Raw genomic sequence first — 57,671 nt, forward strand, 5'->3', positions numbered from 1 at the left:
ACGGCGCTGTGTCTGGCATGCCTGCAATCTGGGAAACCGGGGTAGAAAAAAACTTGCAGGCCATAACAGTATCTACGTGGCTTATGCAATATATTGAATTTGCATGGTCTTGTAGGCCAATAAGACGTTCATGTCGCATCTGGCATGAACAAAGCGCACTTTGTCAACAATCTGACCTACTTTTTGAGTCAGGGAATTACCGCAAAGCCCACGCCATCATACCCAACGTAACAAAACTCAGGCACGTTCCCCACTCACTCCACTTCCGTATCTGGCTTCTATTTTTGCTACGCCACTGGCAATAATATCCCAACGCAAAACCAAGCTGTGCGCTTATTGGACCGACAAAGTCAATCCACGGTTGAGACCAAAATGGCGAAAAATTTAGTGGGAGCCAGACAACTGTCAGAAAGAAACTGCGCATATTCTCCAGCAACGCAATATTCGCTGGCGCGACATAGAAAATGATATTCCACAGGAGCAACCAGAAATAAACTGGTGCAAATACCAGCCAACAATGCAGTCTGCTTTTCAATTCAGATTGAGTTATACGAGCAAATTGCCAACCAACGCCCACCATTGCACAGCAGAAAAGCGCATATTCAGCCGATAACCATAGTTGTAATTGCAGAAGTGAAATACGCCTGATCATGAGCGGGATAGAGAACAGTATCTCTCCCAGAAAACTCAGCGTGATAACAGAAGCAGCCAGCGCAACCACCGTCGGCCACACCAACAACGGCACAATAACAAAACCAAGAATTAACGGAGGAATATAAAGTCTGATTTTATTCATCATTATTGCACTGATGATTCGTATGATGCGTCATGAATCGGCACATACCCCACATCCTCTACCAATTGCTGTCCCTGCGGGCTTAAAAACCAGTCGACGAATTTCTGCGTTTCCAGCGTAGGGGTTTCGTGCGTCACCATATAAGCATCAATTATGTACGGATAAGTGCCGTTACGGATATTTCCCTCTGTAGGCGCAATGCCATTTATAGCTAGCAGTTTGATCTGTTTGCGCATTTTGAGCATATTGTCATTCATACGTGTGACGTAATAGTGGAAGGTGTATCCAATGGAAGATGTTGTGTTTTGGTAGTCGGCGACTTCGGTAATTAAACCGCCCATAAGATCGATAACAGTGGATTTTTTGGCTGGCAGCATTGGAGTATCTTGCATAACCAGTCCCTTCATAACCGTTTGGCTTCCAGAATCTTCTGGCCGCTGCCAGACTTTTATACTTTCGTCACCGCCGCCCACTTTATTCCAGCGACTCACTTTACCGCTAAAAATGTCTTTGACCTGCTGTTCGCTAAGTGAATTAACCGGGTTTTTGATATCAACGATAAAGACAAAGGCTTCGCGGGCAAACGCGGTATATTTCAGTTTAACGCCTGCTTCTTCTGCACGTTTTTTCTGTCCTTCCGACGGTTGTGCAACAAAAATAACCGTCGCGGTACCCTTGATCAGACTATCGTAGGCTTCAGCTGTTCGGGTTTGTTGCAAACCATACGCCTGCCAGGCCAGCGAGGTTCGATCCTTATCTTTTGGCTCGGGTACTAATTCATAATACGCGGAGGCATACAGCGGGTATAAGGCTGTAGCGCCGTACACTCTCGGCCATCTTGACCAATCATCGTTGTAACGTAATTCAGGTTGCCCCCGCAGAGACGTCAGTCCATGACTCTCTTCTTCCCTGACGCTGTTATAGTACCCTTCCCGGTCGACACATCCCGCCAGTAAAACCGCACCTAGCAGTAAAACGCCTATGAATTTATTCATCGCGCTGATTCCGTTCTCTCAAAAGTTATTTCATTGTTGTATGCAACGGTACATAACCCACATCTTCCACCAGACTCTGCCCCTGCGGCGTTAAAAACCATTCGACCAGTTTTTGTGTTTCTGACGTAGTATTTTCCCGCGTTACCATAAAGGCATCGACGATATACGGATATTTGCCGTTACGAATATTTTCCGCAGTCGGTGCAATACCGTTAATCGCTACTAATTTGATATTCTTGTCAGCGTTCATTTGTGTTGCGTAATAGCGGAAGGTGTAGCCTATTGAGTTGTTTGTATTACGGTATTCGGCAACAACTTTAATCATTCCCTCCATCATGCTTGCCACTTCGGTTTCCTGCGGCGAGATCATGCGGACATTTTTCATGACCTGCGATTGCATCACTGTCTGGCTGCCAGAGTCTTCCGGGCGTTGCCAGGTCTGGATCTCCTGATCGTTACCGCCAACAGTACGCCAGTTGGTAATTGCGCCACTGAAGATGTCACGCACCTGTTGGTCAGTCAGGGAATTAACCGGGTTATCCGCATTGACGATGAAAACGAATGCTTCACGGGCGAAAGGAGTGTAGTTCAAAGTGACGCCCGATTCCTCTGCGCGTTTTTTCTGCCCACCGGAAGGTTGCGCCACAAAAATAATATCGGCATCACCTTTAACAATCCTGTTATATGCATCGGGGGTACGAGAGTTCTCCAGATATTCCCAGGTGTGGAAATCTTCCGGTATAACGCTCAACGCATAAAAGGCAGAAGCATAAATTGGGTACGCCGCCGTAGCACCATCGAGTCGCGGCCAGTTTTGTGTAAACTGAATTTGCGGTTTACCACGCAGTGGCGTCAGTTGATTATTGAGTTTATCGGGTCGCCAGGCCCAGGTATCAATATTTTCACGCACACCGACGCCGGGATTAATCTGTTTATATAAATAAGCCTGATAACCAGCGATAAAACCAAGCATGAGAAGGATAAACAGGAGGGAATTACGGCAACGTAACCCGTACGTGCCGGTTAAAGGATATCTGGTCGGCCAGCCATACCCCAGCGAAAAACTAATATGCGCACCAACGGGTATAATGACTATCCACCAGAACTCACCTCCGACTAATGAGACTAACAAAACTCCCAGCCAGGGGAGCATAAGCTCTGCCAACCAACCTGCTCCCATTTGGCGAAATTGATAATCTGCCAGATGTAGCGTGATTATCCAGCCAACCAGAGTTAACAGTGCAGGTAAAAGAAAAAAGCATTGCCGCCAGACGGCTATTTCTCTGTTTTCTGGTGCGCTATCACCGGCCCACACGCGACCAGAGAAAAATAGGATTATCGCCCCCAGCGTCAGCATAAAGACGTTGAGTAGAAGATAAATTGTTGGCGTAAAGAGTAAATTGCAAGCCTCAAGAATAGCGGCAAGCCCGGCCCCCAGCATGGCAATAACCGCTGCCAAAAATTGCGCCAGTATGGGGATGCCGAAAAAAGTCATTATCAGCGAGGTCAAAATCCATTTTCTGTTTTGCATTATTCTTTCCATTCTTTCTGAATGGCGAAATTATACTCCCCCGAGTCCCCTTGCCCCTCTGGACACTTCTCCGAAATAAAGGCGAAAAAAAACGGGACCGATTTGGCCCCGTTCTATTTTTTAGTGAACTTACAATCTCACTGGATCAATATGCCAGATATGATCAGCGTACTCTTTGATTGTACGGTCTGAAGAGAAGTAGCCCATATTGGCAATGTTCAGCATCGCTTTTGCGGTCCACTCTTCCTGAAGCTCGTAAAGTTCGTCGACTTTATCCTGACAATCGACATAGCTGCGATAATCCGCCAGTACCTGGTAGTGATCGCCGAAGTTGATCAACGAATCAACCAGATCGCGATAGCGCCCCGGTTCTTCCGGACTGAATACACCGCTGCCGATTTGCGTCAGCACCTGATGCAGCTCCTCATCTTTCTCGTAGTATTCACGCGGTTTGTAGCCCTGACGACGCAGTTCTTCAACTTCTTCCGCCGTGTTACCAAAGATAAAGATATTGTCAGCACCAACATGATCCAGCATCTCGACGTTCGCACCGTCCAGCGTACCGATAGTCAGCGCGCCGTTAAGTGCAAACTTCATATTACTGGTGCCGGAAGCTTCCGTCCCTGCCAGAGAAATCTGTTCAGATAGATCGGCCGCCGGAATGATCAACTGTGCCAGGCTAACGCTGTAGTTCGGGATGAACACGACTTTCAGCTTGTCGCCAATCTGCGGATCGTTGTTGATCACTTTCGCTACGTCATTGATCAAATGGATAATGTGCTTCGCCATGTAGTAAGCCGAAGCGGCCTTGCCGCCAAAAATATTCACGCGCGGTACCCACTTCGCATCCGGGTCGGCCTTGATGCGGTTATAGCGGGTGATCACGTGCAACACATTCATCAATTGACGTTTGTATTCGTGAATACGTTTGATTTGCACATCGAACAGCGCTTTCGGATTTACCACCACATTCAGCTGCTGGGCGATATACTCCGCCAGACGCTTTTTGTTCTCCAGCTTCGCCTGATGCACCGCGTGATTAACCATTGGGAAATCACAGTGTTGTTGCAGCTCATTAAGCAGGCTAAGGTCGGTGCGCCAGTTACGGCCCAGGTGTTCGTCCAGCACAGCTGAAAGCGATGGGTTCGCTACCGCTAACCAGCGACGTGGGGTCACACCATTGGTGACATTGGTAAAACGTCCAGGGAAGATTTTCGCAAAATCAGCAAATAGCGACTGCACCATCAGGTTAGAGTGTAATTCTGATACACCGTTAACCTTGTGGCTCACCACAACCGCCAGCCAGGCCATACGCACGCGACGACCGTTGGATTCATCAATGATCGACGCCCGTCCCAGCAGGTCGGTATCGTTCGGATACTGTTCCTGTAAGGTTTTCAGGAAATAGTCGTTAATTTCAAAGATGATCTGCAGGTGACGCGGCAGAATTTTACCCAGCATATCAACCGGCCAGGTTTCCAGCGCCTCGCTCATTAGCGTGTGGTTGGTGTAGGAGAAGACCTGACAACACACTTCAAATGCGTCGTCCCAGCTAAATTGATGCTCATCAATCAGCAGACGCATCATCTCAGGAATCGACAACACCGGGTGGGTGTCGTTGAGGTGAATCGCGATTTTATCCGCCAGGTTATCGTAGGTTTTATGCAACTGATAATGGCGACTTAAAATGTCCTGGATGGTCGAAGAAACCAGGAAATATTCCTGACGCAGACGCAGTTCACGCCCGGAGTAGGTGGAGTCGTCCGGATACAGTACGCGGGATACGTTTTCGGAGTGGTTTTTATCTTCCACTGCCGCGAAGTAGTCACCCTGGTTGAATTTACCGAGGTTAATTTCGCTACTGGCTTGCGCACTCCACAAACGCAGCGTGTTGGTCGCGTCGGTGTCGTAACCTGGGATAATCTGATCGTAAGCCACTCCCAGAATCTCTTCGGTTTCGATCCAGCGCGTTTTTTTACCTTCCTGCTGAATGCGACCACCAAAACGGACTTTATAGCGCGTGTTGTGGCGTTTGAATTCCCACGGGTTACCGTATTCCAGCCAGTAGTCAGGCGACTCTTTCTGGCTACCGTTAACGATGTTCTGCTTGAACATACCGTAGTCATAACGGATACCGTAACCACGCCCCGGCAACCCTAACGTCGCCAGAGAATCGAGGAAGCAAGCCGCCAGACGTCCCAGACCACCGTTACCGAGGCCCGGGTCATTTTCTTCATCAATCAGCTCTTCGAGATTTAATCCCATCGCTTCCAGTGCGCCCTGTACATCTTCGTAAATTCCTAGCGACAACATGGCGTTGGAAAGCGTACGGCCAATCAAAAATTCCATCGACAGGTAGTAAACCTGACGCGTTTCTTGCGACAACTGGGCACGGTTTGAACGTAACCAGCGCTCCACGAGACGATCGCGCACAGCAAATAATGTTGCGTTCAGCCATTCATGTTTATTGGCGACGACCGGGTCCTTGCCAATCGTAAACATCAGCTTGTAAGCGATAGAATGCTTAAGAGCTTCTACGCTAAGCGTGGGCGATGAATATGTAAACGGAGCATTCATATAGGCGTTTCCTGAAAACTATTTCAAGCGATAGTAAAGCTCACGGTACGACTTCGCCGCGACCTGCCAGCTAAAATCCATTGCCATAGCCTGACGTTGCACAAACCGCCACAGTGAAGGACGGGACCACAGTACAAAAGCACGTCGAATAGCCCGTAACAGCGACCAGGCATTACTATCTTCAAAGACAAACCCACTGGCGACGCCATCTGCAAGGTTCTCAAGAGAACAGTCAGAAACCGTATCAGCAAGCCCACCGGTGCGCCGCACTAACGGCAGCGTACCGTACTTCAATCCATAAAGTTGCGTTAAGCCGCACGGTTCAAAACGGCTGGGCACCAGAATGACGTCCGCGCCGCCCATAATGCGATGCGAAAATGCTTCGTGATAGCCAATCTGAACGCCCACTTGTCCGGGATATTCCGCGGCCGCGGCAAGGAAACCTTCCTGCAACACCGGATCACCCGCGCCGAGTAGCGCCAGCTGTCCGCCCTGCTCCAGAAGGCCTGGTAAGGCTTCCAGCACCAGGTCGAGACCTTTCTGGCTGGTCAGACGGCTCACCACTGCAAAAAGCGGCACTTTATCGTCAACCTTAAGCCCCATTGCGATTTGTAACTGGCGCTTATTCTCCGCTTTATCTTCCAACGTATCGCGGGTGTAACGCGAGGCCAACAGTAAGTCCGTCTCTGGACTCCAGATTTTTTCATCCACGCCGTTTAGTACGCCGGAAAGACGCCCTTCACGGTGACGCTGTTGCAACAGACCTTCCATACCGTAGGCAAACTGCGGTTCGGTGATCTCGCGAGCGTAGGTCGGGCTGACCGCCGTAATATGATCGGCATAGTACAGACCAGCCTTCAGGAAAGAGATTTGTCCGTTGAATTCCAGCCCATGAATATTAAAGAATGACCATGGCAATTGGATGTCATTCATGTGATGTGCATAAAACATGCCTTGATAGGCCAGGTTGTGCACAGTAAACACCGACTTCGCCGGACGCCCACGCGCCGCCAGATACGCAGGCGCAAGGCCCGCATGCCAGTCGTGCGCATGCACCACATCAGGGCGCCAGAATGGGTCAAGCCCGCTGGCCATTTCTGCCCCAACCCACCCCAACAGCGCAAAACGCAATACGTTGTCAGAGTAGGCAAATAAGTTGGTATCGTGATACGGGCTTCCCGGACGATCATAGAGATGCGGCGCGTCAATCAGGTAAATGCCAACCCCGTTGTAATGGCCGAACAACAGCGTGATATGCCCAGCGAAGGTATCACGGCGAGATACCACCTGCGCATCGGTTACGCCACGGCGAATATCGGGAAATGCAGGCAACAGTACGCGAGCGTCAACGCCGTCTGCGATTTGTGCTGCGGGTAATGCCCCAATAACATCAGCCAGACCGCCGGTTTTAAGCAGCGGGAACATCTCTGAACATACATGTAAAACCTGCATTATCGCTCCTGTTTATGCCCTAACTTCCGTAGCATTTCGCGCGTTACCAGCACGATGCCTTCTTCTGAACGATAGAAACGACGTGCATCTTCCTCTGCGTTTTCACCAATCACCATGCCTTCCGGAATAACACAAGCACGATCAATGACGCAGCGGCGCAGACGGCACGAGCGACCTACCCATACTTCCGGTAACAATACGGCGGAATCAATGTTGCAGAATGAATTCACGCGAACGCGCGAGAACAGAACGGACTGCACCACCACCGAACCGGAGATCACACAACCGCCGGAAACCAGTGAGTTAAGGGTCATCCCGTGGCTACCGGAGCGATCTTGCACGAATTTCGCTGGCGGTAATGATTCATTGTAGGTGCGAATTGGCCAATTGCGATCGTACATATCCAGTTCCGGCACCACTGATGCCAGATCGAGGTTCGCTTTCCAGTAAGCTTCAAGCGTACCCACATCGCGCCAGTACGGCTCGGCATCCGGGTCGGATTGTACGCAAGAGAGCGGGAACGGGTGCGCATAGGCCAGACCGGCTTCGGTGATTTTGGGAATCAAATCTTTACCAAAGTCGTGGCTGGAGTTCTCATCGCGATCGTCTTCTTCCAGCAGTTCATACAGATAGTCGGCGTCAAAGACGTAGATACCCATGCTCGCCAGAGATTTGCTCGGATCGTTCGGCATTGACGGCGGGTTAGCGGGTTTTTCAACGAATTCGATAATTTTATCGTTCTCATCAACCGCCATAACGCCAAATGCGGAGGCTTCTTCAATCGGTACAGGCATACAAGCGACGGTGCAACGTGCGCCTTTTTCGACGTGGTCGATAAGCATACGCGAGTAGTCTTGCTTGTAGATATGGTCGCCCGCCAGGATCACCACATATTCCGCTTTGTAACGGCGAATAATGTCGAGGTTTTGCGTGACCGCATCTGCGGTGCCGCGATACCAGTTTTCCCCTTTCATTCTCTGCTGCGCTGGCAACAGATCGACAAACTCGTTCATTTCTTCATTGAAGAATGACCAGCCGCGCTGAATGTGCTGCACCAGAGTATGGGACTGGTACTGGGTGATCACGCCCATACGACGGATCCCGGAGTTGATGCAGTTAGACAGTGCAAAGTCGATAATGCGAAACTTACCGCCGAAGTGTACGGCCGGTTTTGCTCGCTTATTGGTTAAATCCTTCAGGCGGGTACCACGTCCTCCCGCCAGTATCAGGGCAACAGATTTCAATGGCAGCTGGCGCGCCAACATTAAGTGATCGTTCTTCTCTAAACTAACCATGACTAACTCCTTTTTTATCATCTCTGGAACACACACAATCCGTGTGCAGGTCCCTGCCAGACAGCCGTAATCACTGGGTTATCCTCTCCAGCGAATGGGGGAATGGCGTGCCACTCCCCAGCAGGTAAAACAATCTCTGTTACCTCAAGCGTGGCGTTAATTGCGATCAAAAAGCGATCCGAGAGCAGAATTTGCAGCTGTTTCGGCCCGTTTTGCCACTCATCCGTGCTTAAAGGTTGAGCATATCGATTTAGCCAACAGACATTGCCGTCGCCTTCTTCCCACCAGCGATTCTCCACCAAAGCGGGAATGCGCTTGCGCAGATGGATTAACGCGGCGGTAAATGCGGTTAAACCACTGCTTGCCTGCGACCAGTCCAACCAGGTTAATTGATTATCCTGACAGTAGGCATTGTTATTGCCATGCTGGCTATGACCATGTTCGTCACCGGCCAGTAACATCGGCGTACCCTGGGAGAGCAACAACGTTGTTAACAGGGCGTGAATGCTGTCGCGCCGCCGTTCAACCAGGTCAAGAGTACCGCCTAATCCTTCTTTACCATGATTGTTACTGTAATTGTTGTTGGTCCCGTCGCGATTTTCTTCTCCGTTTGCTTCATTGTGTTTATGGTTGAAGCAAACGCAGTCGCGAAGCGTAAAACCGTCATGCGCGGTGACGAGATTAATCGCGGCACTCGGCAGACGACCATTACGTTTAAAAACATCGCTGGAGGCAGCAAAACGCCCGGCAAACGCCCCCAGAGGCAAATCATAATGCAGCCAGAAACGACGGGCAGCATCGCGGAAATGATCGTTCCACTCAGCAAACAGTGGCGGGAAATTTCCCACCTGATAACCACCAGGCGCAATATCCCACGGTTCGGCAATTAACTTCACCTGCGAGAGCACCGGGCAGTTCTGAATTGCGGTAAACAACGGCGCATCCTGACGGAACTCAGGCGTACGGCCCATGACTGCCGCCAGATCAAAACGGAAACCATCGACGTGGCAGGTTTCTACCCAATAACGCAGGCAGGCGCTGGCATAATCCACCACCGCCGGATGACTCAAATTGAGCGTGTTGCCACAGCCTGTCCAATTGTGATAATCACCGTCTTCTCTTATCCAATAATAGCTACGGTTGTCGATCCCACGCAGAGAGAATAACGGACCGTCGAGGTCCAGTTCCGCACTATGGTTAAGCACGATATCAAGAATGACTTCGATACCCGCTTTATGCAGTGCTTTGATTGCATCGCGAAACTCATTCAGCGCCGTTTCTGGCGAGCAGGCATACGCCGGATGCAGCGCAAACATCGCTACCGGGTTATAGCCCCAGTAGTTACTTAACCCCATACGTTGCAGGCGTGGTTCGCTGGCAAATTGTGCCACCGGCAGCAACTCCAGCGCAGTAATGCCCAACTGTTTCAAATAGTTGATCATCACCGGATGCCCCAGGGCTTTATAAGTGCCGCGGATATCGACGGGGATCTCCGGGTGCAGATACGTTAATCCTTTGACATGGGCTTCATAAATGATAGTGCTGCCCCACGGCGTGCGCGGCGGGGCATCATCCTCCCAGTCATAGTGATCAACCACCACTACACATTTCGGCGCAATGGCGGCGTTGTCGCGATAGTCAGGTTCATTATGACCTGCGTGCAGCAGCGGGTTATCTTTAAACTCCCCGTCAATTTGCCGCGCGCAAGGATCAATCAACAACTTCGCCGGGTTAAAGCGATGTCCCTCGGCGGGTCGCCAGGGGCCATGAACGCGATAACCATAACGCAAACCCGGACGCGCATCCGGCAGATAACCGTGCCAAATGTCGCCACTGTGCCCTGGCAAGTCATAGCGATGTTCCTGGCCATTGGCGTCAAAGATACACAGTTCTACCCGCTCGGCATGAGCGGAGAAAAGTGTGAAGTTGACGCCCTGACCGTCGTAATGCGCGCCGAGGGGGGCGGGTTTGCCAATGGCGAGTTGTGTCATTCTGCCTCCCGAACCAGCCAGATAGTGGCCAGCGGTGGTAGTGTCAGGCTTAGTGAATGCTGACGACCGTGGCTGGCAATCTCATCGCTGTGTACCGTGCCGCCATTGCCTGCATTACTGCCGTGATAGTGCATGGAATCGGTATTGAGGATCTCACGCCATTTACCCGGCTGGTTAATGCCGAAGCGATAATCATGACGCGGCACCGGAGTAAAGTTACTGGCAACGATGATTTCATTCCCGGCTTTGTCGCGGCGAACAAAGATCAGCACCGAGCGTTCTTTGTCATCCACCACCAGCCATTCAAAGCCATACGGGTCAAAATCCAGTTCATGCATTGCTTTATGGTGGCGGTAGGTGTGGTTCAGATCGCGCACCAGACGCTGGACACCGTGGTGCCAGTTATCGCCGCCTTCCAGCAGATGCCAGTCGAGGCTGGCGTCATGGTTCCACTCGCGGCCCTGGGCAAATTCGTTCCCCATGAACAGCAGTTTCTTGCCCGGGAATGCCCACATCCAGCCATAGTACGCGCGCAGGTTAGCGAATTTCTGCCATGCGTCGCCTGGCATCCGGTCGAGAATCGATTTTTTACCGTGGACCACTTCATCATGCGACAACGGCAGGACGAAGTTTTCAGTGTAGTTGTAGAGCATCCCAAAGGTGAGCTTACCGTGATGATACTGACGATAAACCGGGTCGAGCTTCATGTAGTCCAGGGTGTCATGCATCCAGCCTAGGTTCCACTTGTACCAGAAGCCCAGACCGCCCATGTCCTGCGGACGAGAAACGCCAGGGAAATCGGTAGACTCCTCAGCCATTGTCACCGCACCGGAAACCTGCTCACCAAGAATACGGTTGGTATTACGCAAGAATTCAATCGCTTCAAGATTCTCGCGCCCGCCAAATTCGTTCGGGATCCACTCCCCCTCTTTACGGCTGTAGTCGCGATAAATCATTGATGCCACAGCATCGACGCGCAGCGCATCAATACCAAAACGTTCGATCCAGTAAAGTGCATTACCGACAAGGAAGTTACTGACTTCACGGCGACCATAGTTGTAGATCAGCGTATTCCAGTCCTGATGATAGCCTTCGCGCGGATCGCTGTGTTCATACAAGTTCGTGCCATCAAATTCGGCAAGCGCAAAGTCATCGGTCGGGAAGTGGCCTGGTACCCAGTCGAGAATCACGTTCAGACCAGCTGCGTGTGCGGCATCAATGAAATAACGGAAGTCGTCGCGGGTACCAAAACGGCGGGTCGGTGCATACAGGCCGGTTGGCTGATAACCCCAACTGCCATCGAACGGATGCTCGTTAATGGGCAGCAGTTCGAGGTGGGTAAAGCCCATCCATTTAGCATAAGGCACCAGTTGATCGGCCAGCTCGCGGTAGCTCAACCAGAAATTGTTGTCGGTGTGGCGACGCCAGGAGCCCAGGTGAACTTCATAAATAGAGATTGGCGCATCAAACTGATTCGCCTTTTTGCGCTCTTCAGTCTGCACTACCTTTTCCGGCAGCCCGCAAATAAGAGACGCGGTTTCCGGGCGCATTTGCGCTTCGAAGGCATAAGGGTCGGACTTCAGACGCAAGTTGCCATTGGCATCAATCATCTCGTATTTATAGAGCTGACCGTTATGCGCCCCAGGGATAAACAGTTCCCAGATGCCGCTCTCTTTACGCAGGCGCATCGGATGACGGCGACCGTCCCAGTAGTTGAATTGCCCAACCACCGAGACCCGACGGGCGTTTGGAGCCCAGACAGAAAAACGCGTACCTGTGACGCCATCCATAGTATCTGCATGCGCGCCTAAGGTTTCATATGGGCGCAGATGCGTACCTTCAGATAATAGCCAGGCATCCATTTCCTGGATTAGCGGACCAAAACGGTAAGGATCATCAATCAGGTTTTGCTGACCATGCCAGACAACAGCCAACTGATAGCGGAAAAAATTCTTACGCCGCGGAATGACGCCGCTAAAGAATCCACGTGAGTCGAGACACTCCAGTTTTGCGAGTTTGCGCCCGGTTTTCGGTTCAATCACCCACACATCGGTAGCGTCGGGTAAAAGGGCACGGACTTCCAGTCCCGCGGTGGTTTTATGCATTCCCAGTACAGAAAAAGGATCCGCAAAATGGCCTGCAATTAGCGCGTTAATCACGTCTCTATCGATACGATCGGACATGCTTGTCTTCCTGTTTTATTGTGTCACCCCATCCAACTGAATTTTTGACTTCTGGTTGTGACATTTTTTTGACCTGAACGGCGCAGCACTCTGTGCATCCTCTCTGCGTCGTCCTCACTTCAGGTAAGGCTGTAAATACTCTTGTATTCCGCCACCCTTAAAGAATAGCCAATGCTCTATTTAACTCCCGGTAAATCATGAAACATCTGCGCTTACTCCTGTATTACGCACTAACAGGGGCAGCATCGCGCCCCAGATTTAATGAATAAAGATTACGCCAGTTGACGAAGCATCCGACGCAGCGGCTCCGCGGCCCCCCACAGCAGCTGGTCGCCCACGGTAAAGGCTGACAGGAACTCCGGCCCCATATTCAGCTTACGCAGACGGCCTACCGGCGTGGTCAGCGTGCCGGTAACGGCAGCTGGGGTTAGCTCACGCATAGTGATTTCCCGATCGTTCGGAACGACTTTCGCCCACGGATTGTGCGCAGCCAGCAGTTCTTCCACGGTCGGAATAGACACATCTTTTTTCAATTTAATAGTGAATGCCTGGCTGTGGCAGCGCAATGCCCCGACACGCACACATAAACCATCTACCGGAATTACGGAAGATGTGTTGAGGATCTTGTTGGTTTCCGCCTGCCCTTTCCACTCTTCGCGGCTCTGACCGTTATCGAGCTGTTTGTCGATCCACGGAATCAGGCTACCCGCCAGCGGCACGCCAAAGTTATCCACCGGCAGCTCACCGCTACGGGTTAAGGTTGTGACTTTGCGTTCGATATCGAGAATAGCAGAGGACGGGGTCGCGAGTTCATCTGCCACATGGCCATACAGATGGCCCATCTGGGTTAATAACTCACGCATATGTCGCGCACCACCGCCGGAAGCGGCCTGGTAGGTTGCAACGGACACCCAATCAACAAGATCATTGGCGAATAAACCACCCAACGACATCAACATCAGGCTTACGGTACAGTTACCGCCAACAAAAGTCCTGATGCCATTATTTAATCCGTCGGTAATAACGTCCTGATTGACGGGGTCAAGAATGATGATGGCGTCATCTTTCATGCGCAGAGATGATGCTGCGTCAATCCAGTAACCTTGCCATCCGCTTTCACGAAGCTTTGGATAGATTTCGTTGGTATAATCGCCGCCCTGACAGGTCACAATGATATCGAGGGCCTTTAGCGCCTCCAGATCACCTGCTTTGTTAGCACGCAGAAAGTCCGCGGCAATTATCAGGGAATTTGAGTTATGAATGAAATCATTTCTGCAGCAGTTTTATTGATCCTGATTATGGATCCGCTCGGAAACCTACCTATTTTCATGTCCGTACTGAAACATACTGAACCGAAAAGACGGCGGGCAATCATGGTGCGAGAGTTGCTTATTGCTCTCCTGGTGATGCTGGTGTTCCTGTTTGCGGGTGAGAAAATTCTGGCATTTCTTAGCCTGCGGGCAGAAACCGTCTCCATTTCTGGCGGCATCATTCTGTTTCTGATCGCCATTAAGATGATTTTCCCCAGTGCTTCAGGAAATAGCAGCGGGCTTCCGGCAGGTGAAGAGCCGTTTATCGTGCCGTTGGCAATTCCGTTAGTCGCCGGGCCGACTATTCTCGCCACGCTGATGTTGTTGTCTCATCAGTACCCGAATCAGATGGGACATCTGGTAATTGCTCTGCTGCTGGCCTGGGGTGGCACCTTTGTCATCCTGCTACAGTCTTCGCTATTTTTACGTCTGCTGGGCGAGAAAGGGGTGAATGCACTTGAACGCCTGATGGGATTGATTCTGGTGATGATGGCAACCCAGATGTTCCTCGACGGTATTCGAATGTGGATGAAGGGATAAGGTTCAAACAGGTGCTGCACACAACCAGACGCGGCACCTGTTTTATTACCTGAACTGATAATGAACTTCGCCCAATCGAATAACCCTTCCCTCTTCTTCTGCGCGGTTCAGCCACACACGAATTTGTTCGATGGTTAAACCAGTACAAGACGCCAGCCTTTCAATACTTATCGATTCCTTTGCAAGGATCGCCAGTTCTGCCACAAAGAGTTGATAAAAATCGACAGGCGTATGCGCGAGCATTACTGCGTAATTTGTGTCATCTTCATGCAGCGAAAACAGTTCTGGTTGAGCGTTACGGAGTGCTTTGTCATAAATCAGCCCAGTAACGTCTGGCAGTCTGAACGTCACATTCTCAGCCTGTTCAGTACTCCATGACGCCCCATTTTCTACTAATCGTGAATTGGCTGATTGCATATCCTGATTTGGTTTAACCTGCACAGGCAGCCACTGATGTTTTAATGCTTCCATCGCCCCGGTTATCGTTCCACCGGTCATTCCCGCACGTACAACCATTGCGCTTTCAGCAAGGCAATAAATATATTTATTCCGCGCCATCGCATTGCCGACAGTGAAACTAACCTCTGGGTAAAACGGCGAAATCAACACCAGGTTGCCTGCTATAAGCCCTTCACGCCATTTCACTAACGTGCTCGTTTTTAACAAGCTATCAGCTAATACGCCAACGGCAGTTCCCCCGGCCTCCAGTGCCGACGCCATTGCACATTCATCAATACCTCGCGCACCACCAGAGATAACGCAAATCCCCTGTTGGGCCAGTTTCGCTGCCAGTTGTTGGGTATAGCGCAAATCGTCAGTCGGAGCATCTCGCGAGCCAACAATCGCCATACCTTCCGCTTGCAGTAATGCTTTATTCCCGCAGCCAAATAAAACGGGAGGTGCATCCGTTCGCAATCGGTTTTTCAAGCGAACGGGATAATCGGCATCTCCGCGGGTTAAGATCCATAAACCGGCGCGTTGCCACTTATCTACCGCCAACGCCAGACTATGACCACGCGCCAGCAAGCCAAGAATACGCTCCTGAGAAATACGCGGATCGCTCCAGCCTGTAAGTTTCTCTTGCGGTTGCGGCACCAGAAGATCGGCGGGACTGATACGTTGGTGCTTCAGCCATAATGCAAACTTCCCCCATTCACTATTACTAAGAGGTTTATACTCACTCGCCGCCGCGCGAGAAAAATCGCTGGTTAGCAGGAGAGTTGCTTGTGCATTGGCTGAAAGATTCATCAATTTTTTACCGAGGTAGAAGCAAGGGCAAGAGGATAAACCGTCGGGCAACCTGCCTGGCGTAACAGTGCTGTCAGAACTGTCAGCGTCCATGCAGAATCCACGATATCGTCAACCAGCAACGCCGGACCTGGCATCAAAGGAGGGGTAATCACAAACGCCCCGTCGAGATTTTGACACTGGTGAAAACGGTTTTGCTGCATTTTCTGCGGTGGATTGTCCACGACTTTTTCAATGGCATCAATAAAAGGTAAGCCAAGTTTCGCCGCCAGTCGCCGGGCAAAATCAGGAACCAGGTCGAGGTGCCTTAATGAAGGAACGCAGCATACCCAGGTTGGTTCAGGATGCGGATTCCAGCGTTGGCGAACCATTTCCGCACATGCCTCCACCAGCTCATCACTGAAGCGCCCCGTTTTTTTCTCCTGTGCTACCTGCTTTCCCCACCCAGAATCTCCCCAACGAGAAAGGATTCGCCCCGTAGATCCTTGTAAACCCGCAGGCAAGTTCCCTTTAAATCCGTATTGCGTAAAAGCCCCAGCTGCCACCTGCTTATTGAGATTTAATGGCAGGTCAGCGTGTTTAATAAATAAGTTTGCCGCATGGAGTAAGCCGCTATCAATGTCGGGCGACAACAACGGATGCTGAAGACAACTGCTACATTTACCACAACGTTCGGCACTTGGCTCATCGAGTGCGCGGCGCAGAAATTGCATTTTGCACTCCTTGGTCGTGATATAGCTTTCAACGTCTGCCAGCTCACTTTTTCTCTGATTCATCAAATGGTTAATTCGTTCATGGTCAGGAGAAAAACTGACAATTGTTCTGCGCCATAATTTCTCGGTATACACCACAGGCGATGGATTTTCAGCTACCAATAATTTCAGTGCTTTTTCTATTTGCCCATAACGGAGATTCGTCCGTTGTTCAATGCCTCGTAAGGTAAGACCGTCATTCACGCTAAGTACGTTGAGTATTTCATGAATTTGCGCCTCCGCAGGAAAGGCGCTTTCACGGAAGAATTTATGAATAGCGAGGTCTTCACCACCACAAAGCAATATGCCAACTGCGGAATCTATAGCACGCCCGGCACGCCCCACCTGTTGATAGTAACCGACAATAGACCCCGGCATCTGGTAATGAATAACAAACCCCAAATCCGGTTTGTCAAAGCCCATTCCCAGCGCCGTCGTCGCGACCAGAACTTTAATTTTATTTGCCAGCAACGCCTGCTCCAGATATTCCCTGGCAGTATTAGAATCTTCCGCGCCTTCACAAGTCACGCCGCTGTAGTAAGCAAATGCACTGATACCATTTTTCCTTAACCACTCGGCGACAAGTTCGGCATCGCGAGTAGTGAGGGTATAAACAATTCCCGATTTGGAAAACTGAGGGATAACCGTTGCTAACCATGCCAGACGGGATGACTGTTCACCTAAGACTAAGGCATCAAGCGCCAAACTTTCGCGAGCCAGCGTTCCACGCTGAATCACAATGTCACCCAATTGCTGACGGATATCCTCAACGACACGGTTATTCGCTGTCGCGGTTGTACCCAGAACAGGGGTATTCGCAGGCAGTTGGCGCAAAATATCCAATATACGTCGGTAATCCGGGCGAAAATCGTGGCCCCAATCAGAGATGCAGTGCGCCTCGTCGACCACAAGCAAACCAATACGATCGGCTATAGGATATAAAACCGTTTCGATAAAGTCCTGGTTTGCCAAACGTTCCGGGGAAACCAGTAAGCAATCGACCGCACCTTGCAGCAACTTATCGCTAATGCGCTGCCATTCTTCCCTGTTTGTAGAATTCAACGTTTCAGCCGTAATACCTAACCGTTCAGCGGCGGCAACCTGGTTACGCATCAGGGCAAGCAAAGGAGAGATGATAATTGTCGGGCCAGCGCCGCGATCGCGGAAGATTTTACTGGCGATGAAGTACACGGCACTTTTCCCCCAGCCAGTGCGTTGGACAACCAGCAGTTTTCGCCGTTGGTTCACCACCGCGTCTATGGCTTCCCATTGCCCTTCCCTGAAAGTAGCGGTGGTATTTCCTAACATCCGCTGTAAAAGCAATTCAGCTCCGTGCTTTTCCATCTTTATCTCCTGCGATCTTTAGGCAGTGATTAGAACGGATTATTAGCAGGTAAATTTGCGAGAGAGATCAAAAAGATGAAGAGAGGAGATAAGAGAAATGAATTACTGCGAGCTAGCTCGCAGTAATTTGTCGCAGTAATTAACTCAACAGCTGGAACGCAATCATCCCAACGATGGCACCGACAGTACCGAGGATGGTTTCCATCATGGTCCAGGTTTTCAGCGTTTCGGCTTCAGTCGCGCCGGTAAATTTACCGAACAACCAGAAACCGGCGTCGTTAACGTGGCTGACAACAATCGAACCACCGGCGATACAAATCGACAGCGCCGCCATTTGCGCACCGGAGTAGTTCAGTTGTTCAATAACCGGCATCACTAGTCCCACCGCCGTTAAACAGGCAACGGTGGCAGAACCCTGAATGATGCGCACTGCAGCTGCCAGCACGAAGCAGGTGATGGCAATCGGCAGGCCCATGCCAGTTAACGCTTCGCCCAGCGCCGGACCTACGCCAGAGTCAACCAGCACCTGTTTGAACACGCCGCCTGCACCAATCACCAGCAGAATAATCCCCGCCGGTTGCAGCGCGTGACCGCAAATCTCCATCACTTTGTCTTTCGGCATACCCTGACGCATCGCCAGGCCGTAAATTGCTACCAGGCAAGCGACCAGAATTGCGGTAAACGGATGACCGATAAACTCGAACCATTCGTAAGCGGTAGAGCCTTCCGGCACAAAACGCGCGGCAATGGTTTTCAGCCCCACCAGCACCAGCGGCAGCAGGATCAGCGACAGGCTGAATCCGAAGGACGGCATTTTGCCTTCGCCGAGATGCGGTTCGCTGATATCGTCAGGAATATGCAGCTCCACGTAGCGGCTGATGAAATTACCCCACAGCGGCCCGGCAATAATCATTCCCGGGATTGCCGCACACAGGCCAATCAGGATCATCCAGCCAAAGTCAGCGTTCATCTGCGATGCCAATAGCATTGGCGCAGGCCCCGGCACCAGGAACGCCGCCGCTGCCGCCACGCCTGCGAATAATGGGATTACCAGTTTCACCAGGTTCGTACCGGTGTGGCGCGCCATTGAGAAAGCAACGCTAATCAGCAGAACAATCGCCACTTCAAAGAACAGCGGTAGCGCACAGACCAGACCCGCAAGGCCAATGGCATAATGCGCACGACTGTGACCGAAGGATTTGAGCATTTTGACGGCAATCTGATCGACTGCGCCGGTTTCATGTAAGATCTTGCCAAACATGGCTCCCAGGGCGACAACTACCGCCAGGAAGCCGAGGGTGCCTCCCATCCCTTTTTCCATCGTCGCTGCGATTTTATCGAGCGGCATACCAGAAAAAAGGCCAGCCCCCATAGACACCACCATCAAAGCCAGGAAAGCGTGCATACGCGCCTTCATGACTAAAAACAGCAGCAGTAAAACAGACCCTACTGCTGTTAAAACAAGCGTTAATGTAGTCACTACTTATTTGCCTTTATTAATAACCTCAATGGTGCTTGCCACAACACCTTCCAGCGGTTGATCGATATCCACCACCAGTACATCGGTTTCGTCCGCACCCGGCTCCTGCAGCGTTTCAAACTGCGTCACCAGCATTTGGGTTTTAAAGAAATGGCCTTTGCGCGCTTTCAGACGGCTTTCAATTACATCAAAATCGCCTTTCAGGTAGATGAAAGAGAGATTCGGATTACCTTCACGCAGCAGGTCGCGATAGTGCTTTTTCAGTGCAGAACAGACGATCAGCGACACTTTATTGGTGCGCTGCATGGCAAACGCGGCGTCGTTAAGCGCCTGTAACCATGGTTTGCGATCGTCGTCGTTCAGCGGTTCGCCAGACGCCATTTTTTCGATATTGCAGCGCGGATGGAGGAAATCGCCATCAAGAAACGCGGCATGAAGTTGATGCGCCACTTCACTGGCGACTGCAGATTTGCCGCTGCCCGATACGCCCATCAAGACGTAAATGTGGTGATCATGGTTAGTCGTGCTCAAAGTGGTGCCCCCACAATACAAGAATCAGAAAATGTTACGGGTAACTGTTATCGGTAACATTGTCCAGCCGGACAAAAACAGAAGCAATATCCATCCGTGCCTTAAGTGTATAAGTGTGAGCTACTTCAAATTTGTGAGCTTAAATAGATCCGCCCGGTGACAAGGTGAAACCTAAATCTAACATTTTCGGTGTCACAGATTCGCCACGAATACGCGCCAGCAGGCGCTCAGCGCCAATGCTGCCCATCCGCTCACGCGGCGTCAGCACGCTCGCCAGCCGTGGCTCCATCACCTGACCAATGTCATGACCGTGGAAACCGGCAATCGCCATATCGTCAGGAACTTTCAGCCCCAGACGCTGACATTCAAACGCCGCGCCGACCGCCAGGTCATCATTAGTACAAAATACGCCATCCAGCTGCGGATATTCCCGCCGCGCCTGGCGAATCAGTTCAATACCGGAAGAGTAAGAAGAAGATTGCTCGACCATCACGCTATACGGCACCAGGCCTGCATCCAGCATCGCCTGCTCATATCCCTTCTGTTTGATGATAGTACGTTCGTCGAGGCGTGCGCCGAGATAGGCAATGTGACGATGCCCGCGAGCAATAATGGCGGTGGTCATCTGGCGTGCCGCTTCAAAGTTATCAAAACCGACGGCGATATCGAGACACGGCGACTTACTGTCCATCAGCTCCACCACCGGAATACCCGCTACTTCAATCATCTTTAAGGTGCGGGGCGTGTGGGTACGTTCGGTGAGAATAAGTCCGTCGATATTCCAGGAAAGCATTGATTCGAGGCGTTCTTGCTCCATTTCCGGTTTATAACCGTAGTGCGCCAGCATCGTCTGATAACCGTGTGCGTCGGTGACGCTTTCGATACCGCGTAATACTTCAGCGAAAACCTGGTTGGTGAGTGAAGGTAACAGGACGCCAATCGCCCGGCTGGTGGCGTTAGAGAGGATATCGGGCGCGCGATTGGGAATATAACCCAGTTCATCAAGAGCGGCGGCAATCTTGCCACGTAGAGCGACGGAAACCTGCTCCGGGTTGCGTAAAAAACGGCTGACCGTCATTTTGGTCACGCCAACACGGTCAGCCACATCCTGAAGTACGGGTCTTTTCTTTTTCATCGTCCTGAAGGTACAAAAGAGATAGATTCTCTTAGTTTAACACGGACGCATCAGAACCTTCCCGGAGAAAACAGTGCTTGTTTACAATAATTAGATATACACTAAATCAATTGCATCGCATTGTGCTAAAGACGCGACAAAACCCCGGTCGCGTACATCAGCACGCGACCGGGGCGAGCGATGAAGCCCGCAAAAAGGCAGGCTTCAAAAATGCCGTTGAGCTTTAAACCGGCGGCAGATCGAACAGTAACACTTCGCTGTCGCTATCCGCATGGATGGAGATTGCCTGCTCATCCCAGATTGCCAGACCATCGCTGGTCGAGGCTTTCACGCCGTTAATGGTGACATTGCCTTTCACCACCTGGATCCAGACGCGGCGTTCAGCGGCAATCTGATGCACCGACTGCTCATCTTTCACCAGCGCCCAACGGTACAGCTCCATATCCTGATGCACTTTCAACGAACCATCTCGCGCATTAGGCGAAAGCACCAGCTGTTTACCCTGTACGGCATCGAAGCGACGTTGTTCATAACGTGGCGTAATGCCGTTTTCTTCTGGCATGATCCAGATCTGATACAGATGCAGACGCTCGGTACTGCTTGGGTTGTACTCTGAGTGACGAATACCCGTACCCGCACTCATAATCTGGAACTCGCCCGCCGGAACCTGCTCTTTATTGCCCATGCTGTCCTGGTGCTCAACAGTACCTTCCAGCACGTAGGTCAAAATTTCCATATCTTTATGCGGGTGAGTGCCGAAGCCCTGCCCTGCTTCAATCACGTCGTCGTTAATCACGCGCAGCGCGGAAAAGCCCATAAAGTTCGGGTCGTAATAGTTGGCAAAAGAGAAAGTATGCCAGGAGTCCAGCCAGCCATGATTTGCATGACCACGTTCATTTGCTTTGCGTAAGTAGATCATTTGTATTCGCCCCCTGAATGATTTCGATGGGCTTAGTGTGGACCCGATCCGCCTGGGATGATAGAGGGTGAAAATTGACCCCTCTGTTCAAAAAAATTGAACTATTCGAGAGGTCATCAAACTTACTTCGCAAGAGTCACTGTGGAGGGAGAGGCTTGCTCAAAACCGCGTTCAAGGATTTCCAGATTGGTAAGAACTTCAGATTCCTTGACGTAATTTGGTGCACCGTTGGTGATGGTTTGGTACAACGCATCATAAACGCGTCCGTAATCGCCCATCTCCGGCTTCATCTCTTCTCTGACCGTAACGCCCTCGTCATTGACATACTCCAGCACACCGACCGAATCATCCGCTGCGAATCCCGGCTCGCCCGGCATAATATTAGCCTTCAGGCTGGTTTCCTGCTGGTCGATACCATATTTAATAAACGAACCTTTCTTCCCGTGAACGATAAATTTCGGATAATCGATTTTCACCAGATGGCTGGTTTTGACGATGGCTTTTAGATCGCCATAAAACAGCTGCGCTTCGAAGGTGTCGTCAGGATTGGCTTTATTACGCAGGCTGCGGATGTCATAAGCGACGTGATCCGGGCGACCGAACAGCGAGATTATCTGGTCGAGGGTATGCACACCAAGGCCATAGAACGCGCCATCCTGCGGCAGTCCAGGTTTGGTTTCTGCCACCGGGCGGTAATAGTCAAAATGGCTTTCCACTTCGACAATCTCTCCCAGCTTGCCGCTTTCAATCGCTTTTTTCGCCATCAGAAAACAGGAGTCAAAGCGACGATTCTGATACGGCGTAACGGTCAGCCCTTTGCTTTTCGCCAGCGCAAACAGCTCTTTCGCCTGCGCAAGTGTCGGGGTGAACGGTTTTTCGACCAGCACATTTTTCCCGGCTTCCAGCGCGCGTTTCGCGTACTCGAAGTGGCTGTCCGCATGAGTGCAGACGACAATCAACTTAACGTCGGGATCGTTTAGCACTTCGTCGAGATCGCTGGTGAAATGAATATGGGAATAAATGGGAGCCTGTTCTTCCGGCTTCGCATGGCGGCGAAAAATATGCGCGACATGCCAGCTATCCTTGCGGTTAAGTACATACGGCAGATGGTAACGGGTGGTGCTTTTGCCGAAGCCAATAAAGGCGCAGTTGATGACCATGATTTCGTCCTTTTTAAGGTGGTTATCTACCACCTTAGCGCAAAGCGGACGCGGTTCCTACAGGAGTGCGCATAACAAACACAAGCACTTCCCGTGGATAAATTGAGAACGAAAGGTCAAAAAAAAAGCCAGCACCCGGCTGGCTAAGTAATACTGGAAGCAATGTGAGCAATGTCGTGCTTTCAGGTTCTCCGCGAGGGTCTTCCTGATCGCGAGACAATAATAATCATTCTCATTCGCACTTGTCCAACACTTTTTGCAAAAAAATGCATTTGACTCGCATTTGAAAGTCAATGATGTTGAAAGGGACATTTACCCCAAAGAGGACAAAGGAATGAGTGAGATAGTAATACGCCATGCAGAAACACGGGATTACGAGGCCATCAGGCAGATTCACGCCCAGCCGGAGGTGTATTGCAACACACTACAGGTGCCTCATCCTTCCGATCATATGTGGCAGGAGCGACTCGCCGATCGTCCCGGCATCAAGCAACTCGTCGCCTGTATTGATGGAGACGTTGTGGGTCATCTCACTATTGACGTGCAACAACGCCCACGCCGCAGTCATGTTGCCGACTTTGGTATCTGTGTCGACTCCCGCTGGAAGAACCGCGGCGTCGCCAGCGCCCTGATGCGAGAGATGATTGCAATGTGCGACAACTGGTTGCGGGTAGATCGTATTGAACTAACGGTGTTCGTTGATAACGCGCCAGCAATTAAGGTCTATAAAAAATTCGGCTTTGAGATTGAAGGGACTGGCAAGAAGTACGCATTACGAAACGGTGAATATGTCGATGCGTATTATATGGCGCGTGTGAAATGAACATCATTAACTTATTGTAAATTACAATATTTTATTAAGGCTTTGTTGGATATGTTGCGCTTGAAAAAAAGCATGACCTAACTGCCCCATCGGAAAATCCAGAATCATTATGATTAATTATCAGGAAGCATTCGCGAAAGCGAACCATTACCTTGATGATGCAGATCTCGCCGTCGTCATTACTCTACATGGACGCTTTAGCCAGGGCTGGTATTTCTGTTTCGAAGCACGAGAATTTCTCGAAACTGGTGATGAGGCCGCGCGCTTAGCTGGTAACGCACCTTTTATTATTGATAAAGACAGTGGTGAAATTCATTCGCTGGGAACGGCAAAGCCGCTGGAAGAATATCTACAGGATTATGAAATAAAAAAAGCTACCTTCGGCTTGCCCTGACAATACGGCCCTCTTCCCACGAAGAGGGCCGCTAACCTTAGTACCCCGCCGTTAAATCATCCACCGAGCGCGGGTCGGATGCACCGTACAACTCACCGTCAGGCCCAACCATAATGCTTTGTGTACTGCCCATCGCCTCTTTCAGCGCCACTTTCTGACCTTTTGCTTCCAGCAGCTTGAGCGTATCCGGACTAAATCCTTTCTCGACACGCAGCTCGTCCGGCAACCACTGATGGTGGAAACGCGGCGCATTGGTCGCTTCGGCGACATTCATGCCATAATCGATGCTGTTCACCACCATTTGCAGCACAGTGGTGATAATTCGGCTTCCGCCAGGGCTACCGGTCACCAGCCAGGTTTTTCCGTCTTTCACCACAATGGTTGGTGACATCGATGACAGCGGACGTTTATTCGGCCCGACAGCGTTAGCATCGCCGCCCACCAGCCCGTAAACGTTCGGTACGCCTGGTTTGGCGGAGAAATCATCCATCTGATTATTAAGCAAAATACCGCTCTCGCCCGCGACAATGCCCGTACCGAAGGTGGTGTTCAGCGTATAGGTCACCGCCACGGCGTTACCGTCTTTATCCACCACTGAGTAATGGGTAGTTTGATTACTCTCATAAGGCGCAAGCTTGCCAGGACGAATTTCGCTGGATGGCTTCGCTTTATTGATATCGATTTGATCGGCAATAGATTTGGCATAGGCTTTATTGGTCAGCGCCTGCCACGGTACTTTGACAAAATCCGGGTCGCCAAGATATTCCGAGCGGTCGGCGTAGGCGTATTTCTCCGCTTCTGCCATGATTTGCATCGCATCGGCGCTGCCAAAGCCGTATTTCTGCATATCGAAGTTTTCCAGAATATTGAGGATCTGCACGATATGAATCCCGCCGGAAGATGGCGGTGGCATGGAGTAAACCTGATACCCGCGATAATCGCCACTTATTGGTGTACGTTCGACCGCTTTATACGCCGCTAAATCTTCTTTAGTGATCAAGCCACCGTTTTTCTGCATCTCCTGGGCGATCTGTTCCGCTATCGTGCCTTTGTAGAATTCATCCGGGCCGTTTTCGGCAATCATCTCCAGGCTCTTTGCCAGATTCGTCTGTACCAGCTTGTCGCCCTTTTTCAGCGGTTCGCCCTCTTTCCAGAAGATAGCTTTGCTGTTTTCGTGATTTGGTAGCACTTCACTGCCGTAGGTTTTGAGATCGTCTGCCAGCGCATCGTTAACGATAAAACCATCGCGTGCCAGTTTAAACGCAGGCTGCACAACTTTGTTCAGCGGCATGGTGCCGTATTTCTCCAGCGCCAACGAGAAGCCCGCTACCGTACCGGGTGTGCCAGAAGCAAGATGCGAAGTGAGAGATTTTTTGCTGTCCGGGTTGCCCTGATCATCAAGGAACATATCGCGGGTCGCTTTGGCGGGTGCCATTTCGCGGAAATCGATGGCGGTGGTATTGCCATCTTTAGTGCGGATCAGCATAAAACCGCCGCCGCCCAGATTCCCTGCCTGCGGATGCGTTACCGCCAGCGCGTAGCCCACTGCCACGGCAGCATCAACGGCATTCCCGCCCTGCTTAAGGATATCTACCCCCACCTGAGTGGCAGTGGCGTCCACAGATGCTACCATCCCCTGCTTCGCGCGTACCGGATGGAAGACATCCTCCTCCACGCCATACGAGACTGGCGGCGGCGCAGGTGGCGCGGCGACAGCACTAAAACAACTTCCTGTGAGCAGAGCAGCAATAGCCACCCGGCGTAAAAACGTCGGTTTTATCATCGTTATACTCCAGAGATTAAGGGGCAACCCCAGCTAAGCCTGGTATATAACTCTGAATTAATCCTGATGATTGCAGGAAAGGAGTAAACTTAAAGAATATCTTCAGAGGAGGATACGCGATGAAACGACTTCTGCTTTTGACGGCACTCCTGCCTTTTGTCGGCTTTGCACAGCCCATTAATACTCTGAACAACCCTAACCAGCCGGGGTATCAGATCCCCAGCCAGCAGCGAATGCAAACTCAAATGCAAACGCAGCAAATCCAGCAAAAAGGGATGCTGAATCAGCAACTGAAAACGCAAACACAGTTGCAACAGCAGCATTTAGAAAATCAGCTTAATAGCAACTCGCAGCGGGTATTGCAGTCACAGCCGGGGGAGCTAAATCCCGCCCGGCAGCAAATGCTGCCCAACACCAACGGCGGGATGTTAAACAGCAACCGTAATCCGGATAGTTCGTTGAATCAGCAGCATATGTTGCCAGAGAGAAGAAACGGCGACATGCTGAATCCGCCCAGCACGCCGCAGCCTGATATTCCGTTGAAAACTATTGGGCCGTAAAGTTCGGGCCAATCACATCAATCGCATCGGTACAGATGCAATCCACGCCCCAGCGCAGCAACTCTGCCGCGCGCTGGGGTTTGTTGACGGTATAAACCAGAATCCGTAATCCAGCGTCTTTCAACTGCATCACTCGCGCTTTATCGAGCAACTTATGATTGAGATGAATAGAGACGCAGCCCAGCCGCGTGGTCAGTTCGCGCCAGTCGTCGCGCCACTCATCCAGCAACAAACCGCGCGGCAGTTCCGGTGCAGCCTGGTGCGCGGCTTCTAAAGCATCAATCTCAAACGATGACAGCAGCGGCGGCGTCATACCAGCCCACAGTTCGCTCGCCGCCAGCGATACCATTTTACCCGTTAATGGACCAGTGCCAGTGGTGGGTTTGATTTCAATATTTGCCATCATCCCATGTTCACGGCAGCGTTCCGCCACCTGCGAAAGCAACGGCAGCGGCTCACCTTTAAACGCTTTGCTGTACCAACTGCCCGCATCCACGCGCAGTAAATCCTGCCAGTTCAGTTCGCCCGCGACGCCCCAGCCGTTGCTGGTGCGTTCGAGATTATCGTCATGCAGCAGGAAGATCTCACCATCTTTCGATAACTTCGCATCAAATTCGATCATCTTATGACCGTATTTTGCCCCAACGTCGATTGCCGCCAGGGTGTTTTCCGGGGCCAGCTTACCGCCGCCACGGTGGGCGACAATGCGGGGATAAGGCCAGTTACTCATACTCGTTGTCCTGTTTCACCATCAAAAAGATGCAGCTGATTTTCCGGCAGATGCAGCCACAGCGTGCTGCCTGTCGTCGGGCGCTCCTGATGCGCCAGTCGCACCACCAGCTTCTGTTCGCCCCAGCGTCCGTGCGCCAGGTTATCTGCGCCGAGGATCTCCAGCGTGTCCATCACCAGCGGTATGCCGCCTTCTGCCTGCGAACTTAACGCAATATGTTCCGGGCGAATGCCAAGAGTCATTTTACGCCCGGCATACTGACGGTAGCCACCGTTTAGCGGTAGCGCGATACCGCCATCCAGTTCGAAATGCGTGCCTTCGTTATTCACGCGGCCTGTCAGCAGGTTCATCGCCGGACTGCCGATAAAACTCGCCACAAACAGAGTGGCGGGCTTTTCGTAGACTTCAACTGGCGTGCCAATCTGTTCGGCAACGCCGCCGTTCATCACCATTACCCGCTGAGCGAGCGTCATCGCCTCAACCTGATCGTGAGTAACGTAGAGTGAAGTCGTTTTCAGGCGACGGTGCAGTTGTTGCAGCTCAAGGCGCATCTGCACGCGCAGCTTGGCATCGAGGTTAGAGAGCGGCTCATCAAACAGGAACACCGCCGGATCGCGCACAATCGCACGGCCCATAGCTACACGCTGACGCTGACCGCCAGAAAGCTCACGCGGACGGCGCTTGAGCAGGCCATCCAGCTCCAGAATGCGCGCCGCTTCTTTAACACGTTCGGCAATTTGCTGCTTGCCCATACCGCGAATTTTCAGCCCCCACGCCATGTTTTCTTCGACACTCATATGCGGATAAAGCGCGTAGTTCTGGAACACCATCGCAATCCCGCGATCTTTCGGCTCCATTTCGGTCACGCGTTGGTCGTTAATCCAGATATCGCCTTCGGTGACCCGCTCCAGCCCGGCAACCATGCGCAGCAGCGTGGATTTCCCGCAGCCAGACGGCCCGACCATCACGATAAATTCGCCATCCGCCACATCAAGGGTCAGCGGTTTAATGACCTGGGTTTTGCCATCCCAGCTTTTGGTTACTGCCTGTAATTTCAGTCCTGCCATCTTATTTCTCACTATCGACCAGGCCGCGCACGAAGGCACGCTGCATCACTAAAACAATCACCACCGGAGGGATAAGCGTTAACAACATCGCCGCCATCACCGAATTCCATTCCGTGGTGCCTTCGCCTGTAGCGATCATCCCTTTGATTCCTGCCACGGTGGTGCCGAGATCAACATCGGTAATAATCAACAACGGCCACAAATACTGGTTCCAGCCGTAAATAAAAGTGATCACAAACAGCGCCGCCAGATTGGTTTTCGACAGCGGAAAAACGATGTCGCAGAAGAAGCGCATCGGCGACGCGCCGTCGATCCGTGCGGCTTCCACCAGCTCATCCGGCAGCGTCATAAAGAACTGGCGGAACAGGAAGGTAGCGGTCGCCGAGGCCATTAATGGCAGCGTTAAGCCAGCGTAGCTGTCGAGCATGTTCAGGTTGGCGATGACTGCTACCGTCGGGAAGATACGCACTTCAACTGGCAGCATCAGGGTGATAAAAATCATCCAGAAGAAGAGGTTACGTAGTGGAAAACGAAACCAGACAATGGCAAATGCCGAGAGCATCGAGACGGTAATTTTGCCGAGCGTAATGCTGAACGCCATCACGAAGCTGTTAAGCAACATCCGCCAGAACGGCGCACTATTCGTGCCTACCCCGTTTACCCAGATGTTGTGGATGTTTTCCAGCAGATGCGTGCCGGGGATTAGCGTCATCGGCGCGGCATAGACTTCTTGTTTATCCAGCGTCGCCGCGACAAACGCCACGTACAGCGGGAAGAGGATCACCGCGATCCCGAGGATCAGCATGGTATGGCTGAATATTGTCAGCCACGGACGGTTCTCAATCATTGGTAACGCACCTTGCTTTCAACATAGCGGAACTGCACCACCGTCAGCACGATGACGAGGAACATCAACACCACCGACTGCGCGGCAGACGAAGCCAGATCCAGTCCGGTAAAGCCTTCGCGGTAGATCTTATAAATCAGCGTCGTGGTGGCCTGTACTGGTCCGCCGGACGTGGCGGCGTCGATCACCGGGAAGGTATCGAAGAAGGCGTACACCAGGTTCACCACCAGCAGGAAGAAGCTCACCGGGGCGATAAGCGGCAACGCAATCTTAAAGAAGCGGCGAATTGGACCTGCGCCGTCGATGGCTGCGGCTTCAATCAACGAACGGGGAATGGATTGCAGCGCGGCATAGAAGAACAGAAAGTTGTAGCTGATTTGCTTCCATACTGAGGCAAACACCACCAGGAACATTGCCTGACCGCTGTTTTGCGCATGGTTCCAGTCGTAGCCGAACTCAGCGAGAAAATGAGTGATCAGCCCGCGACCAGGGTTAAACAGGAAGATCCACAATACAGCGGCAACGGCGGGAGCCACGGCATACGGCAGCAGCATTAAGGTTTGATAGAAACGGCTGCCGCGCACGATGTACTCCACCAGCGCCGCGAAGAACAGCGACACCAGCAAACCGCTGACGGTGACAAAGGTGCTGAATTTTATCGTCGTCCAGAAGGAGTCGAGATAGTAGCTGTCATGAAACAGCGTGACGAAGTTATCCAGGCCGACAAACTGGCTGGAAAAGCCAAACGGATCGACGCTTTGTAGCGAGTACCACAACGCTTCGCCCGCAGGCCAGATAAAAAAGATAACGGTGATGATAAGCTGCGGCGCGACCAGCAAATAAGGCAGCCAGCGCGAGCGGAACACCGGACGGGATGATGACATAGTTAAACTCTTCGTGTTGTGTTCCCCTCACCCCGGCCCTCTCCCCAGAGGGGCGAGGGAGAAAGGCGGTGCATACTTTCCCACCGAGCGAAGTTGCAAACCGACACGGCACCTGGATACCACGCCGATCGGTCCCCTCTCCCTTTGGGAGAGGGTTAGGGTGAGGGTAAGAGAATTAAGACTTCGTAGACTGCTCAAAGCGGCGCAGTAACTGGTTCCCACGCTCAACAGCGGTATCCAGCGCCTGCTGTGGCGTCTTCTTACCGGTCCACACGCTTTCCAGCTCTTCATCCACAATCACGCGGATCTGCGGCATATTGCCCAGACGCAGCCCTTTGGTGAACGGCAACGGCGGCTTGTTCAGCATCTGACGCGTCGCGGTATCCGCCCCTGGGTTTTTCTCGTAAAAGCCCTGCTCACGGGTCAGGTCATACGCCGCTTTGGTGATTGGCAGATAACCGGTTTTCTGATGCCACTCGGCAGCGTTTTCTGGCTTCGCGAGGAAGTCGAGGAACTTCGCCACGCCGGTGTAAGTTTCTTTATCTTTGCCCTGCATCACCCACAGGCTGGCTCCGCCGATAATGGCGTTTTGTGGCGCATCTTTCGCGTCGGCGTCGTATGGCATCATGCCTACGCCGTAGTTGAATTTGGCGTACTCGCGAATGTTGGCAAGAGAACCCGAAGAGGCGGTCGTCATCGCGCAATCACCGTTATAGAACTTCTCGGTAGATTCATCCTTACGCCCTACGTAACTGAAATCGCCCTTCTTGTTCATCTCTTCGAGCATGGCGATGTGTTTCACCTGCTCCGGCTTGTTGAACTCAAGCACCGCGTCCGTGCCGTCAAAGCCGTTGTTTTTGCTGGCAAACGGCAGACCGTTCCAGGCGCTAAAGTTTTCCAGTTGGATCCAGCCCTGCCAGCCGCTGGCGTAGCCGCACTTCATACCGGAGGCTTTCAGTTTCGCGGCATAGTCTGCCAGATCCTGCCAGGTTTTCGGCGGCTGTTCCGGGTCTAATCCCGCTTTCTTGAAAGCATCTTTGTTGTAATAGAGAACAGGAGTCGAGCTGTTGAACGGCTGGGAGAGTAAGTGGCCGGTTTTGCTGTCGGAATAGTAACCTGAAACCGTCGGCACAAACTGCGACTCATCGAATTGAATCCCCGCCTCTTTAAACACGTCATACACCGGTTTAATGGCTTTCGACGCCATCATGGTGGCGGTGCCAACTTCATAAACCTGCAAAATAGCCGGAGCGTTGCCGGTACGAAATGCGGCAATCCCCGCACTTAAATTCTGTTCGTAGTTGCCTTTATAGGTCGGTACAATTTTGTAATCCGGGTTTTCGGCGTTAAAACGTTGAGCCAGAGAATCCACCTCTTTACCCAGTTCCCCTTCCATAGAATGCCAGAACGGAATGGTCGTCACTGCCTGTGCATTCCCCATTAACGCCAGTCCGAGCGCCAGTGCTGAAGCTGTATAATGTAACGGTTTCATCGTTTATCTCTCTTGTTGTACCGAATGCGCGAATTCACGCGTTTTATGCTCGCGGGGTAACATGACATGCTCGAATTACAGAAAAATAACTTTTTTGTTACATTTGTAAGATAGTAAGGTGTCAGAAAGATGACAAGGCGGTGACGGTACGGGTGAGGGAAAATGGGAGATGGGGCACGGATAATGCTACGTTCACAAAAATTAACGCGCCAGAGACTCTCTGGCGCAGCGCCTATCGAACAATACTCTGCTTCAGCCGTTCGTTGGCAGTCTTAATCCATTCCCGGTGGTGTTTTCTATAATGAGGTCTTGAGCGTTTAGCCGTATCAACCACAGCAACATACTGCTCGTTGGCTTCACGCAACCGACTCATTTTCGCCAGCATTTCCGCATAGAAAATACGTGCCTGAGGGCCGGGGTAATAAGAAATCAATACTTCAAACTCGCTTTCTGCGTCAGCGTATTTCTCCTGGGCTGCTAAGGTTCTGGCGAATAACAAGTGTCCGTCTGCCGACTGAAAATCAGGGTTATAACGTATCACATCTTCCAGCGTCTGCTGACAGGCGGCGAACTCCTGAATGGCAAACTGCGCCTGCGCCAGGCTTAGCATCATTGCCGCTTCATGGACGAATATCCCGCTTAACGCCTGATGATAATGGGGAACGGCTTCGTGATAACGCCCAAGGCGCGCCAGTTCGTTAGCTAACGCATAATGGTTTTGATTGGTCTCGGCAATCGCCAGCTCTTCGGTTAATTTGTGCAGGTGGCGTTCCGGGCTGATTTTGTCCTGCAGGCGCATCAGCAAAGTACGCCCGTGACGGTCAGCGCCCGTTTCAGGCAGCATAACCATGACGAAATACGCCACGCAGCCAATCACCGGAAAACAGAAGATAATAAAAATCCAGTATCGCTCTTGTCCGGAGCGATAAGCGTGAATACAGCAAAGCAGTTCAAGCATGACGACAACGGCATAATGCATGGGAGGGAACCTTTCCGTGGCAAATAAGTGGTCTGGTTTTAATCCTCCCGGTCAGTTGAAACAAGTCTGTATACGGACGAAGAACCCGGCAGAAGCTGGCTGCCGGGTATTCGATAATTTACCCGCCTAAATATGCACTTCTCACTGCTTCATTCGCCAGCAGCGCGTCGCCGGTATCGGAGAGCACTACATGACCGTTTTCCAGCACGTAGCCGCGATCCGCCAGCTTTAGCGCCTGGTTGGCGTTCTGCTCGACGAGGAAGATGGTCATCCCCTGCTCGCGCAGCTGCTCGATGGTGTCGAAAATTTGCTGGATGATAATCGGCGCAAGACCGAGCGATGGCTCATCAAGCAACAATAAACGCGGGTTGCTCATCAAAGCGCGACCAATCGCCAGCATCTGCTGCTCACCGCCGGACATGGTGCCCGCCCGCTGAACACGGCGCTCATGCAGACGTGGAAACAGTTCATAGACCCACTTTATGCGTTCCTGGAACTGGTCACGTTCAGCAAAAAAACCGCCCATCGCCAGGTTCTCTTCCACCGTCATCCGCGAGAAGACGCGGCGTCCTTCCGGGACAATCGCCACCGCTTCGCGCATGATTTTCGCCGTCTGCCAGTCGGTAATGTCTTTATCATCAAACACAATTCGCCCGCTGGTGGCGCGTGGGTCGCCGCATAACGTGCCGAGCAAGGTGGTTTTCCCCGCCCCGTTCGCGCCAATCAGCGTGACAATTTCGCCCTGATTGATATGCAGGCTCACCTCATGCAGCGCCTGGATTTTGCCGTAGTGGGCGCTGACTTTGTCAAAGGACAACATGACTTTTTCCATCTTATGCCTCACCTAAATAGGCACGGATCACGTCCGGGTTATTACGGATCTGCTCCGGCGTACCGTTTGCCAGCGGCGTCCCCTGATTGACCACGTAAATTCTGTCTGAAATCCCCATCACCAGCTTCATATCGTGTTCAATCAACAAGATAGTGGTGTTGTGATGGTTACGCAGTTCGGCAATCAGCTCATCCAGCTCTTTCGTCTCTTTCGGGTTAAGACCTGCTGCCGGTTCGTCGAGCATTAAAATCTCCGGCTGCGTCACCATACAGCGGGCAATCTCCAGACGACGCTGGTCACCATAGGCCAGGTTGCTCGCCTGGCGGTTGGCGTGTTCCAGCAAACCAATGCGCTCAAGCCAGGTTGCGGCACGGTCGAGGGCTTCGCTCTGGGCGCGGCGGAAAGAAGGCGTTTTCAACAGGCCGGAGAACAGCCCGGATTTCAGTTGCTGATGCTGCGCCACCAGCAAGTTTTCAATCACCGTCATTTCACGGAACAGACGCACATGCTGGAAGGTGCGCACCACGCCCATGCGGGCGATTTGCTGGCCGGGCAAACCTTCCAGATGCTGATCGCGCAGTAAAATAGTGCCACCGGTGGGTTTGTAGAAACCGGTCAGGCAGTTAAAAACCGTGGTTTTTCCGGCACCGTTAGGGCCGATTAACGAGACGATCTCCTGCGGGTACAGTTCAAGATTGACGTTATTCACCGCCAGCAGGCCGCCGAAGCGCATCATCAGGCCGTTAACGGATAATAATGGCTGACTCATGCCTGCTCTCCTTTCGCTGCGCCGTTTTTCAGCTTGAGTTGCGGGCGCGTCATGGGCAGCAAGCCCTGCGGACGCCAGATCATCATCAGCACCATCAAACCACCGAGCATTAACATGCTGTATTCGTTGAAATCACGCATCAACTCGCGCGACACCACCAGCAAAATTGCCGCCAGAATCACCGCAAACTGCGATCCCATACCGCCGAGCACCACTATCGCCAGCACAAAGGCTGATTCGGCAAAGGTGAAAGATTCCGGGCTGACAAATCCCTGACGCGCCGCAAACAGCGTTCCGGCAAAACCGGCAAACGCGGCACTGATGGTAAAAGCGGTCAGCTTGATACGACGCGGACTTAAGCCCAGCGAACGACAGGCGATTTCATCTTCACGCAACGCTTCCCACGCGCGGCCCAGCGGCATTCGCAGTAAGCGGTTAATGACAAACAGGCTTAACACCACCAACAGTAACGCCACCAGGTAGAGGAAGATGACGCGATCGGACGGGTCGTATTTCAGGCCAAAGAAATTGCTGAACGTATCCCAGCCGCCTTCGCGGGCGGTGCGACTGAACTCGAGTCCGAAGAGAGTCGGTTTCGGGATCTGACTGATTCCGTTCGGACCGCCGGTGATTTCCGTGTTATTGAGCAGCAATATGCGCACAATTTCGCCGAAACCGAGAGTAACGATCGCCAGATAGTCGCCACGTAAACGCAACACCGGGAAGCCGAGCAGGAAGCCCGCCGCCGCCGCCATCAACCCGGCAATCGGCAAACAGGTCCAGAAGCCAAGACCGTAATAGTGATTGAGCAAGGCAAAGGTGTAAGCGCCGATGGCGTAAAAACCACCGTAACCCAGTACCAGTAAGCCAGACAGCCCCACCACCACGTTCAACCCGAGGCCGAGGATAATGTAGATCATGGTCAGGGTGGCGATATCCACCGTCCCGCGCGACACCATAAACGGCCACGCCACCGCAAGCACCAGCAGTGCGACGAGGAACAGCTTTTGCTTCACCGTGGAACCATCAATTGCGGGCAGAATAAACTTCGGTCCGGAAACGCTTTTCAACCCTTTCTGAAACGCAGGTCGCACAAGCTGGAAGAAAAAGACCACCGCCGTGCCAATAAACACCCACTGCCAACGGATGTCTGAAGCCGTGTCGACCACCAGTTTGGTGCCGTCCAGCTCCAGTTGCACACCCATAAAGACGCCCGCGAGAACAAAGAACATGGCGGCAGAGAGCAGCGCCATTGCAATATGCATCGGTTTCATACTTTCTCTACCTCCGGGCGACCCAGAATACCGGTCGGCATCACCAGCAGTACCAGAATCAGCAGGGCAAATGAAACCACATCCTTATATTCCGTACTCAGATAGGCAGAAGAGAGCGCTTCCGCAATCCCCAGGATCAGGCCGCCAATCATCGCTCCCGGAATACTGCCAATCCCACCGAGTACCGCAGCAGTAAAGGCTTTCATCCCGGCCATAAAGCCGATGTAGGGATTAATTACGCCGTAGAACTGGCCGAGCAACACGCCGGCCACCGCCGCCATCGCCGCGCCAATCACAAAGGTCAGCGCAATCACCCGGTCAGTGTTGATGCCAAGCAGGCTCGCCATTTTCAGATCTTCCGCGCAAGCACGACAGGCGCGCCCCATGCGGGAATAGCGGATGAAAATTGTCAGCGCCAACATGGCGAGGAAGGTAACAATCCAGATCACCGCCTGCATGGTGGTAATAGAGGCAGAGAAGTTTTCACTATGGCCCACAACCCACTGACCGTTAAACAGGCTGGGTAGCGCCACGTCGCGCGAACCTTCGGTCAGGCTGACGTAGTTTTGCAGGAAGATGGACATGCCGATTGCGGAAATAAGCGCAATCAGGCGCTTAGAGTTACGCACCGGGCGGTAAGCCACCCGTTCGATACTCCAGCCATAGGCGCTGGCAATGACGATTGCGCCGACGAATCCCGCCGCCACCAGCAGCCAGCCGGTATCAATGCCCAGCATCATCAGTGCGGCGATGATCATAAAGGAGACGTAGCTGCCGATCATATAAACCTCGCCGTGGGCGAAGTTGATCATGCCGATAATGCCGTAAACCATGGTGTAGCCGATGGCTATCAGCGCGTAGGTACTGCCCAGCGTGACGCCGTTAAACATCTGCTGCAAGAAATACAAAAACTGCTCAGACATAAGGTAACCTTTCTAAAACCGCCCGCATTTCACGGGCGGTGGGATGATCACTTGGCTGCCGTCGATGAACCGTCGGCGTGCCACTGGAAGACACCAAAATCAAATCCCTTAAGATCGCCTTTTTCATCCCAGTTCAGCGGCCCAATCACGGTGTTTGCACCGTTAGCTTTTAAATCTTTCACCAGCGCCAGCGGCTCATCGCTGCCGGTACGCTCAAGGGCAGTCGCCAGAGATTGCACCGCCGCGTAGGTGATCCAGACATATGGCCCGGACGGCTCTTTCTTGTCTGCTTTCAGCGCATCAACGATGCCTTTGTTTGCCGGGTCCTGGTCATAGCGTTTTGGCATAGTGACCAACATACCTTCGGCGGCATCACCAGCAATGTTCGACAGCGACGCATTACCCACCCCTTCCGGCCCCATAAACTGAGTTTTCAGGCCAACGGAACGGGCCTGGCGCAGCATCTGCCCCATTTCCGGGTAGTAACCGCCGTAGTAAACGAAGTCGATATTTTCTTTTTTCAGGCGGGCGATCAGCGCGGAGAAATCTTTCTCACCAGCGGTAATACCGTCGAAGAAGACGACGTTGGCATTGGCTGCTTTCAATCCGTCCTGCACCGAACGCGCCAGCCCTTCGCCATACTGTTGTTTGTCGTGAATGATGGCGATGCGCTGGGGCTTCACCGTCTCAAGAATGTATTTTGCCGCTGTTGGCCCCTGGGAAGAGTCCAGCCCGGCAGTACGCATGATGTGTTGATAACCGCGTTGAGTCAGCTCCGGGTTGGTCGCCCCCGGCGAGATCATCAAAATACCTTCATCTTCGTAGATATCTGATGCAGGTTGGGTAGAAGAAGAACACAGATGACCAATAACGTATTTAATGCCGTCGTTAACGATTTTGTTGGCGACCGCAACGGCTTGTTTCGGGTCGCAGGCGTCGTCATATTCCACGCCCACCAGCTTATCGCCTTTAATTCCCCCTTTGGCATTAATGTCTTTAATCGCCTGACGCGCGCCGTTAAATTCCATATCGCCCCACTGGGCAATCGGACCGGACATCGCGCCGACAACGGCAACTTTAATATCGTCGGCCATAGCGGTGTGTGAAATTGTCAGTGCAATCATCCCTGCGATGATAGTTTTCGCATTCCGTTTCATAGTCAAAAATCCCCATTCGTGATGTTGTGTTGCTTTGTTTTTATGTGTTAACAAATCAGACTGTACTTTTTTTATACTGCACTGTTTTTGCCTGTCGGATTAAGGGTTTAGCGCAGTGTTTTGTGATAATAGCGATTAAAATCCCTATTTTTCAGTCGATTAAGAACAGATAATATTCTGAATTTATTGATAGATAAACAGAAAAAAGCGCCGTTGTCAGCATAAAATAACGGTACAAAGGGCGGAATAATTCACTACCATTCAGGGGATTATGCTGGACATTTTTCATTCTCTAATGTTTTTAATTTGTAATTATTGCTGTTAAAAAATTAATCACCTGCCAAAAGAAATAAAAAAGAGAAAGCCTCCGATTAAATTATTTCGCTACACTGGTTCCACTTTTGTGATTTACACGGGTTCCCCATGAAGCTGACCATCATTCGATTAGAACACTTTAGCGACCAGGACCGGATTGATCTGCAAAAGATCTGGCCGGAGTACTCCCCTTCCTCTTTACAGGTTGACGATAACCACCGTATCTACGCCGCGCGTTTTAACGAGCGCCTGCTCGCGGCCGTGCGGGTAACCTTAAACGGCACCGAGGGGGCACTGGATTCCCTGCGCGTGCGGGAAGTCACCCGACGTCGCGGTGTGGGGCAATATCTGCTGGAAGAGGTTTTGCGTAACAATCCTGGCGTTTCAGGCTGGTGGATGGCGGATGCAGGCGTGGAAGATCGCGGCGTGATGACGGCGTTTATGCAGGCGCTGGGGTTTACGGCACAACAGGGCGGCTGGGAGAAGCGTTAATCGTCAAGTTTGATTTCAAAAGTGATGACCAACGAGAAATTGCCTGATGCGCTACGCTTATCAGGCCTACAATGTGTGCTGCAATTTACTGATTTCTTTGGATCTTGTAGGCCGGATAAGGCGTTTACGCCGCATCCGGCATGAAGCAACGTACTCGATATTAGCAATTTGGCGGCAACCCAAAGTTGCCGATTAATGATTACTTCGCATCGGTCGCCGTGCCGTTGGCGTGCCAGTCAAATACGCCGAACTCAAAGCCTTTCAGATCACCTTTCTCATCCCAGGTCAGCGGCCCCATCACGGTATCAACCGAGTTCGCTTTCAGGTATTTCGCGATCTCAGCCGGATCGTCAGACTGATTCAGGCCCGCCTGCAAAGATTGCAGCGCGGCGTAGGTGGTCCAGACGAACGCGCCGCTTGGGTCCTGTTTTTTCGCTTTGATCGCGTCAACAATTGGTTTGTTCGCCGGAACCTGATCGTAGTTCTTCGGCTTGGTTACCAGCAACCCTTCCGCTGACTCGCCCGCAATGTTAGACAGCGAGACGTTAGCCACGCCTTCCGGCCCCATAAACTGGGTTTTCAACCCTGCCGCGCGTGCCTGACGCAGGATCTGCCCCATTTCCGGGTGGTAACCGCCGTAGTAAACGAAGTCGATATTCTCTTTCTTCAAACGCGCCACCAGCGTTGAGAAATCTTTTTCCCCGGCAGTGATGCCATCAAAGAACACCACGTTAGCATTGCCTTTCTTCAGGCCGTCCTGCACCGCTCGCGCCAGACCTTCGCCGTATTGCTGTTTGTCGTGAACGATAGCAATACGCTGCGGTTTCACTTTCTCAAGAATATATTTCGCCGCCGTCGGCCCCTGGTCGGAATCCAGGCCGGTGGTGCGCAGGATCAGCTGATAGCCACGGGCGGTCAGCTCTGGTGCGGTTGCTGCTGGGGTGATCATTAAAATGCCTTCGTCTTCGTAGATGTCAGACGCTGGCTGCGTTGATGAAGAACAGAGGTGGCCAATGACATATTTAATGCCGTCGTTAACGACTTTGTTCGCCACCGCGACCGCCTGTTTCGGGTCACAGGCATCGTCATATTTTACGATTTGCAGTTTGTTGCCTTTGATACCGCCTTTAGCGTTAATATCCGCAACTGCCTGCTCTGCGCCAGTAAACTCCTGGTCGCCGTACTGGGCCACCGGACCGGACATTGCGCCCACAACCGCGACTTTAATATCTTCTGCCAGAGCCATATTGCTGAATGCCAGCGCGATACATCCTGCCAGTAACGCTTTACCCTTTATATTCATCCTGAGAATCCCCATTCATCTGGTTATTACGTGTGTTGTGATGTTGTTGTTCAGCACTTTATTTCGTTTTATGCATGACTACCCGTGCTTTAGCAGCATACTCTGCTAAAACATACCCGATTTTTATGATATTGGAATAGCTATTTTGACAGTTTATTAACAATCTGCGTGGGGATTGGCGTTTTGTCGGAGGGGGTAATTGATTATTGCAGAGGTCCAAAAAACAAAAACCCCGGACTCTCATCCAGGGTTCTCTGATTAATAGTGGAAATTACGCTTCAATAGCAGCGCGAAGTTTTTTCATCGCGTTCTTTTCCAGCTGGCGCACACGCTCAGCGGAAACACCGTAACGGTCAGCCAGTTCCTGCAACGTGGACTTGTTGTCTTCGTCCAGCCAGCGCGCGCGGATGATATCCTGGCTACGCTCGTCCAGACCTTGCATCGCGTCGGTCAGACGGTTTGCCGCCTGCTCTTCCCAGTTATCATCTTCAATGCCGTCGGCAAAGTTAGATGATTTATCCTGTAGATAGAGCACCGGAGCCATCGGCTGGCTGTCGGAATCGTCGTCGGAAGACAGGTCAAAGGTCATGTCCTGTGCCGCCATACGCGACTCCATCTCACGTACGTCTTTGCTGGTTACGCCCAGTTCACGGGCCACCATTTCAACTTCATCCTGGTTAAACCAGCCCAGACGCTGCTTGGTTTTACGCAGGTTGAAGAACAGTTTGCGCTGCGCTTTGGTGGTCGCAACTTTGACGATACGCCAGTTACGCAGAACGTATTCGTGGATCTCTGCTTTGATCCAGTGGACGGCGAAGGAGACCAGGCGCACACCCACTTCCGGGTTAAAACGGCGCACTGCTTTCATCAGGCCGATGTTACCTTCCTGAATCAAATCCGCCTGTGGCAGGCCATAGCCCGCATAATTACGAGCAATATGAACAACAAACCGCAGGTGAGACAGGATCAGCGTTTTAGCTGCTTCCAGATCGCCATGGTAATGCAGCTTTTCAGCCAGCGCCCGCTCCTCGTCAGCCGACAACATCGGCCACGCGTTAGCTGCCCGGATGTAGGAATCCAGGTTGCCAACTGGGGCTAAAGCTAAACTTTGCATTTTGTCAGTCATTCAAATCCTCTCAATCGATATCTTCTGGCGTTTCAGTGGTAGCAACAACTGTGCCAGAGCTTAAGAGCAACGAGGTTATCATTCACTGTTTTATCAGACCGTGATTTTATCCACAAGTTCAATGCAACGCTGTGAATAAATTACGCACAAAATGTGACATAGAGATGAAATACCGGGAAGAGACAACGGGGTCTCTTTCCCTGCTACGGAACCCATTGCAGGGAAAGAGTATAACACGCTTTTATTATTCAGGCGTAAAGTGGCGTAAATGTTGTACCGTGGCAAGCCAGGCTGCCACCCAGCCAATCATCGAACACACCAGCAGCAAAAGCAGACATTCATCGAAAGATAAGCCATTGATATCAAACTTCGTTCCGAAAACCTGTGCCACTTCCGCAACCGCCGAAGACAAACGCAGGACCAGAATTTCCGACAAAATTAATGACAGCAATGCGCCAGAAAATCCCAGCAATGCGCCACCGTACAGGAATGGGCGCAGGATGAAACCATCTGTCGCACCAATCAGTTTCTGTACGTTAATGGAGTCACGGCGAGCAAAGATGCTCAGACGCACACTGTTACCGATGACGAGGAACACTGCCGCCACCATCAATACGCCGATCATTGCCGAAACGCGCCCGACCAGCCCGGTCAACGCCGCCAGACGGGCAAACCAGCTGTCATCCATTCGCACTTCGTCAATGCCGTTGATCTGGGTGATACGATCACGCAGCGTATTGAGTGATTCCGTCCCCTGAAAATCGAGTTTCGGGATCACCACCGCCACTGCCGGAAGCGGGTTTTCTTCCAGCATATCCAGCGCACCACCAAAACCAGACCAGTTACGGAACTCGCCCAGTGCGTCTTCACGAGAAAGATAGTTTACTTTCTCTACGCCTTGCTCGGCCTGCAACTGTGCCACCACGCCCGCAGCGGCGTCATCGTCCAGCGTTTTTTGCAGATAAACAGTGATTTGCGGTGACGGATAATACTGCGTCGCCGCCTGGTTAACGTTTTTGTACACCATATAACAGACGCTGGGCAGCGTCAGGGAGATGGCGATAACCATCACCGTTAAAAACGTGGCGAACGGTTTGCTTTTCAGATCCTGCAATGCGCCGTGGAAGGCATAGCGCACCTGTTCGTTGAAAACGTTGGTTTTGCGATTTACCGGTTTTGGCGAGGATTTCGCGCGTTTTGGCGCGTTACGACCGCCGTCGCCAGAGCCGCCGACCGATTTACGGAAGCGATCCAGACGCCCGCCAAACTGCCGGATATGATTGATTGCATCGCGCTTATTCATGGCCCACGCCTCCATGCAAGTGACCATCGCTCAGGGTGAGCATGCGATAGGAACGCCGCGAAATCAGGTTGATGTCGTGCGTTGCCATCAATACGGTTACCCCAACGCGGTTAAATTCTTCAAACAGACGTAGAATTCCTTCTGACAACGCGTCGTCAAGGTTACCGGTCGGTTCATCCGCCAGCAGTACCGCGGGCTTGTTCACCACCGCGCGGGCAATGCCAACACGCTGTTGTTCACCGCCGGAAAGCTGAATAGGGAAGTTCTTCGCTTTGTCCAGTAGCCCGACTTTATCCAGCGCCGCCGATACACGACGACGAATATCGTCACCGCTGGCACCGGCGATAATCAGGGGTATCGCCACGTTATCGTAGACAGTACGGTCCATCAGCAGATGGTGATCCTGGAAAATCATGCCAATCTGGCGGCGCAGAAACGGAACTTCACGGTTTTTTAGACGCGTGATGTCATGGCCGCTAAACCAGATTTTCCCGGCGCTGGGCCGCTCAATCCCACAGATCAGCTTCAGGAGGGTACTTTTCCCTGCGCCGGAATGACCGGTCAGAAACGCCATCTCACCCGGCTGCATATGGAACGTAACGCCCTGCAGCGCCTGTCTCCCACCGAGATAAGCCTTGCTGACATGTTCAAAGCGAATCATTGTTAATCCTCTCGGGCAAAAAGTGCCTCTATAAAGTCGTCCGCTTTAAACGGACGCAAATCCTCAATACGTTCGCCGACACCAATGTAGCGGATAGGGATACCAAACTGGTCAGCCACCGAGAAAATTACCCCGCCTTTCGCCGTGCCGTCCAGTTTCGTTAGCGTGATGCCGGTTAAGCCAACGGCTTCGTGGAACAGTTTGGCCTGGCTTACTGCATTCTGCCCGGTACTGGCGTCGATAGTCAGCATAACTTCATGCGGAGCTTCAACGTCGAGTTTCTTCATCACGCGGACGATTTTCTTCAACTCTTCCATCAAGTGCGATTTGTTCTGCAGGCGTCCGGCGGTATCGGCAATCAAAACGTCGATGTTACGCGCTTTAGCGGCCTGAATGGCGTCGAAGATAACAGAAGCGGAATCCGCACCGGTATGCTGGGCAATCACCGGAATATTATTACGCTGACCCCAGACCTGAAGCTGTTCAACCGCTGCTGCACGGAAAGTATCGCCCGCCGCCAGCATCACTGATTTACCCTGCTGCTCAAACTGACGCGCCAGCTTACCAATCGTCGTGGTTTTACCCACACCGTTGACGCCCACCATCAGGATCACGAACGGCGTTTTACCCTCAACGTTCAGCGGTTCATCGACTTTCGCCAGAATCTCACCCATCTCTTCTTTCAGTAGGCCATAGAGCGCCTCGGCATCACGAAGCTGCTTGCGGGTCGCACCTTCTGTCAGATTGGTGATAATTTTACGCGTGGTTTCCACGCCCACATCGGCGATGAGCAATTGCTCTTCCAATTCTTCAAACAGATCATCGTCGATTTTTTTACCGCGGAACAGGCTGATAAATCCGGAACCGAGGTTTTCTTTGGTTTTTAACAGGCTGCGTTTCAGGCGCGCGAAGAAACCTTCTTTGGTCGGTTTTTCCTGCTCCTGAGCGATTTCTTCCACCGGCTGCTCTTCTTCTGCCGGAGGAACCACCATCACCGCCTCTTCTGCCGCTTCGGCAGCCAGCGCCTGTGCTTCCAGCTCTTCGTCGGTGATTTCGTCTTTAGCCGCTTCTTCTTCCGCCGCTTCGACAATCTCTACGGTTTCCGCTTCGGCCTGCCACTCTTCTGGCGAAACCTCTTCGGCTTTGACGTCTTCCGGCAACGGCAGCTCTTCACGCTCGATAGCCACAGGCTCTGGCGTAACTTTAGGTTCAATGACTGACGCTGGCGTTTCTTCAACTATCGTTTCCGGCTCAGTAATAACTTCCGGTTCAGCAACAGCTTCAGGCTGCGCTTTTTCACTTTCAGCAACCTGTTCAGTAACTTCCACAACTTCGGCAGCAAAAGTTTCCGCCTCGGCTTCAGTATGCGCCTGCGGCTGCTCTTCAACGGCTTGTTCAGAAGCCTTCGCAGGCTCTTGCGCCGGAACGATTTCTTCTACAACCGGTTGTTCGTTCTGGACTTCTGTCTCTTTTTCCGGGGTCTGCTCTTTTTGACCAAAGCCCAGCCAGGAAAAAAAGCCACGTTTTTTTTCTTTCGCCATTTGCGACTACACTCCTCGCTGTTGCTTCATGGCACAGCGTTAACGCTATGTACATAGCAGCTAAAAAAATGATGAAATAGTCTATCACTTAACTTAATTCACATCACCGCCTGCAAGTATGTGTTATCTGGCGGATTGAGCAATTTATCATGAAAAAACCGAATCATTCCGGCAGCGGCCAAATCCGCATTATTGGCGGGCAGTGGCGAGGCCGTAAACTCCCGGTTCCTGATAGCCCAGGCCTGCGCCCCACCACCGACCGCGTACGCGAAACGTTGTTTAACTGGCTGGCTCCGGTCATTGTTGACGCCCAATGTCTGGATTGCTTCGCCGGGAGCGGCGCGCTGGGGCTGGAAGCGTTATCGCGCTACGCTGCGGGGGCCACGTTGATTGAGATGGATCGCGCGGTTTCTCAACAGTTAATTAAGAATCTGGCGACACTAAAAGCAGGTAATGCACGCGTGGTGAACAGCAACGCGATGTCATTCCTGGCGCAAAAAGGCACACCGCATAATATCGTTTTTGTCGATCCACCGTTCCGCCGTGGCTTGTTAGAAGAGACGATAAATTTACTGGAAGATAACGGCTGGCTGGCTGACGAAGCCCTGATTTATGTCGAAAGCGAAGTCGAAAACGGGCTCCCCACCGTTCCGGCGAACTGGTCATTACATCGGGAAAAAGTGGCAGGTCAGGTGGCTTACCGCCTGTATCAACGCGAAGCACAAGGAGAAAGTGATGCTGATTAATATTGGTCGTGTGTTAATGCTCTGTGTTTGGGGATTTTTAATCCTCAACCTGGTGCATCCCTTCCCGCGTCCGCTGAATATTTTCGTTAACGTGGCGCTGATTTTCACCGTGCTGATGCATGGTATGCAGCTGGCGCTGTTGAAATCCACTTTACCGAAAGATGGCCCGCAGATGACCACCGCCGAAAAGGTGCGGATTTTCCTTTTCGGCGTGTTTGAACTGCTGGTCTGGCAGAAGAAATTTAACGTTAAAAAATAACCTTATTGTTCGCCAACAAAGCTGACAAAGCGCGTTCCTTTATAACTCAGCGTACCTTTATCGCCCACTGTCAGGGCATGGTACTGCTGGGCGTCGAGGCGAAAGGTCTGTTCCATTCCTCCGCTTTGCGGTTTGAAGCTCGCCTCATAGCGCATGCTGGTACCAGCCGGTGTCACTTCCTGCTGGCGCGAACGGCGATCGTTAATCGGTTTTTCCCGCTTATTGCTCACCACCACCAACTTTTGCTGGAGTGGCGCTATATCATTATCAGCTTTTTCCCGTCGTTGTTGCATAAAACGAAACGATGCGGCGACGATGATTAAGCCAATGATAACAATAAAGAAAAGAGGTGGTTTGCTCATCTTAATCCCTCATCGGAAAATGCGGAAATAAGCATACCCTGCCAGTTATGGTGTTGTCATCCGTCCACCCTCGCCACTAAACTGGAAGCAAGACCGTAGGCATTCCGCTTACGAAAAAATAACGAATTCAAGGAACTAAGATGCTTTGGTCGTTTATCGCAGTCTGTCTTTCCGCATGGCTATCTGTGGATGCATCGTATCGCGGGCCAACCTGGCAACGCTGGGTGTTTAAACCGTTAACCCTTCTTCTCCTGCTGTTACTGGCATGGCAAGCGCCGATGTTCGACGCCATTAGTTATCTGGTGCTGGCAGGGCTGTGCGCTTCACTGCTGGGCGATGCGCTAACCCTGTTGCCACGTCAACGTCTGATGTACGCCATCGGCGCGTTTTTCCTCTCGCACCTGTTGTACACCATCTATTTCGCCAGCCAGATGACGCTCTCATTCTTCTGGCCTTTGCCGCTGGTGTTGCTGGTGCTGGGTGCGCTGTTACTGGCGATTATCTGGACGCGTCTGGAAGAGTATCGTTGGCCTATCTGCACGTTTATCGGCATGACGCTGGTGATGGTGTGGCTGGCAGGTGAACTGTGGTTCTTCCGTCCGACCGCTCCGGCGCTCTCTGCGTTTGTCGGCGCTTCGTTGCTGTTTATAAGTAATTTTGTCTGGCTGGGTAGCCACTATCGCCGACGCTTCCGTGCGGACAACGCGATTGCCGCCGCTTGTTATTTTGCCGGTCACTTCCTCATCGTCCGCTCGCTGTATCTCTGATAAAACTTGACTCTGGAGTCGACTCCAGAGTGTATCCTTCGGTTAATGAGAAAAACTTAACCGGAGGATGCCATGTCGACTCCTGACAATCACGGCAAGAAAGCCCCTCAATTTGCCGCGTTCAAACCGCTACCCACGGTTCAGAACGCCAACGACTGTTGCTGCGACGGCGCATGTTCCAGCACGCCAACGCTCTCTGAAAACGTCTCCGGCACCCGCTATAGCTGGAAAGTCAGCGGCATGGACTGCGCCGCCTGCGCGCGCAAGGTAGAAAATGCCGTGCGCCAGCTTGCAGGCGTGAATCAGGTGCAGGTGCTGTTCGCCACCGAAAAACTGGTGGTTGATGCCGACAATGACATCCGTGCACAAGTTGAATCTGCGGTGCAAAAAGCAGGCTATTCCCTGCGCGATGAACAGGCAGCCGCAGAACCGCAAGCATCACGCCTGAAAGAGAATCTGCCGCTGATTACGCTTATCGTGATGATGGCAATCAGCTGGGGGCTAGAGCAGTTTAATCATCCGTTCGGTCAACTGGCGTTTATCGCGACCACACTGGTTGGGCTGTACCCGATTGCGCGCCAGGCATTACGACTGATCAAATCGGGCAGCTACTTCGCCATTGAAACGTTAATGAGCGTAGCCGCCATTGGCGCACTGTTTATTGGCGCAACGGCAGAAGCCGCGATGGTATTGCTGCTGTTTTTGATTGGCGAACGACTGGAAGGCTGGGCCGCCAGCCGCGCGCGTCAGGGCGTTAGCGCGTTAATGGCGCTGAAACCGGAAACCGCTACGCGTTTACGTAACGGTGAGCGTGAAGAGGTGGCAATAAACAGCCTGCGCCCTGGCGATGTGATTGAAGTCGCAGCGGGTGGGCGTTTGCCTGCCGACGGTAAACTGCTCTCGCCATTTGCCAGTTTTGATGAAAGCGCCCTGACCGGCGAATCCATTCCTGTGGAGCGCGCGACGGGCGATAAAGTTCCAGCAGGCGCCACCAGCGTAGACCGTCTGGTTACCCTGGAAGTGTTGTCAGAACCGGGTGCCAGCGCCATTGACCGCATTCTGAAACTGATCGAAGAAGCCGAAGAGCGCCGCGCGCCGATTGAGCGGTTTATCGACCGTTTCAGCCGTATTTACACGCCAGCAATTATGGCGGTCGCTCTGCTGGTAACTCTGGTGCCGCCGCTGCTGTTTGCCGCCAGCTGGCAAGAGTGGATTTATAAAGGGCTGACGCTGCTGCTGATTGGCTGCCCGTGTGCGCTGGTGATCTCAACACCTGCGGCGATTACCTCCGGGCTGGCGGCAGCAGCGCGTCGTGGGGCGTTGATTAAAGGCGGTGCGGCGCTGGAACAACTAGGTCGTGTTACCCAGGTGGCGTTTGATAAAACCGGTACGCTGACCGTCGGTAAACCGCGCGTTACCGCGATTCATCCGGCAACGGGTATTAGTGAATCTGAACTGCTGACACTGGCAGCGGCGGTAGAACAAGGCGCGACGCATCCATTGGCGCAAGCCATCGTACGCGAAGCACAGGTTGCTGAACTCGCCATTCCCGCCGCCGAATCACAGCGGGCGCTGGTCGGGTCTGGTATTGAAGCACTGATTAACGGTGAGCGCGTGTTGATATGCGCTGCCGGAAAACATCCGGCTGTTGCATTTGCTGGTTTAATTAACGAACTGGAAAGCGCCGGGCAAACGGTAGTACTGGTGGTGCGTAACGATGAAGTGCTGGGTGTCATTGCATTGCAGGATACCCTGCGCGCCGATGCTGCAACTGCCATCAGTGAACTGAACGCGCTGGGCGTCAAAGGGGTGATCCTCACCGGCGATAATCCACGCGCCGCGGCGGCAATTGCCGGGGAGTTGGGGCTGGAGTTTAAAGCGGGCCTGTTGCCGGAAGATAAAGTCAAAGCGGTGACCGAGCTGAATCAACATGCGCCGCTGGCGATGGTCGGTGACGGTATTAACGACGCGCCAGCGATGAAAGCTGCCGCTATTGGGATTGCAATGGGCAGTGGCACAGACGTGGCGCTGGAAACCGCCGACGCGGCGTTGACGCATAATCACCTGCGCGGCCTGGTGCAAATGATTGAACTGGCACGCGCCACTCACGCCAATATCCGCCAGAACATCACCATTGCGCTGGGGCTGAAAGGGATCTTCCTCGTCACAACGCTGTTAGGGATGACCGGACTATGGCTGGCGGTGCTGGCAGATACGGGTGCGACGGTGCTGGTGACAGCGAATGCGTTAAGATTGTTGCGCAGGAAGTAAAAGTGTTGCCTGATAGCCTCTGGCTATCAGGCTTAGTGCTGGGCCGGGAACGGCGGCATAGTCAGGAAAGCGTAATATAGCGCTAACATCAGAATGATGGAGATAATACTGAATGCAGCAACCAGGCGGGATGCGAATGATGGGCTTTTGAACATCAACCATAGAGCATAAGCAAGCCCGACGCCGTTAAGTAAAGGTAAAAAAATCATTAGCCAGAGCCAACCCCAGGCAAGTACCCCTAGCCATCCCCCCACGAGGATAAAAACAGGGAGCAGCCAATTGGGGGTGAACATCGCGATTAGTCCCAGCAATACCAGACAAACTGGAATTAAATAATCCATTTGTGTATTCCATTACACTTGCTTGCCGGATGCGGCGTGAACGCCTTATCCGTCCTACACAGGGCATCGAACTCGTAGGCATGATAAGACGCGACAGCGTCGCATCAGGCATTGCGCACCGTATCGCCAGATGCAGCTTGAACGTTTTATCCGTCCTACAAACCGGTTGCAAGCCGCAAAATTGAGCGCGATCGGTCCGCTAGCCTGATCCACCTTACCCCGATTTGCGAATCAAATAACGATAAGGCAGTCCATCGGTCTCTTTAGCAACCAGTTCGTGTTCCATAAAGGTACAAAACCCAGGAATATCGCGTGTCGTCGCCGGATCGTCAGCAATAATCAGCAACGTTTCACCTGGCTGCATATTGCGCACAGTTTTGCGCACCATCATTACTGGTTCCGGGCAGCGCAGGCCAAGTGCGTCGAGTGTGTGGTCAGGGCAGGAAAAGAGATCGGTCATTTTCTTCTCATCACATAAAAAAACGGCGCTAGTTTACGCCCTGTGAGTCCGTAAGCAAACCAGGTTAACGATTGCGTGAAAATTAACCATTGCATTGTCAACGTAAAGCAGTATCATGCGGCGGCTCGAAAAAAGGGTCAGCACGTTATTATGTTAAGGTAACAGACGTGTCGTACGTATTGGGTTCCCTCACCCCAATGGTTAATCAAAAAGGTACAATATGAACGTTTTCTCGCAAACTCAACGCTATAAGGCGTTGTTCTGGTTATCGTTATTTCATCTGTTGGTGATCACCTCCAGTAACTATCTGGTTCAGCTTCCCGTATCCATTTTTGGTTTCCATACCACCTGGGGCGCGTTTAGCTTTCCGTTTATTTTCCTTGCTACCGACCTGACTGTGCGTATTTTTGGCGCACCACTGGCCCGTCGTATCATCTTTGCGGTGATGATCCCAGCGTTACTGATCTCCTACGTCATCTCGTCGCTGTTCTATATGGGTTCCTGGCAGGGATTCGGCGCGCTCGCCCACTTCAACCTGTTTGTCGCCCGTATCGCCACCGCCAGTTTCATGGCCTACGCGCTGGGGCAAATCCTCGACGTGCACGTTTTTAACCGCCTGCGTCAGAGTCGTCGCTGGTGGCTGGCACCGACGGCTTCCACCCTGTTTGGTAACGTCAGCGACACGCTGGCCTTCTTCTTCATTGCCTTCTGGCGCAGCCCAGATGCCTTTATGGCTGAACACTGGATGGAAATCGCGCTGGTCGATTACTGTTTCAAAGTGTTAATCAGTATCGTTTTCTTCCTGCCAATGTATGGCGTATTACTCAATATGCTGTTGAAAAGACTGGCAGATAAATCCGAAATCAACGCTTTGCAGGCGAGTTAAAGGTTCGTTATCAGAGTTGTGATAAGATGGATGAATGAGCCGTTATGGCCGTTTATCGAAAGGAAGAAGTCAATGCGCAATCTGGTTAAATATGTCGGAATTGGCCTGCTGGTTATGGGGCTTGCGGCCTGTGATGATAAAGACACTAACGCTACGGCGCAGGGTTCGGTCGCGGAAAGTAACGCTACCGGGAATCCCGTCAACCTGCTTGATGGCAAGTTAAGTTTCTCGCTGCCAGCGGATATGACCGACCAGAGCGGTAAGCTGGGAACGCAGGCTAATAACATGCATGTCTGGTCCGACGCCACCGGGCAAAAAGCAGTCATCGTCATCATGGGCGATGATCCGAAAGAAGATCTGGCGGTGCTGGCGAAGCGCCTGGAAGATCAGCAACGTAGCCGCGATCCACAGCTGCAAGTAGTGACCAACAAAGCCATTGAGCTGAAAGGTCACAAAATGCAGCAGTTAGACAGCATTATCTCCGCGAAAGGCCAGACGGCGTACTCTTCCGTTATTCTGGGTAACGTGGGTAATCAACTGCTGACCATGCAAATTACGCTGCCAGCTGACGATCAGCAAAAAGCACAGACCACCGCAGAAAACATCATTAATACGCTGGTTATTCAGTAAGTTTTAAGATGATGAGATGGCCTCAGGTACTTCCACCGGAGGCCGTTTTTTTAATCGCCACGTCAGTAATAACGCGATTGCGACCAGTCCCGCCGCCGCCAGATAAATCACCGGGACGCCCGCCCAACTCATCACCAGCCCAGCCAGTGGTCCGGTCACGCCAAGCGATAAATCCATAAATACGGTGTAAGTTGCCAGCGCCGCCCCCTGATTTTGCTGCGGAACCGCTTTTACCGCCACTACGCCCAATGCCGGGAACACCAGCGAAAACCCCGCCCCCGCGAGTAAGACGCCAATTTTCGCCATCCACGGCATAGTCGCCACGCCAACCAGTAGCAGGCCGATTATCTCAACGCTAAAGCAGAGCATCGCCACATTTAAGCCGCCGATACGGTTAATGCCGTTAGGAAATAACAAACGCGTACCGACAAACGCACAGCTAAACAGCGTCAACGCGAAAGCCGCACCGTCCCAACCTTTAGCGTCATAAAACAATGTGATAAAGGTGGCGATAACGCCAAATCCGGCGGAAGCCAGTGCCAGCGCCATGCCGTACAGCCAGACGCGCCCAAGCACCGCGCGAAACGGCAGCGGTTTGCCTTTACTGGCTTTTACCGTCGGACGCGGGATCGCCAACAAAATGGCCACCAGCGCCACGCCCATAATGATTAACGCTAACGCCTGCAAGCCGCCCCAGTGATAAAACACGACACCTAAGGGCGCACCCATCGCCATCGCCCCGTAAGTGACAATGCCGTTCCACGAAATCACCCGCCCGATATGCAGCGAACCAACCACGCCAACGCCCCATAGGGTCGATCCCGTTCCGGCAAAACTTTGCCCAATCCCAAGGATCACGCGCCCCAGGCACAGTAATAACAGGCTGATGACGGGCAGACTGGCGGTTAATCCTGCCGTCAGATAACCCAGCCCGCTCAAAAAGCAGCCGCACAAACCGAAGACGACAATTTTTTTGGGTCCCAGCAAATCGGCGTAACGTCCGGCATGAGGGCGGCTCAGCAAGGTGGCGAAATATTGCAGGCTGATAACCAATCCTGCCCAGAAAGCGCTAAAGCCCATCACATCATGGACATAGCCCGGTAATACAGCGAGCGGCAACCCGATGGTGAGGTAGCTGGCGAAGTTAAACATGACAATGGAGACAATGCGCAAATTCAGGCGCAATCCGTTTAGCGCGGGTTCGGCTACGGGTTCGGGCATGAGGATCACCACATTTTTACAACAGTGTTTCATTTTTACCACGTGCTGACGTGAAAATCAGCAGTAAGAATCAGAATATTGCTGGCGTGACTCCCGCTACACTTAATACAAAAAGTCACAAGGAAGCCCCAATGGAAACCCCTCAACCCGATAAAACGGGCATGCACATTCTTCTTAAGCTGGCCTCGCTGGTAGTGATCCTCGCGGGAATTCACGCAGCGGCAGATATCATTGTGCAGCTGTTACTGGCGCTGTTTTTTGCCATCGTCCTCAACCCGCTCGTCACTTGGTTTATTCGTCGGGGAGTACAACGCCCCGTTGCCATTACGATTGTGGTGGTGGTGATGCTGATCGCACTAACCGCGCTGGTCGGCGTACTGGCGGCATCGTTTAACGAATTTATCTCTATGCTGCCGAAGTTTAATAAGGAGCTGACGCGCAAACTTTTTAAATTGCAGGAGATGTTGCCTTTTCTTAATTTGCATATGTCGCCGGAGCGAATGCTGCAGCGGATGGACTCGGAAAAAGTGGTTACCTTCACCACGGCGCTAATGACCGGGCTTTCCGGGGCAATGGCGAGCGTGCTTTTGCTGGTGATGACCGTAGTTTTCATGCTGTTTGAAGTGCGCCACGTCCCTTACAAAATGCGTTTTGCGTTGAATAATCCACAGATTCACATCGCCGGACTACACCGCGCCTTAAAAGGTGTTTCGCACTATCTTGCATTGAAGACACTGCTAAGTTTATGGACAGGCATTATCGTCTGGCTGGGGCTGGAACTTATGGGCGTACAGTTTGCGCTGATGTGGGCGGTACTGGCGTTTTTGCTTAACTACGTCCCCAATATCGGCGCGGTAATTTCCGCCGTACCGCCAATGATTCAGGTGCTGCTGTTTAATGGCGTTTACGAATGTATTCTGGTCGGCGCATTGTTTTTAGTTGTCCATATGGTCATCGGCAATATTTTAGAACCGCGGATGATGGGCCATCGCCTGGGGATGTCCACCATGGTGGTATTTCTTTCATTGTTAATTTGGGGATGGCTGCTCGGCCCGGTAGGGATGCTACTTTCGGTACCATTAACCAGCGTGTGTAAAATCTGGATGGAAACCACCAAAGGCGGTAGCAAACTGGCGATTTTACTGGGACCGGGCAGACCGAAAAGTCGGTTACCGGGATGAGGCGACAAGTGATACGATACGCACTTTCATTTTCCATTAAACGTTGGCCCTGATATGTATCGGATAGTTCTGGGGAAAGTTTCGACCTTAAGCGCAGCTCCACTGCCACCGGCTTTACGCGATAAAGCACCGCAAGGTCCACGGCGCGAACGCTGGCTGGCGGGGCGTGCATTGCTTTCACACACGCTTTCCCCGCTACCTGAGATCATCTACGGCGAACAAGGCAAACCCGCATTCGCATCGGAAACGCCGCTATGGTTCAACTTAAGCCATAGCGGTGACGATATTGCCCTACTGTTGAGCGATGAAGGCGAAGTCGGCTGCGATATCGAAGTGATTCGCCCGCGTGCCAACTGGCGCTGGCTGGCGAACGCAGTGTTCAGCCTCGGAGAACATGCCGAGATGGACGCCGTGCATCCAGATCAGCAACTGGAAATGTTCTGGCGCATCTGGACACGCAAAGAAGCCATCGTTAAACAACGTGGCGGCAGCGCCTGGCAAATCGTCAGCGTAGACAGCACCTATCAGTCCTCGCTGTCAGTCAGCCATTGTCAGCTTGAAAATTTAAGTCTGGCGATCTGCACCCCTACTCCCTTTACGCTCACCGCCGACAGTGTGCAATGGATCGATTCAGTTAACTGATCAGCCCATCCGACTGCCCATCTATTGATCCAGAACAGGTTATCAGTATGACGAATACTTAAAATCGTCATACTTATTTCCGCCATCTATTTTAATCCATTGGGGTTACCATGCTCTCCACACTCCGCCGCACTCTATTTGCGCTGCTGGCTTGTGCGTCTTTTATCGTCCATGCCGCTGCACCAGATGAAATCACCACCGCCTGGCCGGTGAATGTCGGGCCACTAAACCCGCACCTTTACACACCCAACCAGATGTTCGCCCAGAGCATGGTTTATGAACCACTGGTGAAATATCAGGCAGATGGCTCGGTGAGCCCGTGGCTGGCAAAAAGCTGGACCCATTCAGAAGATGGCAAAACCTGGACCTTCACCCTGCGTGATGATGTGAAATTCTCTAACGGTGAACCGTTTGATGCAGAGGCCGCGGCAGAAAACTTCCGCGCTGTGCTCGACAACCGTCAACGTCACGCCTGGCTGGAGCTGGCAAACCAGATTGTTGATGTCAAAGCTCTCAGTAAAACCGAGCTGCAAATCACCCTGAAAAGCGCCTACTACCCTTTCCTGCAAGAACTGGCCCTGCCCCGTCCTTTCCGCTTTATCGCCCCCTCGCAGTTTAAAAACCATGAAACCATGAATGGGATTAAAGCGCCGATTGGCACCGGGCCGTGGGTTTTGCAGGAATCGAAACTGAATCAGTACGATGTCTTCGTCCGTAACGAAAACTACTGGGGCGAAAAGCCGGCGATTAAGAAGATCACTTTTAACGTCATCCCAGACCCGACTACCCGCGCAGTAGCGTTTGAAACCGGCGATATCGATCTACTATACGGTAATGAAGGGCTATTACCGCTCGATACCTTCGCCCGCTTTAGCCAGAACCCGGCTTACCACACCCAACTGTCACAGCCGATCGAAACCGTGATGCTGGCGCTCAATACTGCCAAAGCCCCCACCAACGAGCTGGCCGTACGTGAAGCGCTCAATTACGCGGTAAACAAAAAATCGCTGATCGATAACGCGTTGTATGGCACCCAGCAGGTCGCCGACACCCTGTTTGCCCCTTCCGTGCCCTATGCCAATCTCGGCCTGAAACCGCGCCAGTACGATCCGCAGAAAGCGAAAGCGTTGCTGGAACAAGCAGGCTGGACGCTGCCCGCAGGCAAAGACATCCGCGAGAAAAATGGTCAGCCGCTGCGCATTGAACTGTCGTTCATCGGCACCGATGCGTTAAGCAAATCAATGGCCGAAATCATTCAGGCTGATATGCGCCAGATTGGCGCGGATGTCACGCTGATCGGCGAAGAAGAGAGCAGTATCTATGCTCGTCAACGCGACGGTCGTTTTGGCATGATTTTCCACCGTACCTGGGGCGCGCCATACGATCCACACGCCTTCCTGAGTTCAATGCGCGTACCGTCGCACGCTGACTTCCAGGCACAGCAAGGTTTAGCCGACAAGCCGCTGATTGATAAAGAGATTGGCGAAGTGCTGGCGACACACGACGAAACACAACGTCAGGCGCTGTATCGCGACATTCTGACCCGTCTGCATGACGAGGCGGTTTATCTGCCCATCAGCTATATCTCAATGATGGTGGTTTCAAAACCGGAACTGGGTAACATCCCCTACGCGCCGATCGCCACCGAAATCCCGTTCGAACAGATTAAACCGGTGAAACCTTAATGTTGCGTTATGTATTACGCCGCTTTCTGCTGCTGATCCCAATGGTGCTCGCCGCCTCGGTGATCATTTTTCTGATGCTGCGCCTCGGCACCGGCGACCCGGCGCTCGATTATCTGCGTCTGTCTAACCTACCGCCGACGCCGGAAATGCTGGCTTCTACCCGCACCATGCTGGGGCTGGATCAGCCGTTGTACGTGCAGTACGGAACCTGGTTGTGGAAAGCGCTGCATCTTGACTTTGGTATCTCATTCGCCAGCCAACGCCCGGTGCTGGACGATATGCTGACCTTCCTGCCCGCCACGCTGGAACTGGCGGGCGCGGCGCTGGTGTTAATTCTGCTCACTTCCGTGCCGCTCGGCATCTGGGCGGCGCGCCATCGCGACCGCCTGCCGGATTTCGCCGTGCGTTTTATCGCGTTTCTTGGCGTGTCGATGCCTAACTTCTGGTTGGCGTTTTTACTGGTGATGGCATTTTCAGTGTATCTGCAATGGCTGCCCGCGATGGGTTACGGCGGCTGGCAGCACATCATTTTGCCTGCGGTTTCCATCGCTTTTATGTCGCTGGCGATTAACGCGCGTCTGCTGCGCGCCAGTATGCTGGACGTCGCCGGTCAGCGTCATGTGACCTGGGCGCGGCTGCGCGGCCTGAACGACAAACAGACCGAACGCCGCCATATCCTGCGCAATGCCTCGCTGCCGATGATCACCGCCGTGGGGATGCACATTGGCGAACTGATTGGCGGGACGATGATTATCGAAAACATCTTTGCCTGGCCGGGCGTCGGGCGCTATGCGGTGTCGGCGATTTTCAACCGTGACTATCCGGTGATCCAATGCTTTACGCTGATGATGGTGGTGGTTTTTGTGGTCTGTAATTTGATTGTCGATTTGCTCAACGCCGCGCTGGACCCGCGCATTCGTCGTCATGAAGGAGCGCACGCGTGAACTTTTTCCTCTCTTCTCGCTGGTCGGTACGCCTGGCGCTCATCATTATCGCCCTGCTGGCACTGATTGCGCTCACCAGCCAGTGGTGGCTGCCATACGATCCCCAGGTCATTGATTTGCCGTCGCGTCTGCTTTCTCCGGATGCACAGCACTGGCTGGGCACCGATCACTTAGGACGCGATATTTTCTCACGGCTGATGGCGGCGACCCGTGTGTCGCTTGGCTCGGTAATGGCCTGCCTGCTGTTGGTGCTGGCGTTAGGGCTGATTATTGGCGGCAGCGCCGGGCTGATTGGCGGGCGCGTTGATCAGGCCACCATGCGCGTGGCGGATATGTTTATGACCTTCCCGACTTCGATTCTGTCGTTCTTTATGGTCGGCGTGCTCGGCACCGGGTTGACCAATGTGATTATCGCCATCGCCCTGTCGCACTGGGCGTGGTACGCGCGCATGGTGCGCAGTCTGGTGATTTCACTGCGCCAGCGCGAGTTTGTGCTGGCATCACGGCTTTCTGGCGCAGGCCATGTGCGGGTGTTTATCGATCATCTGGCGGGCGCGGTGATCCCTTCACTGCTGGTGCTGGCGACGCTGGATATCGGCCATATGATGCTACACGTCGCGGGGATGTCCTTCCTCGGTCTCGGCGTGACCGCCCCGACCGCCGAATGGGGCGTGATGATTAACGATGCACGTCAGTATATCTGGACCCAGCCGCTGCAAATGTTCTGGCCGGGACTGGCGCTGTTTATCAGCGTGATGGCCTTTAACCTGGTGGGTGACGCA

General features: G+C 52.4%; 52 protein-coding genes and 1 pseudogene (1 of these 53 running past the window's edge). 16 read left to right on the forward strand and 37 right to left on the reverse strand.

Annotated features, from left to right (window positions below):
- Window positions 1-196: 196 nt before the first annotated feature.
- The 9 genes and pseudogenes from FQ015_RS18340 to asd form a co-directional block, all read right to left on the reverse strand.
- Window positions 197-799: a hypothetical protein gene (locus FQ015_RS18340; protein WP_123057645.1), complete on the reverse strand. Its 603-nt coding sequence runs from the start codon at window positions 797-799 to the stop codon at window positions 197-199.
- Entirely contained in the window at window positions 799-1,791 is a 993-nt protein-coding gene (locus FQ015_RS18345; RefSeq protein ID WP_160524346.1) for a PstS family phosphate ABC transporter substrate-binding protein, read from the reverse strand. The genes FQ015_RS18340 and FQ015_RS18345 overlap by 1 nt, the downstream gene beginning before the upstream one ends.
- Before the next feature lie 25 nt (window positions 1,792-1,816).
- Window positions 1,817-3,325: a substrate-binding domain-containing protein gene (locus tag FQ015_RS18350; protein WP_160524361.1), complete on the reverse strand. Its 1,509-nt coding sequence runs from the start codon at window positions 3,323-3,325 to the stop codon at window positions 1,817-1,819.
- A gap of 126 nt (window positions 3,326-3,451) precedes the next feature.
- The gene (gene glgP / locus FQ015_RS18355) at window positions 3,452-5,899 is read right to left on the reverse strand and encodes a glycogen phosphorylase (protein ID WP_053883627.1); all 2,448 of its coding nucleotides are present in this window, start codon (window positions 5,897-5,899) and stop codon (window positions 3,452-3,454) included.
- Window positions 5,900-5,917: 18 nt separating this feature from the next.
- On the reverse strand, window positions 5,918-7,351 hold the full coding sequence (glgA, locus tag FQ015_RS18360) for a glycogen synthase GlgA (protein ID WP_160524347.1): 1,434 nt from the start codon (window positions 7,349-7,351) through the stop codon (window positions 5,918-5,920).
- Window positions 7,351-8,646: a glucose-1-phosphate adenylyltransferase gene (gene glgC, locus FQ015_RS18365; RefSeq protein ID WP_000253975.1), complete on the reverse strand. Its 1,296-nt coding sequence runs from the start codon at window positions 8,644-8,646 to the stop codon at window positions 7,351-7,353. The genes glgA and glgC overlap by 1 nt, the downstream gene beginning before the upstream one ends.
- A gap of 17 nt (window positions 8,647-8,663) precedes the next feature.
- The gene (glgX, locus tag FQ015_RS18370) at window positions 8,664-10,637 is read right to left on the reverse strand and encodes a glycogen debranching protein GlgX (protein ID WP_160524348.1); all 1,974 of its coding nucleotides are present in this window, start codon (window positions 10,635-10,637) and stop codon (window positions 8,664-8,666) included.
- Window positions 10,634-12,820 carry a 1,4-alpha-glucan branching enzyme gene (glgB, locus tag FQ015_RS18375; RefSeq protein ID WP_039020631.1) on the reverse strand — a complete coding sequence of 729 codons (2,187 nt, stop codon included), beginning with the start codon at window positions 12,818-12,820 and terminating at the stop codon, window positions 10,634-10,636. The genes glgX and glgB overlap by 4 nt, the downstream gene beginning before the upstream one ends.
- A gap of 272 nt (window positions 12,821-13,092) precedes the next feature.
- A pseudogene (gene asd / locus FQ015_RS18380) lies at window positions 13,093-14,028 on the reverse strand (aspartate-semialdehyde dehydrogenase); the annotation flags it as partial.
- 48 nt (window positions 14,029-14,076) lie between these two features.
- Between asd and yhgN the strand changes: the two are divergent.
- Window positions 14,077-14,670 carry an NAAT family transporter YhgN gene (yhgN, locus tag FQ015_RS18385; protein WP_001002544.1) on the forward strand — a complete coding sequence of 198 codons (594 nt, stop codon included), beginning with the start codon at window positions 14,077-14,079 and terminating at the stop codon, window positions 14,668-14,670.
- Between the two features lie 45 nt (window positions 14,671-14,715).
- Here yhgN and FQ015_RS18390 read toward each other — a convergent pair whose 3' ends face one another.
- The 7 genes from FQ015_RS18390 to FQ015_RS18420 all read right to left on the reverse strand — a co-directional run bounded on the left by FQ015_RS18390 (window position 14,716) and on the right by FQ015_RS18420 (window position 23,239).
- Window positions 14,716-16,011 (reverse strand): DNA-processing protein DprA, encoded by a 1,296-nt coding sequence (locus FQ015_RS18390; protein WP_148936333.1) that lies wholly within the window; start codon window positions 16,009-16,011, stop codon window positions 14,716-14,718.
- Complete coding sequence (locus FQ015_RS18395; protein ID WP_039020633.1) at window positions 15,918-18,014, reverse strand: RecQ family ATP-dependent DNA helicase; 2,097 nt, start codon at window positions 18,012-18,014, stop codon at window positions 15,918-15,920. The genes FQ015_RS18390 and FQ015_RS18395 overlap by 94 nt, the downstream gene beginning before the upstream one ends.
- Window positions 18,015-18,153: 139 nt before the next feature.
- Window positions 18,154-19,494, reverse strand: a complete 1,341-nt coding sequence (gntU, locus tag FQ015_RS18400) for a gluconate transporter (protein ID WP_000210111.1) — start codon at window positions 19,492-19,494, stop codon at window positions 18,154-18,156.
- A gap of 3 nt (window positions 19,495-19,497) precedes the next feature.
- On the reverse strand, window positions 19,498-20,025 hold the full coding sequence (gene gntK / locus FQ015_RS18405; protein ID WP_000108321.1) for a gluconokinase: 528 nt from the start codon (window positions 20,023-20,025) through the stop codon (window positions 19,498-19,500).
- Window positions 20,026-20,164: 139 nt separating this feature from the next.
- Window positions 20,165-21,160 (reverse strand): gluconate operon transcriptional repressor GntR, encoded by a 996-nt coding sequence (gntR, locus tag FQ015_RS18410; RefSeq protein ID WP_000730252.1) that lies wholly within the window; start codon window positions 21,158-21,160, stop codon window positions 20,165-20,167.
- A 223-nt stretch (window positions 21,161-21,383) separates the two neighbouring features.
- Window positions 21,384-22,079, reverse strand: coding sequence for a quercetin 2,3-dioxygenase (gene yhhW / locus FQ015_RS18415; RefSeq protein ID WP_000639823.1), 696 nt, complete (start codon window positions 22,077-22,079; stop codon window positions 21,384-21,386).
- A gap of 122 nt (window positions 22,080-22,201) precedes the next feature.
- Window positions 22,202-23,239, reverse strand: coding sequence for an oxidoreductase (locus tag FQ015_RS18420; RefSeq protein WP_000236268.1), 1,038 nt, complete (start codon window positions 23,237-23,239; stop codon window positions 22,202-22,204).
- 334 nt (window positions 23,240-23,573) lie between these two features.
- Between FQ015_RS18420 and yhhY the strand changes: the two genes are divergently transcribed.
- Window positions 23,574-24,062: an N-acetyltransferase gene (gene yhhY / locus FQ015_RS18425; protein ID WP_001353623.1), complete on the forward strand. Its 489-nt coding sequence runs from the start codon at window positions 23,574-23,576 to the stop codon at window positions 24,060-24,062.
- A 109-nt stretch (window positions 24,063-24,171) separates the two neighbouring features.
- A complete protein-coding gene (locus FQ015_RS18430) occupies window positions 24,172-24,456 on the forward strand; it encodes a YrhB family protein (protein WP_000611634.1) in 285 nt (94 codons plus the stop codon).
- A gap of 37 nt (window positions 24,457-24,493) precedes the next feature.
- On the opposite strand, the gene ggt is transcribed toward FQ015_RS18430, so the two are convergent.
- Window positions 24,494-26,239, reverse strand: a complete 1,746-nt coding sequence (gene ggt, locus FQ015_RS18435) for a gamma-glutamyltransferase (protein ID WP_160524349.1) — start codon at window positions 26,237-26,239, stop codon at window positions 24,494-24,496.
- A gap of 119 nt (window positions 26,240-26,358) precedes the next feature.
- Between ggt and FQ015_RS18440 the strand changes: the two genes are divergently transcribed.
- The gene (locus FQ015_RS18440; RefSeq protein WP_000826137.1) at window positions 26,359-26,799 is read left to right on the forward strand and encodes a DUF2756 family protein; all 441 of its coding nucleotides are present in this window, start codon (window positions 26,359-26,361) and stop codon (window positions 26,797-26,799) included.
- On the opposite strand, the gene ugpQ is transcribed toward FQ015_RS18440, so the two are convergent.
- From ugpQ to livK, 11 genes are all read right to left on the reverse strand, one after another.
- On the reverse strand, window positions 26,786-27,529 hold the full coding sequence (ugpQ, locus tag FQ015_RS18445) for a glycerophosphodiester phosphodiesterase (protein WP_160524350.1): 744 nt from the start codon (window positions 27,527-27,529) through the stop codon (window positions 26,786-26,788). The genes FQ015_RS18440 and ugpQ overlap by 14 nt on opposite strands.
- Window positions 27,526-28,596 (reverse strand): sn-glycerol 3-phosphate ABC transporter ATP binding protein UgpC, encoded by a 1,071-nt coding sequence (ugpC, locus tag FQ015_RS18450; RefSeq protein ID WP_000907804.1) that lies wholly within the window; start codon window positions 28,594-28,596, stop codon window positions 27,526-27,528. The genes ugpQ and ugpC overlap by 4 nt, the downstream gene beginning before the upstream one ends.
- A gap of 1 nt (window position 28,597) precedes the next feature.
- Window positions 28,598-29,443, reverse strand: a complete 846-nt coding sequence (ugpE, locus tag FQ015_RS18455; protein WP_160524351.1) for a sn-glycerol-3-phosphate ABC transporter permease UgpE — start codon at window positions 29,441-29,443, stop codon at window positions 28,598-28,600.
- Entirely contained in the window at window positions 29,440-30,327 is an 888-nt protein-coding gene (ugpA, locus tag FQ015_RS18460; RefSeq protein WP_000099289.1) for a sn-glycerol-3-phosphate ABC transporter permease UgpA, read from the reverse strand. Before ugpA ends, ugpE begins: the two co-directional genes overlap by 4 nt.
- Before the next feature lie 175 nt (window positions 30,328-30,502).
- Window positions 30,503-31,819 (reverse strand): sn-glycerol-3-phosphate ABC transporter substrate-binding protein UgpB, encoded by a 1,317-nt coding sequence (ugpB, locus tag FQ015_RS18465; RefSeq protein WP_000803191.1) that lies wholly within the window; start codon window positions 31,817-31,819, stop codon window positions 30,503-30,505.
- A gap of 232 nt (window positions 31,820-32,051) precedes the next feature.
- Window positions 32,052-32,798 (reverse strand): hypothetical protein, encoded by a 747-nt coding sequence (locus FQ015_RS18470; RefSeq protein WP_105278591.1) that lies wholly within the window; start codon window positions 32,796-32,798, stop codon window positions 32,052-32,054.
- A gap of 118 nt (window positions 32,799-32,916) precedes the next feature.
- Window positions 32,917-33,630 carry a high-affinity branched-chain amino acid ABC transporter ATP-binding protein LivF gene (gene livF / locus FQ015_RS18475; protein ID WP_000416895.1) on the reverse strand — a complete coding sequence of 238 codons (714 nt, stop codon included), beginning with the start codon at window positions 33,628-33,630 and terminating at the stop codon, window positions 32,917-32,919.
- Window position 33,631: 1 nt separating this feature from the next.
- Complete coding sequence (gene livG / locus FQ015_RS18480; protein ID WP_000082094.1) at window positions 33,632-34,399, reverse strand: high-affinity branched-chain amino acid ABC transporter ATP-binding protein LivG; 768 nt, start codon at window positions 34,397-34,399, stop codon at window positions 33,632-33,634.
- Entirely contained in the window at window positions 34,396-35,673 is a 1,278-nt protein-coding gene (gene livM, locus FQ015_RS18485) for a branched chain amino acid ABC transporter permease LivM (RefSeq protein WP_000803807.1), read from the reverse strand. Before livM ends, livG begins: the two co-directional genes overlap by 4 nt.
- Entirely contained in the window at window positions 35,670-36,596 is a 927-nt protein-coding gene (gene livH / locus FQ015_RS18490) for a high-affinity branched-chain amino acid ABC transporter permease LivH (RefSeq protein WP_001295097.1), read from the reverse strand. The genes livM and livH overlap by 4 nt, the downstream gene beginning before the upstream one ends.
- A 47-nt stretch (window positions 36,597-36,643) precedes the next feature.
- Window positions 36,644-37,753 carry a high-affinity branched-chain amino acid ABC transporter substrate-binding protein LivK gene (gene livK / locus FQ015_RS18495; RefSeq protein WP_160524352.1) on the reverse strand — a complete coding sequence of 370 codons (1,110 nt, stop codon included), beginning with the start codon at window positions 37,751-37,753 and terminating at the stop codon, window positions 36,644-36,646.
- A gap of 423 nt (window positions 37,754-38,176) precedes the next feature.
- Here livK and panM point away from each other — a divergent pair, with 423 nt between their 5' ends.
- Window positions 38,177-38,560 (forward strand): aspartate 1-decarboxylase autocleavage activator PanM, encoded by a 384-nt coding sequence (gene panM, locus FQ015_RS18500; RefSeq protein ID WP_000778764.1) that lies wholly within the window; start codon window positions 38,177-38,179, stop codon window positions 38,558-38,560.
- A gap of 199 nt (window positions 38,561-38,759) precedes the next feature.
- Here panM and livJ read toward each other — a convergent pair whose 3' ends face one another.
- The 5 genes from livJ to ftsY all read right to left on the reverse strand — a co-directional run bounded on the left by livJ (window position 38,760) and on the right by ftsY (window position 44,494).
- Window positions 38,760-39,863 carry a branched chain amino acid ABC transporter substrate-binding protein LivJ gene (gene livJ, locus FQ015_RS18505; protein WP_001021996.1) on the reverse strand — a complete coding sequence of 368 codons (1,104 nt, stop codon included), beginning with the start codon at window positions 39,861-39,863 and terminating at the stop codon, window positions 38,760-38,762.
- A 271-nt stretch (window positions 39,864-40,134) separates the two neighbouring features.
- Complete coding sequence (rpoH, locus tag FQ015_RS18510; RefSeq protein ID WP_000130217.1) at window positions 40,135-40,989, reverse strand: RNA polymerase sigma factor RpoH; 855 nt, start codon at window positions 40,987-40,989, stop codon at window positions 40,135-40,137.
- Window positions 40,990-41,233: 244 nt separating this feature from the next.
- Window positions 41,234-42,292, reverse strand: a complete 1,059-nt coding sequence (gene ftsX, locus FQ015_RS18515; RefSeq protein ID WP_001042003.1) for a permease-like cell division protein FtsX — start codon at window positions 42,290-42,292, stop codon at window positions 41,234-41,236.
- On the reverse strand, window positions 42,285-42,953 hold the full coding sequence (ftsE, locus tag FQ015_RS18520) for a cell division ATP-binding protein FtsE (RefSeq protein ID WP_000617723.1): 669 nt from the start codon (window positions 42,951-42,953) through the stop codon (window positions 42,285-42,287). Before ftsE ends, ftsX begins: the two co-directional genes overlap by 8 nt.
- A 2-nt stretch (window positions 42,954-42,955) precedes the next feature.
- Window positions 42,956-44,494, reverse strand: coding sequence for a signal recognition particle-docking protein FtsY (gene ftsY / locus FQ015_RS18525; protein ID WP_039020641.1), 1,539 nt, complete (start codon window positions 44,492-44,494; stop codon window positions 42,956-42,958).
- Window positions 44,495-44,643: 149 nt separating this feature from the next.
- Here ftsY and rsmD point away from each other — a divergent pair, with 149 nt between their 5' ends.
- Together rsmD and FQ015_RS18535 are read left to right on the forward strand one after the other, a co-directional pair.
- A complete protein-coding gene (gene rsmD / locus FQ015_RS18530) occupies window positions 44,644-45,240 on the forward strand; it encodes a 16S rRNA (guanine(966)-N(2))-methyltransferase (protein WP_000743193.1) in 597 nt (198 codons plus the stop codon).
- Window positions 45,230-45,499, forward strand: coding sequence for a DUF1145 family protein (locus FQ015_RS18535; protein WP_032185343.1), 270 nt, complete (start codon window positions 45,230-45,232; stop codon window positions 45,497-45,499). Before rsmD ends, FQ015_RS18535 begins: the two co-directional genes overlap by 11 nt.
- Window positions 45,500-45,501: 2 nt before the next feature.
- Here the strand turns inward: FQ015_RS18535 and FQ015_RS18540 are convergent, their stop codons facing one another.
- Window positions 45,502-45,861: a DUF2500 domain-containing protein gene (locus FQ015_RS18540; RefSeq protein ID WP_000042869.1), complete on the reverse strand. Its 360-nt coding sequence runs from the start codon at window positions 45,859-45,861 to the stop codon at window positions 45,502-45,504.
- Between the two features lie 140 nt (window positions 45,862-46,001).
- On the opposite strand from FQ015_RS18540, the gene FQ015_RS18545 reads away from it, so the two are divergent.
- Complete coding sequence (locus FQ015_RS18545; RefSeq protein WP_000964718.1) at window positions 46,002-46,628, forward strand: lysoplasmalogenase; 627 nt, start codon at window positions 46,002-46,004, stop codon at window positions 46,626-46,628.
- A gap of 72 nt (window positions 46,629-46,700) precedes the next feature.
- The gene (gene zntA, locus FQ015_RS18550; RefSeq protein WP_160524353.1) at window positions 46,701-48,899 is read left to right on the forward strand and encodes a Zn(II)/Cd(II)/Pb(II) translocating P-type ATPase ZntA; all 2,199 of its coding nucleotides are present in this window, start codon (window positions 46,701-46,703) and stop codon (window positions 48,897-48,899) included.
- A gap of 32 nt (window positions 48,900-48,931) precedes the next feature.
- On the opposite strand, the gene FQ015_RS18555 is transcribed toward zntA, so the two are convergent.
- Together FQ015_RS18555 and tusA are read right to left on the reverse strand one after the other, a co-directional pair.
- Window positions 48,932-49,240, reverse strand: coding sequence for a hypothetical protein (locus tag FQ015_RS18555; protein ID WP_160524354.1), 309 nt, complete (start codon window positions 49,238-49,240; stop codon window positions 48,932-48,934).
- Window positions 49,241-49,454: 214 nt separating this feature from the next.
- Complete coding sequence (gene tusA, locus FQ015_RS18560; protein ID WP_160524355.1) at window positions 49,455-49,700, reverse strand: sulfurtransferase TusA; 246 nt, start codon at window positions 49,698-49,700, stop codon at window positions 49,455-49,457.
- A 220-nt stretch (window positions 49,701-49,920) separates the two neighbouring features.
- Between tusA and FQ015_RS18565 the strand changes: the two genes are divergently transcribed.
- Both FQ015_RS18565 and dcrB read left to right on the forward strand, forming a co-directional pair.
- Complete coding sequence (locus FQ015_RS18565) at window positions 49,921-50,586, forward strand: 7-cyano-7-deazaguanine/7-aminomethyl-7-deazaguanine transporter (RefSeq protein WP_001100467.1); 666 nt, start codon at window positions 49,921-49,923, stop codon at window positions 50,584-50,586.
- 72 nt (window positions 50,587-50,658) lie between these two features.
- On the forward strand, window positions 50,659-51,216 hold the full coding sequence (gene dcrB / locus FQ015_RS18570; RefSeq protein ID WP_001245295.1) for a phage sensitivity protein DcrB: 558 nt from the start codon (window positions 50,659-50,661) through the stop codon (window positions 51,214-51,216).
- 3 nt (window positions 51,217-51,219) lie between these two features.
- Here dcrB and FQ015_RS18575 read toward each other — a convergent pair whose 3' ends face one another.
- Complete coding sequence (locus tag FQ015_RS18575; protein ID WP_123057336.1) at window positions 51,220-52,470, reverse strand: MFS transporter; 1,251 nt, start codon at window positions 52,468-52,470, stop codon at window positions 51,220-51,222.
- Between the two features lie 98 nt (window positions 52,471-52,568).
- Here FQ015_RS18575 and FQ015_RS18580 point away from each other — a divergent pair, with 98 nt between their 5' ends.
- The 5 genes from FQ015_RS18580 to nikC form a co-directional block, all read left to right on the forward strand.
- Window positions 52,569-53,618 (forward strand): AI-2E family transporter, encoded by a 1,050-nt coding sequence (locus FQ015_RS18580; protein WP_001353619.1) that lies wholly within the window; start codon window positions 52,569-52,571, stop codon window positions 53,616-53,618.
- Window positions 53,619-53,672: 54 nt separating this feature from the next.
- Complete coding sequence (acpT, locus tag FQ015_RS18585; RefSeq protein ID WP_032185350.1) at window positions 53,673-54,260, forward strand: 4'-phosphopantetheinyl transferase AcpT; 588 nt, start codon at window positions 53,673-53,675, stop codon at window positions 54,258-54,260.
- 110 nt (window positions 54,261-54,370) lie between these two features.
- Window positions 54,371-55,945: a nickel ABC transporter substrate-binding protein gene (gene nikA / locus FQ015_RS18590; RefSeq protein ID WP_039020645.1), complete on the forward strand. Its 1,575-nt coding sequence runs from the start codon at window positions 54,371-54,373 to the stop codon at window positions 55,943-55,945.
- A complete protein-coding gene (gene nikB / locus FQ015_RS18595) occupies window positions 55,945-56,889 on the forward strand; it encodes a nickel ABC transporter permease subunit NikB (protein WP_000947080.1) in 945 nt (314 codons plus the stop codon). The genes nikA and nikB overlap by 1 nt, the downstream gene beginning before the upstream one ends.
- Window positions 56,886-57,671 carry the 5' portion of a nickel ABC transporter permease subunit NikC gene (gene nikC / locus FQ015_RS18600; protein WP_001008971.1) on the forward strand. 48 nt of this gene lie beyond the right edge of the window, so only the first 786 of its 834 coding nucleotides appear in the window; it begins with the start codon at window positions 56,886-56,888; its stop codon lies off the right edge, out of view. Before nikB ends, nikC begins: the two co-directional genes overlap by 4 nt.

Origin of the sequence: Escherichia sp. HH26CH (assembly GCF_009820205.1) — a bacterium.
GTDB lineage: Bacteria > Pseudomonadota > Gammaproteobacteria > Enterobacterales > Enterobacteriaceae > Escherichia > Escherichia coli_F.

What these genes read in the sequence shown, in the direction of transcription:
- FQ015_RS18340 (WP_123057645.1), bottom strand. Translation starts at nt 799, where the DNA reads ATGATGAATAAAATCAGACTTTATATTCCTCCGTTAATTCTTGGTTTT.
- FQ015_RS18345 (WP_160524346.1), bottom strand. Translation starts at nt 1,791, where the DNA reads ATGAATAAATTCATAGGCGTTTTACTGCTAGGTGCGGTTTTACTGGCG.
- glgP (WP_053883627.1), bottom strand. Translation starts at nt 5,899, where the DNA reads ATGAATGCTCCGTTTACATATTCATCGCCCACGCTTAGCGTAGAAGCT.
- glgA (WP_160524347.1), bottom strand. Translation starts at nt 7,351, where the DNA reads ATGCAGGTTTTACATGTATGTTCAGAGATGTTCCCGCTGCTTAAAACC.
- glgC (WP_000253975.1), bottom strand. Translation starts at nt 8,646, where the DNA reads ATGGTTAGTTTAGAGAAGAACGATCACTTAATGTTGGCGCGCCAGCTG.
- glgX (WP_160524348.1), bottom strand. Translation starts at nt 10,637, where the DNA reads ATGACACAACTCGCCATTGGCAAACCCGCCCCCCTCGGCGCGCATTAC.
- glgB (WP_039020631.1), bottom strand. Translation starts at nt 12,820, where the DNA reads ATGTCCGATCGTATCGATAGAGACGTGATTAACGCGCTAATTGCAGGC.
- yhgN (WP_001002544.1), top strand. Translation starts at nt 14,077, where the DNA reads ATGAATGAAATCATTTCTGCAGCAGTTTTATTGATCCTGATTATGGAT.
- FQ015_RS18390 (WP_148936333.1), bottom strand. Translation starts at nt 16,011, where the DNA reads ATGGACGCTGACAGTTCTGACAGCACTGTTACGCCAGGCAGGTTGCCC.
- FQ015_RS18395 (WP_039020633.1), bottom strand. Translation starts at nt 18,014, where the DNA reads ATGGAAAAGCACGGAGCTGAATTGCTTTTACAGCGGATGTTAGGAAAT.
- gntR (WP_000730252.1), bottom strand. Translation starts at nt 21,160, where the DNA reads ATGAAAAAGAAAAGACCCGTACTTCAGGATGTGGCTGACCGTGTTGGC.
- yhhW (WP_000639823.1), bottom strand. Translation starts at nt 22,079, where the DNA reads ATGATCTACTTACGCAAAGCAAATGAACGTGGTCATGCAAATCATGGC.
- FQ015_RS18420 (WP_000236268.1), bottom strand. Translation starts at nt 23,239, where the DNA reads ATGGTCATCAACTGCGCCTTTATTGGCTTCGGCAAAAGCACCACCCGT.
- yhhY (WP_001353623.1), top strand. Translation starts at nt 23,574, where the DNA reads ATGAGTGAGATAGTAATACGCCATGCAGAAACACGGGATTACGAGGCC.
- FQ015_RS18430 (WP_000611634.1), top strand. Translation starts at nt 24,172, where the DNA reads ATGATTAATTATCAGGAAGCATTCGCGAAAGCGAACCATTACCTTGAT.
- ggt (WP_160524349.1), bottom strand. Translation starts at nt 26,239, where the DNA reads ATGATAAAACCGACGTTTTTACGCCGGGTGGCTATTGCTGCTCTGCTC.
- FQ015_RS18440 (WP_000826137.1), top strand. Translation starts at nt 26,359, where the DNA reads ATGAAACGACTTCTGCTTTTGACGGCACTCCTGCCTTTTGTCGGCTTT.
- ugpQ (WP_160524350.1), bottom strand. Translation starts at nt 27,529, where the DNA reads ATGAGTAACTGGCCTTATCCCCGCATTGTCGCCCACCGTGGCGGCGGT.
- ugpC (WP_000907804.1), bottom strand. Translation starts at nt 28,596, where the DNA reads ATGGCAGGACTGAAATTACAGGCAGTAACCAAAAGCTGGGATGGCAAA.
- ugpE (WP_160524351.1), bottom strand. Translation starts at nt 29,443, where the DNA reads ATGATTGAGAACCGTCCGTGGCTGACAATATTCAGCCATACCATGCTG.
- ugpA (WP_000099289.1), bottom strand. Translation starts at nt 30,327, where the DNA reads ATGTCATCATCCCGTCCGGTGTTCCGCTCGCGCTGGCTGCCTTATTTG.
- ugpB (WP_000803191.1), bottom strand. Translation starts at nt 31,819, where the DNA reads ATGAAACCGTTACATTATACAGCTTCAGCACTGGCGCTCGGACTGGCG.
- FQ015_RS18470 (WP_105278591.1), bottom strand. Translation starts at nt 32,798, where the DNA reads ATGCATTATGCCGTTGTCGTCATGCTTGAACTGCTTTGCTGTATTCAC.
- livF (WP_000416895.1), bottom strand. Translation starts at nt 33,630, where the DNA reads ATGGAAAAAGTCATGTTGTCCTTTGACAAAGTCAGCGCCCACTACGGC.
- livG (WP_000082094.1), bottom strand. Translation starts at nt 34,399, where the DNA reads ATGAGTCAGCCATTATTATCCGTTAACGGCCTGATGATGCGCTTCGGC.
- livM (WP_000803807.1), bottom strand. Translation starts at nt 35,673, where the DNA reads ATGAAACCGATGCATATTGCAATGGCGCTGCTCTCTGCCGCCATGTTC.
- livH (WP_001295097.1), bottom strand. Translation starts at nt 36,596, where the DNA reads ATGTCTGAGCAGTTTTTGTATTTCTTGCAGCAGATGTTTAACGGCGTC.
- livK (WP_160524352.1), bottom strand. Translation starts at nt 37,753, where the DNA reads ATGAAACGGAATGCGAAAACTATCATCGCAGGGATGATTGCACTGACA.
- panM (WP_000778764.1), top strand. Translation starts at nt 38,177, where the DNA reads ATGAAGCTGACCATCATTCGATTAGAACACTTTAGCGACCAGGACCGG.
- livJ (WP_001021996.1), bottom strand. Translation starts at nt 39,863, where the DNA reads ATGAATATAAAGGGTAAAGCGTTACTGGCAGGATGTATCGCGCTGGCA.
- rpoH (WP_000130217.1), bottom strand. Translation starts at nt 40,989, where the DNA reads ATGACTGACAAAATGCAAAGTTTAGCTTTAGCCCCAGTTGGCAACCTG.
- ftsX (WP_001042003.1), bottom strand. Translation starts at nt 42,292, where the DNA reads ATGAATAAGCGCGATGCAATCAATCATATCCGGCAGTTTGGCGGGCGT.
- ftsE (WP_000617723.1), bottom strand. Translation starts at nt 42,953, where the DNA reads ATGATTCGCTTTGAACATGTCAGCAAGGCTTATCTCGGTGGGAGACAG.
- ftsY (WP_039020641.1), bottom strand. Translation starts at nt 44,494, where the DNA reads ATGGCGAAAGAAAAAAAACGTGGCTTTTTTTCCTGGCTGGGCTTTGGT.
- rsmD (WP_000743193.1), top strand. Translation starts at nt 44,644, where the DNA reads ATGAAAAAACCGAATCATTCCGGCAGCGGCCAAATCCGCATTATTGGC.
- FQ015_RS18535 (WP_032185343.1), top strand. Translation starts at nt 45,230, where the DNA reads ATGCTGATTAATATTGGTCGTGTGTTAATGCTCTGTGTTTGGGGATTT.
- FQ015_RS18540 (WP_000042869.1), bottom strand. Translation starts at nt 45,861, where the DNA reads ATGAGCAAACCACCTCTTTTCTTTATTGTTATCATTGGCTTAATCATC.
- FQ015_RS18545 (WP_000964718.1), top strand. Translation starts at nt 46,002, where the DNA reads ATGCTTTGGTCGTTTATCGCAGTCTGTCTTTCCGCATGGCTATCTGTG.
- zntA (WP_160524353.1), top strand. Translation starts at nt 46,701, where the DNA reads ATGTCGACTCCTGACAATCACGGCAAGAAAGCCCCTCAATTTGCCGCG.
- FQ015_RS18555 (WP_160524354.1), bottom strand. Translation starts at nt 49,240, where the DNA reads ATGGATTATTTAATTCCAGTTTGTCTGGTATTGCTGGGACTAATCGCG.
- tusA (WP_160524355.1), bottom strand. Translation starts at nt 49,700, where the DNA reads ATGACCGATCTCTTTTCCTGCCCTGACCACACACTCGACGCACTTGGC.
- FQ015_RS18565 (WP_001100467.1), top strand. Translation starts at nt 49,921, where the DNA reads ATGAACGTTTTCTCGCAAACTCAACGCTATAAGGCGTTGTTCTGGTTA.
- dcrB (WP_001245295.1), top strand. Translation starts at nt 50,659, where the DNA reads ATGCGCAATCTGGTTAAATATGTCGGAATTGGCCTGCTGGTTATGGGG.
- FQ015_RS18575 (WP_123057336.1), bottom strand. Translation starts at nt 52,470, where the DNA reads ATGAAACACTGTTGTAAAAATGTGGTGATCCTCATGCCCGAACCCGTA.
- FQ015_RS18580 (WP_001353619.1), top strand. Translation starts at nt 52,569, where the DNA reads ATGGAAACCCCTCAACCCGATAAAACGGGCATGCACATTCTTCTTAAG.
- acpT (WP_032185350.1), top strand. Translation starts at nt 53,673, where the DNA reads ATGTATCGGATAGTTCTGGGGAAAGTTTCGACCTTAAGCGCAGCTCCA.
- nikA (WP_039020645.1), top strand. Translation starts at nt 54,371, where the DNA reads ATGCTCTCCACACTCCGCCGCACTCTATTTGCGCTGCTGGCTTGTGCG.
- nikB (WP_000947080.1), top strand. Translation starts at nt 55,945, where the DNA reads ATGTTGCGTTATGTATTACGCCGCTTTCTGCTGCTGATCCCAATGGTG.